Origin of the sequence: Muricoprocola aceti (genome assembly GCF_025567005.1) — a bacterium.
Classification (GTDB): domain Bacteria; phylum Bacillota; class Clostridia; order Lachnospirales; family Lachnospiraceae; genus Marvinbryantia; species Marvinbryantia aceti.
Genome location: NZ_JAOQKE010000003.1, coordinates 1 through 57,671 on the forward strand (window position 1 = coordinate 1; position 57,671 = coordinate 57,671).

The 57,671-nt window shown below is 43.0% G+C and carries 54 protein-coding genes and 3 pseudogenes (1 of these 57 running past the window's edge); 48 read left to right on the forward strand and 9 right to left on the reverse strand.

Translation table 11 applies throughout. The annotated features are described in order from the left end of the window. Positions 1–256 precede the first annotated feature (256 nt). Complete coding sequence (locus OCV47_RS03875; protein WP_262653913.1) at positions 257–916, reverse strand: Crp/Fnr family transcriptional regulator; 660 nt, start codon at positions 914–916, stop codon at positions 257–259. A gap of 118 nt (positions 917–1,034) precedes the next feature. On the opposite strand from OCV47_RS03875, the gene OCV47_RS03880 reads away from it, so the two are divergent. From OCV47_RS03880 to yaaA, 4 genes are all read left to right on the forward strand, one after another. Continuing rightward, entirely contained in the window at positions 1,035–1,808 is a 774-nt protein-coding gene (locus OCV47_RS03880; RefSeq protein ID WP_262653915.1) for a DUF134 domain-containing protein, read from the forward strand. Between the two features lie 191 nt (positions 1,809–1,999). Continuing rightward, positions 2,000–2,209 carry a DUF6219 family protein gene (locus OCV47_RS03885; RefSeq protein ID WP_118548170.1) on the forward strand — a complete coding sequence of 70 codons (210 nt, stop codon included), beginning with the start codon at positions 2,000–2,002 and terminating at the stop codon, positions 2,207–2,209. Positions 2,210–2,212: 3 nt separating this feature from the next. Continuing rightward, a complete protein-coding gene (bcp, locus tag OCV47_RS03890) occupies positions 2,213–2,668 on the forward strand; it encodes a thioredoxin-dependent thiol peroxidase (RefSeq protein WP_262653917.1) in 456 nt (151 codons plus the stop codon). Further along, positions 2,668–3,417, forward strand: a complete 750-nt coding sequence (gene yaaA, locus OCV47_RS03895; protein ID WP_262653919.1) for a peroxide stress protein YaaA — start codon at positions 2,668–2,670, stop codon at positions 3,415–3,417. Before bcp ends, yaaA begins: the two co-directional genes overlap by 1 nt. Before the next feature lie 413 nt (positions 3,418–3,830). Here the strand turns inward: yaaA and OCV47_RS03900 are convergent, their stop codons facing one another. Next, positions 3,831–4,649, reverse strand: a complete 819-nt coding sequence (locus OCV47_RS03900; RefSeq protein ID WP_242970654.1) for an IS3 family transposase — start codon at positions 4,647–4,649, stop codon at positions 3,831–3,833. Continuing rightward, positions 4,639–4,986 (reverse strand): transposase, encoded by a 348-nt coding sequence (locus tag OCV47_RS03905; protein ID WP_229097941.1) that lies wholly within the window; start codon positions 4,984–4,986, stop codon positions 4,639–4,641. The genes OCV47_RS03900 and OCV47_RS03905 overlap by 11 nt, the downstream gene beginning before the upstream one ends. A gap of 123 nt (positions 4,987–5,109) precedes the next feature. Between OCV47_RS03905 and OCV47_RS03910 the strand changes: the two genes are divergently transcribed. Beyond that, the gene (locus OCV47_RS03910; RefSeq protein ID WP_262653921.1) at positions 5,110–5,400 is read left to right on the forward strand and encodes a PqqD family protein; all 291 of its coding nucleotides are present in this window, start codon (positions 5,110–5,112) and stop codon (positions 5,398–5,400) included. 303 nt (positions 5,401–5,703) lie between these two features. Here OCV47_RS03910 and OCV47_RS03915 read toward each other — a convergent pair whose 3' ends face one another. Continuing rightward, complete coding sequence (locus tag OCV47_RS03915; RefSeq protein ID WP_262653924.1) at positions 5,704–5,835, reverse strand: hypothetical protein; 132 nt, start codon at positions 5,833–5,835, stop codon at positions 5,704–5,706. Positions 5,836–5,861: 26 nt separating this feature from the next. Continuing rightward, on the reverse strand, positions 5,862–6,113 hold the full coding sequence (locus OCV47_RS16150) for a DUF6431 domain-containing protein (RefSeq protein WP_416888004.1): 252 nt from the start codon (positions 6,111–6,113) through the stop codon (positions 5,862–5,864). A 526-nt stretch (positions 6,114–6,639) separates the two neighbouring features. Here OCV47_RS16150 and OCV47_RS03925 point away from each other — a divergent pair. The 13 genes and pseudogenes from OCV47_RS03925 to OCV47_RS03985 all read left to right on the forward strand — a co-directional run bounded on the left by OCV47_RS03925 (position 6,640) and on the right by OCV47_RS03985 (position 21,028). Continuing rightward, positions 6,640–6,903: a hypothetical protein gene (locus OCV47_RS03925; protein WP_262653927.1), complete on the forward strand. Its 264-nt coding sequence runs from the start codon at positions 6,640–6,642 to the stop codon at positions 6,901–6,903. Beyond that, entirely contained in the window at positions 6,896–7,285 is a 390-nt protein-coding gene (locus OCV47_RS03930; RefSeq protein WP_262653930.1) for a hypothetical protein, read from the forward strand. The genes OCV47_RS03925 and OCV47_RS03930 overlap by 8 nt, the downstream gene beginning before the upstream one ends. A gap of 230 nt (positions 7,286–7,515) precedes the next feature. Next, a complete protein-coding gene (locus tag OCV47_RS03935) occupies positions 7,516–8,244 on the forward strand; it encodes a hypothetical protein (protein WP_262653932.1) in 729 nt (242 codons plus the stop codon). Beyond that, on the forward strand, positions 8,244–8,555 hold the full coding sequence (locus tag OCV47_RS03940; protein WP_262653934.1) for a hypothetical protein: 312 nt from the start codon (positions 8,244–8,246) through the stop codon (positions 8,553–8,555). Before OCV47_RS03935 ends, OCV47_RS03940 begins: the two co-directional genes overlap by 1 nt. After that, on the forward strand, positions 8,555–9,142 hold the full coding sequence (locus OCV47_RS03945; RefSeq protein ID WP_262653937.1) for a hypothetical protein: 588 nt from the start codon (positions 8,555–8,557) through the stop codon (positions 9,140–9,142). The genes OCV47_RS03940 and OCV47_RS03945 overlap by 1 nt, the downstream gene beginning before the upstream one ends. A 240-nt stretch (positions 9,143–9,382) precedes the next feature. Then, complete coding sequence (locus tag OCV47_RS03950) at positions 9,383–10,348, forward strand: sugar phosphate nucleotidyltransferase (RefSeq protein WP_262653939.1); 966 nt, start codon at positions 9,383–9,385, stop codon at positions 10,346–10,348. Between the two features lie 92 nt (positions 10,349–10,440). Further along, positions 10,441–12,417 (forward strand): hypothetical protein, encoded by a 1,977-nt coding sequence (locus tag OCV47_RS03955; RefSeq protein ID WP_262653940.1) that lies wholly within the window; start codon positions 10,441–10,443, stop codon positions 12,415–12,417. 175 nt (positions 12,418–12,592) lie between these two features. After that, positions 12,593–14,185: an ATP-binding protein gene (locus OCV47_RS03960; RefSeq protein WP_262654175.1), complete on the forward strand. Its 1,593-nt coding sequence runs from the start codon at positions 12,593–12,595 to the stop codon at positions 14,183–14,185. Positions 14,186–15,635: 1,450 nt separating this feature from the next. After that, a pseudogene (locus tag OCV47_RS16155) lies at positions 15,636–15,734 on the forward strand (SEC-C metal-binding domain-containing protein); the annotation flags it as partial. A gap of 35 nt (positions 15,735–15,769) precedes the next feature. Beyond that, entirely contained in the window at positions 15,770–16,639 is an 870-nt protein-coding gene (locus OCV47_RS03970) for an ATP-binding protein (protein WP_262653943.1), read from the forward strand. A gap of 39 nt (positions 16,640–16,678) precedes the next feature. Continuing rightward, the gene (locus OCV47_RS03975; protein ID WP_262653945.1) at positions 16,679–18,295 is read left to right on the forward strand and encodes an MBOAT family O-acyltransferase; all 1,617 of its coding nucleotides are present in this window, start codon (positions 16,679–16,681) and stop codon (positions 18,293–18,295) included. Between the two features lie 232 nt (positions 18,296–18,527). Further along, complete coding sequence (locus OCV47_RS03980) at positions 18,528–18,755, forward strand: acyl carrier protein (RefSeq protein WP_256299768.1); 228 nt, start codon at positions 18,528–18,530, stop codon at positions 18,753–18,755. A gap of 233 nt (positions 18,756–18,988) precedes the next feature. Further along, a complete protein-coding gene (locus OCV47_RS03985) occupies positions 18,989–21,028 on the forward strand; it encodes an AMP-binding protein (RefSeq protein ID WP_262653948.1) in 2,040 nt (679 codons plus the stop codon). A 79-nt stretch (positions 21,029–21,107) separates the two neighbouring features. Here OCV47_RS03985 and OCV47_RS03990 read toward each other — a convergent pair whose 3' ends face one another. Both OCV47_RS03990 and OCV47_RS03995 read right to left on the reverse strand, forming a co-directional pair. Then, the gene (locus tag OCV47_RS03990; protein ID WP_262653949.1) at positions 21,108–22,904 is read right to left on the reverse strand and encodes an Ig-like domain-containing protein; all 1,797 of its coding nucleotides are present in this window, start codon (positions 22,902–22,904) and stop codon (positions 21,108–21,110) included. A gap of 177 nt (positions 22,905–23,081) precedes the next feature. Beyond that, positions 23,082–24,452, reverse strand: a complete 1,371-nt coding sequence (locus OCV47_RS03995) for a polysaccharide pyruvyl transferase family protein (RefSeq protein ID WP_262653951.1) — start codon at positions 24,450–24,452, stop codon at positions 23,082–23,084. 99 nt (positions 24,453–24,551) lie between these two features. On the opposite strand from OCV47_RS03995, the gene OCV47_RS04000 reads away from it, so the two are divergent. From OCV47_RS04000 to OCV47_RS04110, 23 genes and pseudogenes are all read left to right on the forward strand, one after another. Next, positions 24,552–27,158 (forward strand): CDP-glycerol glycerophosphotransferase family protein, encoded by a 2,607-nt coding sequence (locus OCV47_RS04000; protein ID WP_262653954.1) that lies wholly within the window; start codon positions 24,552–24,554, stop codon positions 27,156–27,158. A gap of 17 nt (positions 27,159–27,175) precedes the next feature. Beyond that, positions 27,176–29,800, forward strand: coding sequence for a CDP-glycerol glycerophosphotransferase family protein (locus OCV47_RS04005; protein WP_262653956.1), 2,625 nt, complete (start codon positions 27,176–27,178; stop codon positions 29,798–29,800). Continuing rightward, positions 29,801–30,544, forward strand: coding sequence for an IspD/TarI family cytidylyltransferase (locus OCV47_RS04010; RefSeq protein WP_262653958.1), 744 nt, complete (start codon positions 29,801–29,803; stop codon positions 30,542–30,544). An 18-nt stretch (positions 30,545–30,562) separates the two neighbouring features. Beyond that, positions 30,563–31,633, forward strand: a complete 1,071-nt coding sequence (locus OCV47_RS04015) for an NAD-dependent epimerase/dehydratase family protein (RefSeq protein WP_262653959.1) — start codon at positions 30,563–30,565, stop codon at positions 31,631–31,633. 132 nt (positions 31,634–31,765) lie between these two features. Then, positions 31,766–32,362, forward strand: coding sequence for a nucleoside/nucleotide kinase family protein (locus OCV47_RS04020; protein WP_256299784.1), 597 nt, complete (start codon positions 31,766–31,768; stop codon positions 32,360–32,362). Between the two features lie 98 nt (positions 32,363–32,460). Next, the gene (gene holB, locus OCV47_RS04025) at positions 32,461–33,453 is read left to right on the forward strand and encodes a DNA polymerase III subunit delta' (RefSeq protein ID WP_262653961.1); all 993 of its coding nucleotides are present in this window, start codon (positions 32,461–32,463) and stop codon (positions 33,451–33,453) included. Position 33,454: 1 nt separating this feature from the next. Continuing rightward, positions 33,455–34,336, forward strand: a pseudogene (locus OCV47_RS04030) (PSP1 domain-containing protein); the annotation flags it as partial. Between the two features lie 258 nt (positions 34,337–34,594). After that, positions 34,595–35,332, forward strand: coding sequence for a tRNA1(Val) (adenine(37)-N6)-methyltransferase (locus tag OCV47_RS04035; RefSeq protein ID WP_117448868.1), 738 nt, complete (start codon positions 34,595–34,597; stop codon positions 35,330–35,332). Positions 35,333–35,352: 20 nt separating this feature from the next. Continuing rightward, positions 35,353–36,186 (forward strand): annotated as a pseudogene (gene rsmI / locus OCV47_RS15975) (16S rRNA (cytidine(1402)-2'-O)-methyltransferase); the annotation flags it as partial. A 300-nt stretch (positions 36,187–36,486) separates the two neighbouring features. Then, positions 36,487–37,074 (forward strand): transglutaminase-like domain-containing protein, encoded by a 588-nt coding sequence (locus OCV47_RS15980; protein WP_262654177.1) that lies wholly within the window; start codon positions 36,487–36,489, stop codon positions 37,072–37,074. Between the two features lie 12 nt (positions 37,075–37,086). Then, complete coding sequence (locus OCV47_RS04050; protein WP_262653963.1) at positions 37,087–38,124, forward strand: type II secretion system F family protein; 1,038 nt, start codon at positions 37,087–37,089, stop codon at positions 38,122–38,124. Between the two features lie 19 nt (positions 38,125–38,143). After that, on the forward strand, positions 38,144–38,485 hold the full coding sequence (locus OCV47_RS04055) for a hypothetical protein (protein ID WP_262653964.1): 342 nt from the start codon (positions 38,144–38,146) through the stop codon (positions 38,483–38,485). Positions 38,486–38,503: 18 nt separating this feature from the next. Continuing rightward, complete coding sequence (locus OCV47_RS04060) at positions 38,504–38,983, forward strand: DUF4860 domain-containing protein (protein WP_256299790.1); 480 nt, start codon at positions 38,504–38,506, stop codon at positions 38,981–38,983. After that, entirely contained in the window at positions 38,980–39,393 is a 414-nt protein-coding gene (locus tag OCV47_RS04065) for a hypothetical protein (RefSeq protein ID WP_262653966.1), read from the forward strand. Before OCV47_RS04060 ends, OCV47_RS04065 begins: the two co-directional genes overlap by 4 nt. Next, positions 39,386–39,877 carry a hypothetical protein gene (locus tag OCV47_RS04070; RefSeq protein WP_262653967.1) on the forward strand — a complete coding sequence of 164 codons (492 nt, stop codon included), beginning with the start codon at positions 39,386–39,388 and terminating at the stop codon, positions 39,875–39,877. Before OCV47_RS04065 ends, OCV47_RS04070 begins: the two co-directional genes overlap by 8 nt. Before the next feature lie 33 nt (positions 39,878–39,910). Further along, a complete protein-coding gene (locus tag OCV47_RS04075) occupies positions 39,911–40,987 on the forward strand; it encodes a type IV pilus twitching motility protein PilT (RefSeq protein ID WP_262653969.1) in 1,077 nt (358 codons plus the stop codon). A 70-nt stretch (positions 40,988–41,057) separates the two neighbouring features. Beyond that, a complete protein-coding gene (locus OCV47_RS04080; protein ID WP_262653970.1) occupies positions 41,058–41,669 on the forward strand; it encodes a nucleoside recognition protein in 612 nt (203 codons plus the stop codon). Between the two features lie 113 nt (positions 41,670–41,782). Beyond that, positions 41,783–43,546 (forward strand): Na/Pi cotransporter family protein, encoded by a 1,764-nt coding sequence (locus tag OCV47_RS04085; RefSeq protein WP_262653971.1) that lies wholly within the window; start codon positions 41,783–41,785, stop codon positions 43,544–43,546. Between the two features lie 27 nt (positions 43,547–43,573). Continuing rightward, on the forward strand, positions 43,574–44,245 hold the full coding sequence (locus OCV47_RS04090) for a response regulator transcription factor (RefSeq protein WP_117448875.1): 672 nt from the start codon (positions 43,574–43,576) through the stop codon (positions 44,243–44,245). After that, on the forward strand, positions 44,242–45,552 hold the full coding sequence (locus OCV47_RS04095) for a sensor histidine kinase (RefSeq protein ID WP_262653973.1): 1,311 nt from the start codon (positions 44,242–44,244) through the stop codon (positions 45,550–45,552). Before OCV47_RS04090 ends, OCV47_RS04095 begins: the two co-directional genes overlap by 4 nt. A gap of 105 nt (positions 45,553–45,657) precedes the next feature. Continuing rightward, positions 45,658–46,665 carry an anthrax toxin lethal factor-related metalloendopeptidase gene (locus OCV47_RS04100; protein WP_262653974.1) on the forward strand — a complete coding sequence of 336 codons (1,008 nt, stop codon included), beginning with the start codon at positions 45,658–45,660 and terminating at the stop codon, positions 46,663–46,665. A gap of 176 nt (positions 46,666–46,841) precedes the next feature. Then, positions 46,842–48,086: an AfsR/SARP family transcriptional regulator gene (locus OCV47_RS04105; RefSeq protein ID WP_262653975.1), complete on the forward strand. Its 1,245-nt coding sequence runs from the start codon at positions 46,842–46,844 to the stop codon at positions 48,084–48,086. A gap of 174 nt (positions 48,087–48,260) precedes the next feature. Further along, the gene (locus tag OCV47_RS04110; protein WP_262653977.1) at positions 48,261–48,614 is read left to right on the forward strand and encodes a PBECR2 nuclease fold domain-containing protein; all 354 of its coding nucleotides are present in this window, start codon (positions 48,261–48,263) and stop codon (positions 48,612–48,614) included. A 202-nt stretch (positions 48,615–48,816) separates the two neighbouring features. Here the strand turns inward: OCV47_RS04110 and OCV47_RS04115 are convergent, their stop codons facing one another. Further along, positions 48,817–49,491 carry a response regulator transcription factor gene (locus OCV47_RS04115; protein WP_262653979.1) on the reverse strand — a complete coding sequence of 225 codons (675 nt, stop codon included), beginning with the start codon at positions 49,489–49,491 and terminating at the stop codon, positions 48,817–48,819. Between the two features lie 242 nt (positions 49,492–49,733). Here OCV47_RS04115 and OCV47_RS04120 point away from each other — a divergent pair, with 242 nt between their 5' ends. The 6 genes from OCV47_RS04120 (at position 49,734) to OCV47_RS04145 (ending at position 56,640) form a co-directional block, all read left to right on the forward strand. Then, positions 49,734–51,011: an NEW3 domain-containing protein gene (locus tag OCV47_RS04120; RefSeq protein ID WP_262653980.1), complete on the forward strand. Its 1,278-nt coding sequence runs from the start codon at positions 49,734–49,736 to the stop codon at positions 51,009–51,011. 3 nt (positions 51,012–51,014) lie between these two features. Next, positions 51,015–52,034, forward strand: coding sequence for an ABC transporter ATP-binding protein (locus OCV47_RS04125; RefSeq protein ID WP_262653981.1), 1,020 nt, complete (start codon positions 51,015–51,017; stop codon positions 52,032–52,034). A 77-nt stretch (positions 52,035–52,111) separates the two neighbouring features. After that, entirely contained in the window at positions 52,112–53,038 is a 927-nt protein-coding gene (locus OCV47_RS04130; RefSeq protein WP_317244137.1) for an ABC transporter permease, read from the forward strand. A 135-nt stretch (positions 53,039–53,173) separates the two neighbouring features. Further along, on the forward strand, positions 53,174–54,517 hold the full coding sequence (locus OCV47_RS04135; RefSeq protein ID WP_262653986.1) for an MATE family efflux transporter: 1,344 nt from the start codon (positions 53,174–53,176) through the stop codon (positions 54,515–54,517). An 82-nt stretch (positions 54,518–54,599) separates the two neighbouring features. Further along, the gene (locus tag OCV47_RS04140) at positions 54,600–56,324 is read left to right on the forward strand and encodes a hypothetical protein (RefSeq protein ID WP_262653988.1); all 1,725 of its coding nucleotides are present in this window, start codon (positions 54,600–54,602) and stop codon (positions 56,322–56,324) included. Positions 56,325–56,460: 136 nt separating this feature from the next. Further along, the gene (locus OCV47_RS04145; protein ID WP_262653990.1) at positions 56,461–56,640 is read left to right on the forward strand and encodes a hypothetical protein; all 180 of its coding nucleotides are present in this window, start codon (positions 56,461–56,463) and stop codon (positions 56,638–56,640) included. A gap of 70 nt (positions 56,641–56,710) precedes the next feature. On the opposite strand, the gene OCV47_RS04150 is transcribed toward OCV47_RS04145, so the two are convergent. Continuing rightward, positions 56,711–57,229 (reverse strand): shikimate kinase, encoded by a 519-nt coding sequence (locus OCV47_RS04150; protein ID WP_262653991.1) that lies wholly within the window; start codon positions 57,227–57,229, stop codon positions 56,711–56,713. 246 nt (positions 57,230–57,475) lie between these two features. Between OCV47_RS04150 and OCV47_RS04155 the strand changes: the two genes are divergently transcribed. Beyond that, a protein-coding gene (locus tag OCV47_RS04155) for an ABC transporter ATP-binding protein (RefSeq protein ID WP_262653992.1) crosses the window boundary here: on the forward strand, positions 57,476–57,671 show its 5' portion. The gene runs 509 nt beyond the window's last position; 196 of the gene's 705 nt are visible here — the first part of the coding sequence; its start codon is at positions 57,476–57,478; the stop codon falls past the right edge of the window.

The following is a 57,671-nucleotide window of genomic DNA, read 5'->3' on the forward strand; positions in this document are numbered from 1 at the left end:
CCTAGCGTCAGATCTGTAGTAAAATGCTGGCGTCTATCCTCTATGATTATGGCAGATTTTCGGTGGAAGTTAAATCCACCCTGTTATTAGGCGCTTACGATTGAAAGGGCATATGCATGTGGTATGGATTATTAAAAAATAATCACGATATGTTTATAATTTTCTTATAGCATAAAAAGATCCCCCATTTATTAGAATGACTTTCATAATTCTGATAAATGGAGGATTCTTCTTTATATGTTACAGAAAAACAGTTTTATGACATTTGGAGTGTTTCCAGTCTTTTTGGATCAAGGATTGTGATTTTGCCGCGGGAGAGTTTGACGAGACCCTCGCCTTGAAAGTATCGAAGCATTCGAGTGATAACTTCCCTGTGGGAACCAAGATGGTTGGCGATAGTTTCGTGAGTGATTTTCAATTCATTTGTTTCTTCGATAGAGGTCTCTTCTAAAAGAAATGAAGCAACACGCTTATCCAAACTCTTCCACATGATTTGTTCAATCAGCCACATGACATCAGAAAAACGGGTAGCCATTAACTCATTGGTATAGTTTGCGACAGGAGCAGATTCATTCATGATGCCCTTATAGATTTCAGCAGGGATGATCCAAAGATCAGTATCTTTTTCTGCCTCAATGGTTACTTCAAATTGAATGGACCGTATGATACATGAGGCGGATAAAAGACATATATCCATATCGAACAGACGGTAGAGTGTAATCTCTCGTCCTTCATCTGATAATATATAAGTTCGAAGCTGCCCGGATTTAACCAGTAATAATCCGGTACAATCCATGTTCCCGTTGTGAATGATTGTCCCTTTTTTCACATGCTGTGTGATCAAATTGTCTGAAATTAGTTTTTTCTGTGCTGTATTTAAGTCATTCCATAGTGGAAAATAATTTTCGAAGCTCATAATAGTTATCTCCTTTATGAACATAGTATACTTGCTTTTTTAAGATGCGTCAATCGAATAATTGACATATGCCCTTTATAGGGCTATTATATAAGAAAAGCGAGAAAGGAGCAATTTCATGCCGAGACCAGTAAAATGCAGAAAAGTCTGCCATTTCCCAAATGTTTTAGAATTTCTTCCGGCAGATGATACTGAGAAAAAAACGCCCATTGTTCTGACGGTAGATGAGTACGAGACAATCCGTCTTTTGGACAAGAAAGGTTACAGTCAGGAGCAGTGTTCAGAATCTATGCAGATCGCAAGAACGACGGTCCAACGGATTTACGAGATTGCCAGAAAGAAAATAGCAGATGCTCTCATTGATGGACATCCGCTTAAAATTGAGGGTGGGGATTTCATAATCTGTGACGGTCAGAGCAGCGACTGCAGCTTTGGAGGATGTTATAAACAGGAGATTTATCAAAAATATGCAGTAGAAAAAGGAGAAGGTATCATGAGAATAGCAGTAACATATGAAAATGGACAGATTTTCCAACACTTTGGACATACAGAGACATTTAAGATTTACGATGTAGAGGAAGGAAAAGTGCTACATTCAGAAGTAGTAGATACGAATGGAAGCGGACATGGTGCATTGGCAGGAGTTCTTAATGCATTAAATGCCGATGTTTTGATCTGCGGCGGAATCGGAGGAGGTGCTCAGACCGCATTAGCGGCAGCGGGCATTAAGATTTTTGGCGGAGTTTCAGGAGATGCGGATAAAGCAGTAGAAGCTTTTATCAATGATACGCTTGATTATAATCCGGATGTGAAGTGTTCTCACCATGAGCACAACCATGGGGAAGGACATACGTGTGGTGAGCATAGATGCGGAAGCCATAGCTGTCATTAAGAAGAATAAAAAAATACAACACGAAAGGATGCGTCAAGGTAATGCCAGAATTATCGTGATACATCCTTTTGTATTTGGAATGATTATTTTTCTTTCCCTACTTGTCGAGAGTAATGGATGGAATGTATAATATTTTTAATGATCCAGAGATATTTATTTTGGAAACAGCTTAATCAATTTGGAGGTATAAAATGAAAGCACATAAATATTGGTCAATCGGAGCAATAGTTACAATGGTTGGAACTTTTTATACAGGATATAAAGGGTTAAAAGCAGCACACAAATACTTTGCATTTGGCTCTCTGATATGCATGACTATGGCAGTCTATTCTGGTCATAAAATGATTTCAGGTAATAAAAGAACAAGAAAACAGGTGGAAAATACAAAAGCGGAGGAATAGTAAATGTTAGAGTTAGGAATAAAAGCACCGGATTTTGAATTGCCGGATCAGAACGGAGAAATGCATAAATTAAGCGATTATGCAGGAAAAAAAGTAATCTTATATTTTTATCCAAAGGATAATACACCAGGATGTACGAAGCAGGCATGTGGCTTTTCTGAGCGTTATCCACAGTTTACTGAGAAGGGAGCTGTTATTCTCGGAGTGAGCAAGGACTCTGTAGCGTCTCACAAGAGATTTGAAGAAAAATACGGACTGGCATTTACGCTATTAGCAGACCCGGATCGTAAAGTTATTGAAGCATATGATGTCTGGAAAGAAAAGAAAAATTATGGAAAAGTATCTATGGGTGTAGTAAGAACTACATATCTTATTGATGAGCAGGGAATCATTATAAAGGCAAATGATAAAGTCAAGGCGGCAGATGATCCTGAAAATATGCTTAAGGAATTGGCATAATGAAGATTATTTTATCACCTGCAAAAAAGATGATTGTAGATACCGATAACTTAGCACCGGTTGAACTGCCTGTCTATATTGATAAGACAGCAGAAGTATTAAACTGGATGAAAAGCAAATCAAAAGAAGAACTGAAAGCTATCTGGAAATGTAATGACAAGATTGCAGAGCAGAACTTTAACAGATTGGAAAATATGGATCTTTATAACAGGCTTACTCCGGCTGTTTTAGCATATGAAGGGATTGCATTTCAATATATGGCACCATCTGTGTTTGAAATCCAACAGTTTGAGTATTTGCAAAATCATTTAAGAATCTTGTCTGCGTTTTATGGCATTTTAAAACCAATGGATGGTGTGACTCCTTATCGTCTTGAAATGCAGGCAAAGGTTGGAATTGGAGATGCAAAAAATCTGTATGAGTACTGGGGAGAATTGTTATACCGCTCAGTAATCGATGACAGTAGGATTATCATTAATCTTGCATCAAAAGAATACTCAAAATGTATAGAAAAGTATCTTACACCGAAGGATAAATATATTACAATTTCATTCTGCGAACAAGCTGGAAATAAACTGGTAACAAAAGGTACTTATGCTAAGATGGCTCGTGGTGAGATGGTTCGATTCATGGCGGAAAATGATATTGAAAATCCTGATGATATAAAAAAGTTTGACAGGCTTGGTTATATATTCAGGTCTGATTTATCATCAGATAGTAAATATGTTTTTGAACGCAAAATAGCATAATTATTTTAAGTTATCAAGAGAATATAATTTGAAAATAATAATAGTTATTATTACTAATCAAAATCAATAATAACTATTACTAATTTTATATTATAAGATAACCTGTAATAAAAAAGAGGACATATGGATTTATACATATCCATATGTCCTCTTTTTTATTGATATTAATCTACAAGCTTGTCAAGTTCTTTGATATACTCAGTTTCGCTTGAGGTTTTATGAGTAGACTGTTTTGCATATAATCCGACAGAAGTCTGTGATTTCTTAATTGCCTGCATGGTTCCAGCACCGGCAACATATAGTGGCTCAGTTGTCAAGACAAAAATCTAAGATTTTTATAATGAACTGATATGGTGGACAAGTTACAAGGAACATGGAGAGAACAGTGGAGCACTCCCCAGATCCAATATATGCTAAGCTACATATGGCATCAACATTGCCGGATAGTAGCATTCAGCCGGTGTTTGGTAATCAAGTGCAGAATGGCGTCGCTCAAAGTTGTAGGTGTGGATATACTGTCTGATAGCAGCCCTTGCTTCCCTGATGTTGTTGTACTGTGTCAGATAGGCTTCCTCATACTTGAAGCTGCGGAACCAGCGCTCAATCATGATGTTGTCTGCCCAGCGGCTTTTTCCATCCATACTCTGGCGGATACCGTTTTCCTTTACAAAGTCAATGTATTGCTGACTTGTAAACTGACAACCCTGATCTGAATTCAAGATCTGAGGTTTTGCCACTTTGAAAGCTTTTTTCAGGGCACTGATAACCATTCTGGTATCAAGTGTGTCATCCACTTCCCAGCCGACAATACAACGGCTATACCAGTCGATCACGGCTGTCAGATACAGAAATCCGCGCTTGATCGGAATATATGTAATGTCAATAGACCATGCCTGATTTGGTTTGTCTATGACCGCATTACGAAGAAGATATGGACATACTTTCGCCTGCTGCATTCGCTTGGAAAGATTCATCTTTGGATAAATCGGGTAAATATCCATCTCATTCATGTAGCGTCTTGCCTTGCGGCGTCCAACCTGGTAACCACGGGTTTTTAACTGTGCAGACATTTGTCTTGCGCCCCAAGTGGGATTATCTGTATGGAGATGATCAATGATCTCTTTGCAGGCCAGTTCCTCATCTGAAATAGGGGCACCCTTGTAATAAATGCTTGTACGGTTGATGTCAAGCAACCTGGCGCCAACAGAAGCCGGAATTTCCTTAGTCGTCAAAAGGTTTTGGACTAAACTTACTCTCGTAGTCAGGTCCACAAATTTCTTCAGATTTTTTTTTGAGCCAGTCAACCTGCATGGTTAACTGACCAACCTTTTTGGCATACTCCGCTTTCTCCTTACGCTCTTCGGCAAGCTTTTCTTTGAGGTTTTCCTCACGCTTGTCGTCGAACACAACCGAAGCATTGTTCAAGAACTCTTTTTTCCAGTTGCGGAGCAGATTTGGTTGGATGTTATTTTCAGTTGCAAGGGTATTGAGATCTTTCTCACCCTTAAGCAGCTCAATTACAAGGTCTGATTTGAATTTGGCATTAAAATTTCTTCTTTGTCTGGACATGATAATGGATCCTTTCTTTCATACTGGTTTAAGTATATCAGATTCATTAAAAACTGTCCGAAAAAGTGTCTTAATTTATGAGACCATTATAAATGCGCCAGATTCATTTCAGCGGGTTATACAGTGATTGATGAAGAATATACTGATTACTATGTCCTCAACGATGCAGGAAAAGAGATGTTGCTCAGACAGGTAGAAGAACTGGAAAGTGAGCTGGTGGCATTTATGGGAGAAAATGACGGAAAAAGAACGGTAGAAGAGATCTGCGAGTGGCTGAATAGTAGGTATGAGATAGATGAGGCGGTATGTTGTAAGAAGATATATAATTATATAAAGGGGCATATGAAGAAGTGGAAAATTAGCACGGTGTATTCTGGTGGGAAGAGGAAGTATGAGCTGGTGATAAAGAAGTAAGACAGAGAAGATATACAGTAATATACAGGAAAATTTTCCCCAAAGGTTACATTTTGGGAAAATTATGATATTATGTATATAAGTATAATATTGATTGAAATAGTTTCCTTGATGTTATTATTTGGCAGAGTTACTCCAGACATAATAACCGTTACGTTGATGAATATTCAAATATATTTAGCAATGAAAGTTTAACATGAGAGTGAAAAATTTTGGTGTAGTGATAGCGTGCACTTGTGGGGGCTTAGTTGAACCGTAAAAGCCAGAAATATATATAGGAAATAAATGCAATGGGGGGCGAATCTATCTCACCTCACTCACTAAAAAGCGCTGACATTGGTCGGGAAAAAGCCCCTGGATCACAGGAGCGATAAGTGCGAAGCGGAACTGTGCCACTTCAGCGTTTCGTTTGAGCGTTTCGGTATCTTTATTCATGTAAAACTCTTCCTTCATATGTTTTCTTACATTATAAAGGAGATGGAGCCCGGTGCCCATCCCACGGTCGTGTGGTCAGAAGACGGAGATATCCGGTGCAAAGATTGTCTGGTGGTAGTGTGCGTTTTTTGCACCTGTTGCGATGGGATTAGCATGTGACTGGAGTAGGGGATGATGCAGTCTGGAAGAACGGCATGGGAATGTTCACAGCTGTCACAGAAAACTCGAAGAACACTGAGATCATCTTTTTCCAGATGTCTATTTCTGAAATCGATCATGGATCTGCCGTAATAGGCATGAATGTGTCAGTTTCCGGAGGAACCACAGATGGGACAGGTCTTCCGCTCTGACTGAAACTTATCCATGTAAGCATCAAAGAGATTTTTTGATGAAGCTTTTATACGAATTATCTTGCAAAGTAGTAAGTTTTTTCTTATCATAGTAATGGACATCAAGCTGACTGCTGATACTACAGGCAACCATTTATTAGGGCATAACCCTGCGTCGGACCTGTGCTGCAGAGCTTGTGTTGTGTGAGAGGAAGAACGAACTTTGGTAGGGGCTGTTCTTTCTCTTTTTTGGTTACCTAAAAACTATAAGCAAAAGCAGGGGAATAGCCAAGACTATGCAGATAAAAACGTGCCGTAAGAAACGGCACGTTCGGATAGACGATATGAAAGAGGCACCGAATGAAATCTGCGGTAAAATTGCCGCAGGTGGGAACTATAATTTGACGCGTGACACCGAGGCTGAAATATGAGCGATTATGTCATAAACAAAATATGAAGAAGGAGGCAAATGATTATGGCAAAGTATAATCCAAATCATTTTATAGAAGCAATATCCAATAGAATGTCGGGAAGAGTGCCAGCTTGTCCCTATTGTGGTGGACAAAAATTTACATCGACAGGTAATATTGCTGCCATTCTTATTGGCGATGATACTTCTAATTTAAACTTAGGACCACATATACCCTGTGGAATGCTTATTTGTGAAAATTGTGGACATATGGAATTTTTTGCGTTAGGCTCTTTAGGTTTGATGGATAAGGAGACTGATAATGGATAATAAGATGATAATTGACAGTTCAGATACAGGGATAGTAGTTACAGAAACCAAAGTGACAATATCGGATGAAAAGCTAAATAGAATGCTTTCAAAAACATATGAGGCTGCACAGAAAAATAGTAATAAATTTAAATTACATAGTCTATGGAGTGTATGCTGGTCAATAACAGGTACATTATGTATGTCTTTATTAACTTCGTCATTTAATGAAATTGGTTCAATAGATGCTAGAAGTGTTACAAATTGGGCAATTGCATTATGCATTCTGTTTGGAATTGCAGGATTAGTATTAGTTATTTGGAGAATAAATGATAAATCTTCAAACGATACTGAGAGCAGAGACAAGGCAGTTAATGAAATAATAGAAGCATTTTTACATTAAATATATAAATTTTGAGAGTATTTAGCACAATAGAGAATATATTGGATAGTATATAGATGAATACTATTTTATAGGTCATAATAATGAACTTCTGCATTCTAATATTATTGTATGAATATTCTAGTTTGCGATAGACAAATATATGTAATTAGTAGGGCAGGTATATTTATTAATAAAAGATCATATTAGCTTATACAGAAAAGGCGCTTTTTAGAAGGTGGATTATAAAAATGAAAATAGAAAATTCAGCAGTAAATATAACATTTGCAAGATGTGAAAATATAAAAAGACAGTATATTTTAAATGAAGATATATTGAAAAATAATTTTAATGAGGCAAATATTTTGCCAATACCAGATGAGGCTCCAGTTGAGATACCTAGGATAATAATTAAAACCAAAGGAGAACATTCTCAATTAAGTATTGCACCAGAGGCAGCATCGTTTCAGACTATATATACAGATCTTTTTAAAGAAAATTGGGATTTATGTGAGGAATATGTCAAAAATCGAATTGAGGATGTATTTAAATTGATTGACACATTTAAATCGGAAAAATATAAATATATTGGAATTGTTACGAATTTGATGTGGGATGAAGTAGAAGTTGAGGGAAATAAAGTATTATTTGAAAACTTATTTGCACATTGTCCAGTGGATAATCTGGATGATTTGGTAGTTAAGTATACGTATATAGAAAATGAAAAGTATTATGTAAATATAACGTTACAGAGTGTAAGAGTATATGAAAATGAAGAAACAAATGAAGCTGGATGTTATATGGACGAAAAATTGAAAACACACACAATTGGGATTACATTAGATGTGAATGATAGATATATGTTTAATAGACAAAAAGATTATTGTTCAGATAAACATAGATTTGAAGAATTGCTTGGTATAACAACAATGATAATTAACGAAAAACTAAAAACATTAGTTGAGAAGGGTGAATACTAGTGAGAAGGGATAAAACAAGTAGCATATTTTTGATGGGGTTGACATGTTGTGCAATTGTTAGTGCCAACACATCGACAATGACACAAGCGTTTAATAAACTTGGAATATATTCAACGACTAATAATTCTTTTTATGGAACAGAGTCAGGAATGTTGAAGCAATACCCAATAAAAGAAGATAAATCTAATGTAGAAAAAGAAGCACAAAAATTGTTTGGCAATATGAGGGAAGCAACAATTGCTGAACAAAATGCTATACAAAAAAATATTGATAAAATATCTGTGCCAACAGGTATTAATTTCTGGGATTAATGCTAAAAGAGTTTATAGAGTTTGTTGATAGCGTACTTCCCTCTGTAGATTCAGAAGCTAAAGACAAAGCAAAGGCTGCGATAGAACAATTTCAAAAAGACGGTGTCAAGGCAGAGTGGTTATTGCCAAAGAAATTACCTACCCTATCGCAGGGAGATATTATATCAGAAATACCATTTTCATATTTTAAAGCTGATGGCACACAGTATATTTTTAAAGCAAGAGGAATGGTAATATCAACTTCATGTCATATTGATCAAAAAGAAAAAATTAATATTGTACCAGTATTGCCGTTAACATTTTACGAAGGAAATGAAAATGGAAAACACGAATTGATCGAAAATCGAATGTTTAATTATATGTATTTCCCAGAAAGTGCTGTGCAAGATTACTTTGTAGATTTTTCAACAATAAATACATACAATAAGGATCTAATTGTGAAAGGGATAGAGGAAGGGAAAATTAAACGGTTATATTCATTGAGTCAGATAGGTTTCTATTTATTTATTATTAAATTGACAGTTTTTCTTATGAGAAAAGAAGATGGAGAGACGATGGAAAACCGTAGTATTACAAGTTATTGTTGAACTTCCATTATTGAATTTTGCATTCAGGTGCGGTTTGGACGTAACCGCTTAATTGGTTCTGGGTAACTTTTCACCGACTATTTTACAGTCCATAGTGATGATAGTAAATAGATTTTTACTCCATTCTGCTGATAGGAGAATGAGATGCAAAGCAGACTATTGCCGACAAAATCGAGAGTATGTGCTATACTGGCTTTATCAGAATACAACAGAACGAAAAAGAAACAAATGAGGTGAAGAATGAAAACAACATTATTAATCATGGCAGCCGGTATTGGTTCGAGATTTGGCGGAGGTATCAAGCAGCTGGAGCCTGTCGGTTTACATGATGAGATTATCATGGATTATTCGATTCATGATGCCATCGAGGCTGGATTTAATAAGATTGTATTTGTGATTCGTAAGGACATCGAGGAAGACTTCAGAGAACGGATTGGCAATCGAATTGAAGAACTGTGTAAGAAGCTGAATGTGGAAGTGGCCTATGCATTTCAGGATCTGCAGGCGATTCCAGATGGATTCTCAGTACCGGAAGACCGCAAGAAGCCATGGGGAACGGGACAGGCGGTACTGGCAGCGAAAGATCTGGTTCATGAGCCATTTATCGTGATCAATGCGGATGACTACTACGGAAAAGAAGCATTTCAGCAGTTACATAACTGGCTGGTGGAAGACCATGAAGAGAATGCTATTTCCATGGCAGGATTTATTCTGAAGAATACACTTTCAGATAATGGTGGTGTGACCAGAGGAATCTGTAAGGTGACAGAAGGCCATACCCATATTAGTGATGTGGTGGAGACCAGTAATATTGTGAAGGAAGTGGATGCCAATGGTAACATCGGTGCAGAGGCAGATGGCGTCACACTGGATCCGGAATGTTATGTGTCTATGAATATGTGGGGATTTCCGGCAAAAGAAGGCTGTGATCCGGCATTCATGGGAGCGCTGGATAAGGAATTCAAGACATTTTTCGAACAGACAGTTCCGGGCAATCCACAGAAGGCAGAATATTTGCTTCCGACTCTGATCGGTGGTATGCTGAGAGAAGGAAAATGCACTGTAAAGGTACTGGAGACCAAGGACAGATGGTTTGGAGTAACTTATAAAGAGGATAAGGCGGTGGTAGTAGAAAGCTTCCGCAAGCTGATTCAGGATGGTGTGTACGGAGAAGAACTGTACAAAGATGTGATATCCAGAAAATAAATAAGAAATGATATGAATAGTTCCTTGCCATAAGGCAGGGAACTATTTTATAATAAATGAAATATTTGTGACAGAGTAGGAGAGATCATTTTATGACTGATATAATTATGATGTTGTTGGCATTTTTGATCTTAATGGGAGTAGTTTGCTTCTATAATGCAGTAATAAATGCCAATATGGGAGAAGGAATGCTGTTGTCAGCATCGACAATAATGTTAGTACTGGCAGTCAGCAGCACCGTATTTGGCACATTTCGGTACGGAATGTGGGGAATTTGTGGTATCGCATTGCTGGGCGCAGTTGGGTTTTTGATTTGTCTGATCAGAAAAGAGAATAAAAAAGAACAGTTTACCGGCTGGATCGTGATAGGAAGTCTGTTGCTGTTGTATCTGTTCTGGCTGGTCATTTACCACAATGATTTTATCCAGCATATTGATGAATTTCATGAATGGGCAGCAGCTGTGAAATATATGTTGATCCATGATAAAATGCCAACAGGTGGAGATTTTATCGGGGGTGGAGGCCAGTATGGATTCGCTTCCAGTGTATTTTTGCTGTATTTTCAGAAGTTTACCGGTTACAGTGAGCAGAATATGTATGTGGCATCCACGTTACTGACATTTATTGGACTGTTGCTGCCATTTTCTAATTATGAGAAAAAGGACGGTAAAAAGGTATGGATCTATATTGGGATCCTTTATATTGCACTGTATTCTCTGTATGTATATGGAACAAAGAGTCTGTATGTAGATATGCCGACTGCGGCATGGGCCGGCGGCCTGGCTGGATGGTGGATGAATCGGGATCCGGGGAAAAAGAAATGTAATGTACTGATTCTTTTGGCTGGAATGGTGACGCTTCATTTTATGAAACAATCCCAGGGACTGCTCATGGCAGTATTTGTATTGCTGTTTGTACTGAGTTATAGCTGGATGATTGAGAAGAAAAGGATCTATAAACCACAGGTTTTGCAGCGTCTTCGCATAACAACAGGTGTATTATGTCTTCTGCTATTGATTGGAACGGCAGGCGTGGTTTTATTAATAGGTGAATTGAAACCAGTAGAAAAAACTGTAGTATCGGAAGATGGACAGGAATATGAGACCACATCCTATGAGATTATGGGAAAAGAACTTCCGCAGGGAGCGGTCAACTGGATCGATACGTATACCATAAATGGAAAAAAAGCAAAAGAAACCATGAAGAGTTTTCTGACGAATGGTATTGGAAACAGATTAACCAGCAGATCAAATCTGAAGCTGGCATTTGTCCCATTTGTGATTTTGTGTCTGATGTTGACAACCATATATGGGGATCTTTATCAGAAAAAACAGGAAAGCAGTTACTTTCGCTGTTATATGCTGGTGATGTCATTGGCCTATAGTGCAGTATTATATTTGTCTTTTGTATTGATGTTTACCTATGGACTGAGTGTGGATGTAAAATCCAGTGCCAGGTATTTTTCAGGGTGTGCAGTATACTTGTTTATGCTGGTGATGACATTGTTGTTGAGTCGGGAAAATCTGAAAAGAAAAACAGCTCTGAAATATGTGCTGTGCGGAATAGGAGCAATGTTCCTGTATGGAGTAAATACCAAATATATTCCAAATATGACAGCTTTAGATAAAGACGAAGTGATAGGATATGAATCCATCAGTTCTGCAAAACATCAGGTGCAGAAAATCCAGAAACAGATCGGCATGGAAGACAAAGTGTACTTTATCTATCAGGTTAGCGAGAAAGACTTTGAGGAGCGGGAATATGTGAATTCACCAGTGCTGTATTATATGGATACACAGGTCAGCAATTATATGGGATCGCCATGGAGATTCCTGGAGGAAGGATGTAATATTGGACTGGAACTTCGTGAGGATATTACACTTCAGAATCTGCCAGACCTGTTGACATGGGGCGGTTATACCTATGTGTGGATATATAAAAGCAATTCGTATTTGAACGAGAAGCTGCCGGAAGTATTTCAGATGGAGGAGGATGTGGAAAAAGGCTTATATAAAGTTATTTATGAAAATGAACGTCCAGTCGGACTGGAATATGTAAGTGCTTTATAAAAGCAGAAAAATGAATTTGGAAAAACACAAAGTGCCTGACACCGTGACTAAGTGGTAAAGTTTTCATTATAAAAGAATAAATATAAAATAAAACTGGTAGTTCCTTGCCATATGGCAGGGAACTATTTTATAATAGTGGAAACTGATAAATATGAGCAGAGAGGATGGTGCTGACATGGGCAGATTTGTGAATCCGGATAACAGTGCATTTCGTGTGACATTGAATTCAAAAATATATGTGGATAAGACAGAACTTCTGGAATATACCAATAGCGTGTTGGACACCATGGATGCCTATATCTGTAACAGTCGTCCCAGAAGATTTGGTAAATCAATTACAGCGAATATGCTGACGGCTTATTATAGTAAGGGCTGTGATTCGGAAGAGATGTTTGCACCGTTGGCGATTGGGAAAAAGAAAGATTTTCAAAAGCATTTGAATCGTTATGATGTCATTCATATTGATATACAATGGTTTTTGTCTAATGTAAACGAGTTGGATCATATTGTGGAATATATTACAGATACTGTATTAGCTGAGTTACGGGAATGTTATCCTGAGGTAATCACAACGGGAGTGGTGACATTGCCGGATGCCCTTTCACGGATAAAGAATGCAACGGGACAAAAGTTTATTGTGATTATTGATGAGTGGGATGTGCTGATTCGTGATGAGGCTGCGAATGTAAGAGTACAGAATGAATATATCAGTTTTTTACAGGGTATGTTTAAAGGAACTGAGCCGACAAAGTATATTCAGTTGGCTTATCTGACTGGAATTCTGCCGATTAAAAAAGAGAAGACACAGTCAGCATTGAATAATTTTGATGAGTTTACAATGTTGGAGGCCAGTAACCTTGCGCCTTATATTGGATTTACGGAAGAGGAAGTAAGAGATCTGTGCGAAACATATCAGAAAGATTTTGAAAAAGTAAAAAGATGGTATGATGGATATCTGTTGGAAGATACTGCAGTTTATAATCCGAAAGCAGTGGTTAGTGTAATGCAGAAAAGTAAATTCAGAAGTTACTGGTCGGAGACAGGCTCTTATGAAGCAATTGTTCCACTGATTAATATGGATTTTGACGGGCTGAAGACTGCATTGATTGAGATGCTGTCTGGCACATCTGTGAAACTGAATACGGCGACGTTTACCAATGACACGGTAAACTTCAAAAATAGAGATGATGTGCTTACGTATCTGATCCATCTGGGTTACCTGAGCTATAATCAGGATGAAAGAACTGCTTTTGTACCAAATGAAGAGATCCGGCAGGAACTGACGACAGCGGTAGAGTGCAATAAATGGAATGAATTTGTGGAGTTTCAGAAACAGTCAGATGAACTTTTAAATGCTACGTTGGATATGGATTGCAGCAAAGTAGCAGAACAGATAGAAAAGATTCATACAGAATATGTATCTGCAATTCATTACAACAATGAAAGTTCATTGGGAAGTGTACTGGCTATTGCCTATTTGAGTGCGATGCAGTATTATTTTAAACCGGTGCGGGAAATGCCGACAGGACGTGGCTTTGCAGATTTTGTGTTTATGCCGAAACCGGAATATCGTAACGGCTATCCGGCTCTGGTAGTGGAATTAAAGTGGAATAAGACAGCGGATACGGCTTTACAACAGATCAAAGACAAGAAGTATCCAGAGTCTCTTTTGGGTTATGCAGGAAACATTCTTTTGGTGGGGATTAATTATGACAAAGAGAAAAAAGAACATCAGTGTGTGATAGAAAAATATCAGAAGCAAGAATGATAAACAGGAAAGGTTGGGTACAGGAATGAATACACGGGAAGAGAGAAAAAAGCAGATTAAGAAGCAGCTGAACAGTATGAAGGCGGCGGAAGTGAAGATGTATCATTTCCTGCTGAGAAAGACATTTTTATCCAATCAGGATTTCAGGATAGCAGCAGATGGCTCCTGGGAAGAGATGACAGATATTATTGGTGAGCAGACCAAACAGAAAATAGATTTCCCAATGACCGAGATTGCAAATAAGGAATTAACAGATATCTGGAATCTGATGGAACAGGAAGATTTTGATCAGAAGAAACTGAAAAAGGCAGAATGCATCGAGCAGATGCTGACAGTATTAAGTGATGATACTATGTTTGAAGGATTTTGCCTCGCTTTTTATGGGGAGGATGAAGAGATGGAAATGCTGTGCAGAATGTGGAACTGTGAGGAGGCATATCTGACATTAGCATCTGATCCGGTATATCAAAAAAGAAAAGCTTATCAGAAAATGATCAGACGTTACACGAAGGCTTCCGTAAATCTGTATGGGATTGTTCATGTGTTAGATGTGGAAAAAATTCTGATGGATTATGAAAAGAACTTTATGGAACAAATGGACGGATTTGAGAGAGTGGAAGGATGCTATCGAAACACAGTAATGTATCAGCCACGGTACCATTGTTCCTGCGTATTTCAGAATGTTATTGGAAATGGAATCCCAGATGTATTAACATCCATGGATGGGCTGGTTATGCATATGTGTTTCAAAGAGGAATATCTGGCGGAAACAGATCGCATGATGGAACATTTTCAGGCTTATCAGGGTCGGGAACTGGGTGAAAAAGAACTGGATGAATTCTTTTTTGGAAAAGCTGAGGAATCGGCTTATAGACGATTACTGATAGCAAGAATGGATAAGCCACCATATAGTCCCGATAAGAACGAATTCCTGAAATATGAAGATGAAAATTATCGAGAAGAAAATTCGTCGGAAAAACAACTGAAGCGGTATCTTGCAAAGAATTACCGGAGAAATTTTGGAAAAGTGGCAGATAAACTGGGAATGACGGCGGATCAGTGCATCAATGATTTTGTAGAAGAAATTTATCAGCATACATCCGATCGAGGAAGTCTGGAACCGAAAGACCCAAATGAAGTAATTGAGTTTGTATTTGCAGGTCTGCAGGGATATGAGATTTCAATGGACATAAACCGCATGAATGAGATCCTATCTTATGTTATGCAGATGGTGAATTCCGTGCGTCTGTGGAGCAATAATGGCTATACGCCGATGGAACTGGCAAAGATGCATCCGGTAAATCCAGAGAATCTTACTGTGGTGCCTGGAAGCACTATGGCAGCAGAAGGATTAAAAGAAATTGAAGAAGATTTGAAACGGATGGGAATTCAGGTGGATACACAGCAGACAGCAACAGAAGTGCCAAGTTTTTCTTATCCGAATGGGCTAAATGGAACGGTGGTAAAAGGAACAAAAAAAGTATATCCGAATGATCCGTGTCCGTGTGGAAGTGGAAAGAAGTTCAAGAAGTGCTGTGGAAAGAGGTGACTTCATGAAGATTTTACAAGAAGCATTTGTCCTCTATGAAGGATGAGATGATCTATGAACTGGTAAGCATAAAACGGAATAGCGAAATAACATTGAGTGCAACTTTACTGTTCAGCCCGTATCCACAGGCTTATTTTCCACAGTTATGTATCACGGCAATTGTCGTTCCAGGAACGGAACTGGGGGAAACCGGAGTGGCAGGAGAACGTTTCCTGGATAATCAGAGAATAGAAGGAAACATTCCGGATATGCTAAGTGGTGCGCTGCAATTTGTGAAACGGAATATGCGTACCAAAACGATTATTAATGAAAAAACCGGGCAGAGAGAGGATCGAACCGATTATCCGGTTACAGCCATAAGAGAGGCTGTGATCAATGCACTGGTGCATCGAGACTATAGCATTCATGCCGAGGGAATGCCGATACAGTTGATTATGTTTCAGGACAGGCTGGAGATCCGCAATCCAGGTGGAATTTATGGCAGAATGCGAGTAGATCAATTAGGAAAAGTGCAGCCAGATACCAGGAATCCGGTACTGGCGTCTGCCCTGGAGGTCATGCACATTACTGAAAATCGATATTCCGGAATTCCAACGATACGGATGGAGATGGATCGCTATCAGCTGGAACAACCGGAATTCGTGGATGAACGGGGAAGCTTTATCGTGCGGCTATATCATAAAACAAAAGAAAAGACAGAGGCTATTCATACAGAAGAGGCGATGGATTTAATTCTGTTTTGCAGGACACCGAGAACCAGAAAAGAGATCTGCGAATATTTGGGACTTTCTTCGGTAACCTATGCGATTCAAAAGCATGTATTGCCGCTGGTAGAAGCGGGACAGCTGAAAATGAGCTTGCCGGATAAACCAAAGAGTCCGCGGCAGCTGTATTATAGTGAATAGATGAGTGCAATATCAATAAATAGCAAAGGATTTTATAACATGACATTTTTATCAGGTATATTTTTTGTGTTTTTATTTGTAACATGTTTATTGTATTTTATTTTCCCACTGAAAGCGCGGTGGTTTGTGCTGTTGCTTTCCAGTGTGATATTTTATCTGTCCTGGGGCTGGCAGGCGTTGCCGGTGGTTCTGGTGACCAGCCTGATGGTGTATCTGGCAGCCAGAAGGATTGATACGATCTATGTGAAACAGGATGAGGATCTGAAGCGGGAGGGTATGACTCCGGCTGAGAAGAAGGAGTGCAAGCTCCGGGCAAAGAAACGGGCAAAGCGTGTACATATGCTGGTGTCTGCGCTGGTGATTCTGGTGCTGATCTATACCAAGACTGGAAGTAAGATCATGAACAGTCTGGGCAGTCTCCTGGGTTATGATGTACTAAATGCAGCAGGAGAACTGGACACTTCAGCCAGGCCAGCCTGGATGACAGTGATCGTGCCGCTTGGTATTTCTTATTATACGTTTTCTATGGTAGGTTATCTGGCAGATGTGTACTGGCGAAAGGATAAGGCAGAGAAGAATTTCCTGAAGTTCCTGACCTGGGTACTCTTCTTCCCGAAGATTCTCCAGGGACCGATCGCCAGACATAAGAAGCTGGGTGCGCAGATCAATGAGGGACATGCGTTTGAGTATGAGCGTGTGTGCTTTGGCGTGCAACTGGCGTTGTGGGGATATTTTAAAAAGCTGGTAATCGCAGACCGTTTGTCGATTTTTGTAAATTCGGTATTTGGAAATGTATATGGGGAAAGCGGCAGTCTGATCTTTGTGATTGCGGCAATCTTTGGAAGTATTCAGCTGTATTGTGATTTCTCCGGATGTATGGACATGGCGGGAGGATTTTGCCAGATCCTTGGCATTGACCTGGAAAAGAACTTTAACCATCCGTTTTTCTCAAAAAGTGCGGCAGAGTTCTGGCGCAGATGGCATATTACACTGGGGGCATGGTTTAAGGATTATATCTATATGCCATTGGCGATCTCTCCACGCATGATGAATATTGCAAAATGGTTCAAAACGCATGTAGGACCAAGAGCCAGCAAGAATGTAATGACCATTATCCCGACGATGATCGTCTGGATCCTGACCGGTCTGTGGCATGGAACCGGATATAATTACCTGGCATGGGGCATTTACTGGGGACTGCTGATGATCCTGTCGATTGTATTTGCGCCTGAGATCAAGAAGCTGACCAGGCTGCTTCGTATCAATACCGAAGCCAGAAGCTGGGGTGTGGTGCAGATGATCCGTACTTTCATCATCTTTACGTTTGCCAGACTGATCACGATCCCGGGCCATCTGCAGACTACCTGGGATATTCTGAAACAGATCTGCAAGCAGTTCGACATCTGGATCTTATTTGACGGAACGTTATTTAATTATGGACTGAACGGGAAGAACTTTTTTATGGCCATGTTGGGAATCTTTGTACTGTGGTGCGTCAGCATGCTGCAGGAGCGAGGCTCTGTACGGGAGATGATCGCCAGAAATAATATTGTAGTACGCTGGCTGATCTATTATGTGGCATTCTTCTCTGTGATCATCTTCGGTATCTGGGGAGCCGGATTCAGTAATGTGGCGTTCACATATATGCAGTACTAAAAAAATAAGTTGAATCCATGGTCATATGATTGATATCTGATCCAAATTCGACCCTGGAAAAAAAGAAAAGAGGTGAGTTCGTGGTCAGGGGCTGGGTATCTGCCCCAATCTGGCTTTTGGGACAGGGAGGGCTCACAAAAACACCTTGGCGAACTGGCGCAAATATGGTATGATGATTCCATCAGTATGGGTTCTGAAAGGCAGGAACCTTTATAAAAAGGAGATTTCGATAATGAGAGATAAAGTTTTAGAAGTATTAGAAGGGGAATTCCCGGAGATTGATTTCTTATCTTCTGATGAACTGGTAGATGACGGCATTCTGGATTCCCTGACACTGACAGGTATCATCGCAGCACTGACCATGGAATTCGGTATTACGATTCCATATGAAGAGATCATTGAAGAGAACTTCAATTCTGTAGATGGTATGGCTTCTATGGTAGAGCGCTTGATGGACTAGAAGAAGAGCGAATGAAGAACGGGCACTCCGGAAGACTGGAAACGAAATGTTTTCCTGAAGCCGGGGTGCTTTTGTCATATATGGAACTTCGTTCCAATATGACAAAACGCTCCGCGAAGATCGCACTGCGGCGGCATAGAAAAATGTCGCAGGAGCGACTCGCCGCAGGCGGAGAATCTCGCAAGCGAGATTCTATTTTATATAGGGAAATAACGTGTGTGGGAGGATAAATCATGTATCAGACAATTGTACAGGCGGTGCTGGCGCATGCAAAAGAGACACCGGATAAGCTGGCCATTGGATTTAAGAAGATTCGCGTAACATATGGGGAACTGGGCATACAGGTTCGTGCTTTTGCGCAGAAGCTGCAGCAGGAGTTCGGCATTGAAAAGGGAGATTTTATCATGATCTCTGCAGTGTCGAAGCCGGAGTATATCGTGGGATATCTGGCAGTGCAGTACCTTGGTGGAGTGTCGATTCCGATTGATAAGTCAGCCAAACTGGAGAATATTCTGGATGTCTATGAGTATGCACAGCCGAAGATCCTGCTGGCAGATGGCAAGGTGCTGCATGAGAAGATTCGTGTGGCATCTCTGAAAGGGGTATATGCAGACTGTCTGGAAATCCCGGAAGAGGAACTGACGGTGGCTTATCAGGAACACTCGGATGAGGAATTATCAGAGATTCTGTTTACCACAGGAACCACTGGAAAGCCAAAGGGAACAATGCTGAGTGTGGCGAATATCTATGCAAGCACACACAATACCTGGCATGGAGTAGGAATGCAGACAGATGATGTGGTACTGCTTCCACTGCCATTGAATCATTCTGTAGGAATGCGTGTTACCAGAACGATTTTCTATATTGGTGCGACTTTGATTTTGCAGAATGGATTTACCTTTGCACAGGAACTGGAGAAGAATATCGAAGGCTTTCATTGTACGGGACTGGTCAGTGTACCTGCTTCGATTGAGCTGGTTTATCGTCAGATGCAGGATAAGTTTGCCGGGATTATGGGAAACTTACGTTATATAGAGTTCGGAGCAGGGTCGCTTAGCTATGATATGAAGAAGAAGCTGGTGAATATGCTGCCAAATACGAAGATTGTCAATACCTGGGGTTCAACAGAGACTGGTGGAGCCATTTTCCTGATCGTATCAGAGAATCCGGATAAGCTGACCGCACTTGGCAAGCCGATCGAAGGCATCGAAGTGAAGACCGTGGATACAGAAGGAAATGAGATCACAGCCAGAGATATTGATACAGCTGGCCGTATGGTGCTTCGCGGAAAAATGCAGATGATGGGCTACTATCAGATGCCGGAGGCAAATGCACAGACGCTGGTGGATGGCTGGCTGTATACCAATGATATGGTATATCTGGACGAAGATGGCTATATCTATATGCTGGGTCGTGCGGATGATATCATCAATGTAGGTGGAGAAAAGGTATCTCCGGTGGAAGTGGAAAATATTGCACAGGAATTTGAGGAGATCAGGGAATGTGCCTGCATCGGTGTGGATGATCCGGATGGCATCCTTGGAAAAGTGCCGGTGCTCTATATCGTGCCGGAAGGATCTGCGGTAAATGAAGAGGAACTGACAAAGTTCCTGGCAGAACGAATGGAGCGCTATAAGCTGCCACAGCGTTATCTGAATATCCGGGAGCTTCCGAGAAATCGTATGAAGAAGCTGGATCGCAAGGCGCTGTACAGACGATGGGAAGAGAACGGAGATCAGCAGATGGTCAACGAAGTGGTGCAGAATATCTTATCCAGAAGAAGTATTCGTGACTTTACAGAGGAACAGGTGCCAAAAGCTGTTCTGGAGACGATTCTGCAGTGCGGTTATTATGCGCCAAGCGGACATAATATGCAGACCTGGAAGTTTACCGTGATCCAGAATGCAGAAAAGATCCATGCGTTCCGTCAGATTGTGGAAAAAGTGTCCAAAGAAAAGAAGGTGCACTTCTATGGATTTAATAATCCGAAGACTATCGTACTGGTATCGAATGACCGACGAAATGCAGACGGTATTCAGGACAGCTCCTGTGCAGTACAGAATATGATGCTGGCGGCGAATTCCTATGGTATTGGATCTGCATGGATCAATGCATTGATGACCATTTGCGATGAGCCGGAAGTCCGGGAAATGCTGCAGGGATTTGGTATTCCAGATACACATATCGTATGGTCTACGGTAGTAATGGGATATCCGGCAAAGGCAGGAAAAGAACTGGCGAAGAAGACAAATGTAATCAACTGGGTAGAGTAAAACGTATGATAGAAGCCAGCTATAGAACAATATGAAATAGTAAATGGGGCTGTCGCGAATAGACAGCCCCATAGTTGTGTTATTTTACTACCTTAATCTTTACAGTAACCTTTTTCTTAGATCCATCGGTAGCAGTGGCAGTGATCTTGGCAGTACCAGGTTTTTTCGCTTTGATTTTACCTTTTTTGCTTACGGTAAGAACCTTAGTATTGCTGCTCTTCCAGCTCAGCTTTTTAATGCTGGCCTTGGATGGAGTGAATTTGACTTTTAAAGTCTTACTCTTACCCACTTTCAGTTTAGCACCGGATTTCACATTGGAGAATGCCAGTTTTTTGACCTGAGTGCCACAGGTGATGGTAAGTGTCATCTTTTTCCCTTTTTTCGGGGTGATGGTGATTTTGACCTTTCCCGGACGTTTCGCTGTTATGATACCCTTCTTTGTAACAGTAGCCACTGATTTGTTGCTGGACTTATAGGTCAGACCGGAGAGATTCGATCCGGAAAGAACCCGGGTCTTTAGATTTGCCTTCTTTCCGACTGCCAGGAACAGGGATTTGGAATTCAGTTTCACATTGCTCTTTGCGGATGAAGTTCCTTTTACCGTTACCTGAAGAGTAACAGTAGTGCCATTGGAATTGGTACCTGCCAGAGTGGCACTGCCAGAACCAACGGCGTAGATCTGGTTGCCATTTACATAGGCAACGGATCCATTGGAGGAACGCCAGGTAAAGTTGTTATTAAATTTAAAGGTATATTTATCGCCTACAGTAAGCGTAAACTTTCCGGAGCATACAATGATGTCGCAGGTTGCAGTAGTACCATTATTTAAGGTAGCGGTAATGACTGCACTTCCATAGTTCTTTGCAGAAACCAGTCCGCTTTGGCTGACGGTGACGCAGGATGGATTGCTGGACTGATAAGCAATACCACGGTATCCGTTTTTGGCAAAAGCAAGCTGTAACTTTTTGCCTTTATTGATGGTATAACCTGGATTCTTGAAAGTGGCCTTTTGGGAAATATTCAGGTTTCCACGAAGCGCCACATCAGCAGCCAGGGACTGCAAATTCTGCTCAATCTGCTGAGACTGTGCAGATGTTTTTCCGTTTATAGCCGGATAATAGCTGATGCCTTCTGCGGATCTGCCAAATAAAGTAGAGTAGATACAGCAGGCGGATAAGTAGCTTCCGGCCACATTTGGATGAAGCCGGTCACCGGCGCTGTAATACAGATCGAGATCTGGATACAAGGTACGTTCTCTGGCAAAAGCAATACCGGATGGAGCCAGTGCACAGCCCTGCTGTCTGGCAGCAGCATAGTATACATTGGCAATATTCATCTGCTGCTGGTCGATATTATAAGCAGAAGACTTATAATCCGGTGCCCAGGTACAGTAGAGTACCATCTGAGCGCCAGCGGATTTGATCAGTGGAGCCAGTGTGGCAACTGCGTTCTTGAATTTATCTGGAATCGCAGTGGTCTCATCGCTCTTTCCCTGAAGAATAACATAGTCCCATTTTTGATATTTTAACTTGTTATACATCTGCTGGCTGACGTTCTTCTTGGCTTCCAGAGAAGGATAGCCATTTCCGGTTCCAGGATTCACATCGTCAGTCAGAGAGTTGCCGCCCAGTGTAACCGATTCTACCGTGGCATTGATACCGCTGGCCCGGCACAGGTTCTGCACCATGGCGGGGATATTGTTGGTATAGGTCAGACTGTTGCCGATCATGAGAATCCGCGGACTATTGGTGACAGGCTTGGCCTGATAGACAGGCCGGCCGCTGAAAAAGACGGTGGATCCGGCCGCGGAAGCCGGGATCGTCAGGATCAGCAACAATAGAGAAAACAGAACTACAGTAAATGATTTTTTCTTCATAACATGCTCCTCGTAATAAAACAAAATAACTATTAATCAGGTAGAGTATAGCAAAGTTGGAAAAGCGTGACAATAGTGTGAATAGTTTTTTAAGAATACATTAAGTATAACAGAAAAGTATGAGGAAAATATGATATAGAAAAAAGGATGTGCACGGTATGGTACACATCCTGGATATTATTGATTAGATAATTTATCAAACAGCTTATTATATCCCTGGTAAGTTCTTCGGAACTTTCTCCGGAGCTTGGCTAACTGTTCTTTTTCAGAGGTACCGCCATATGGTGGAAGCTTCTCTGAGAGTTCTGTCAGTGTATATGGTACCAGATCACTGTCAGGTGCTAAGATGTCTTTTAATGCCTGGAACAGTGTGCGGTAGACACTCATAATGAAGTCTTCATCTTTTTGGATGCCTTCTTTCATGATCTTCTCCAGAGTGTCAGCAACATCTGGAACGGAGAGATCTTCGGCATAAAGTACCCGATTGTCATAACCAATGTTGTGATAGAAACCACTGACCTTATTATTCCAGTTGATTCCAATAGAAGGCACATTCAAAGCAAAGGAAATGATGCTTGGATGCAGACGGCAGGAGACCACTCCATCGTAGGAAGCAATCTTTTCAGCCAGAAATTCAGGGGAATTCACATTAAAGATGCATTTTGCCGATGGCACATTATAGGTTCGAATCATATAGTCCAAAAATGCTTCATCGCCAAAATGACCGCTGGTCAGGAATTCGTAATCATAAACTCTTCGTTCCAGTTCAGCGGCAAGGTCGATCCAGAACTGCGCTGCTTTGGAACCTGGCAGATCAAAATGATTGTCCGTAAATCCGTTTCTTCTCAGAATAAAAAGTCCAATTTTTTTCGTAGAACCTGATTTCTCAGATAAGAACGGACGAAATACAGGACCGGCAAATACTGCAGGATCGGACACCGTATCCATCGGAAGATCAGGATTATCCGGTGAACGGAATTTTATCAAAGTATCAAAATTATCTCTGGTAGTGACCATCTTTACATGAGGCTGATTGATCGCCTCTATAATGCGGGCACATTTTTCATTTCCCTCATCGTAACGATCCACGCCAATGGCAGATAAGATAACCGGTTTGTCATATTCCCGGGCAATATCGATAGTGAGTGAGGTACGTTTATAGAAAGTCTGATACAGATAATTAAAAACAGGTGTACCGCCATAAATCACAATATCACTTTCCTGAATCAGTTGACGTGCATGATCCAAATGCGCTCCTGTAGGCTGGTCGTATGGCTCTTTTACAATGGTTGCAGGTTTACTTACAATTTTATAATTGGTAATATTCAGGTTCTTCATGATGGCATGAAGAATCGAAACATCACAGGCCTCAATAACCTGATCACCGACATTGTCGGAATCCTTATTGGTTAAGAGCAAAATAGTGTACGGATGACTGTCAGCGGAGTCATTCGGGGAATTGGTTTCCAGAAACTTTTTTGTATAGCTCTTTATGGCACCAATCAGGCCTCTTTTTTTAATATTTTCTTTAATAGATGTCAGATTCATAAACTATCTCCCAATATTATTTACACATAAGATGTTATTTATTATAATATATAGAAGACTGTTTTACCAGAAAAATAAATATGAGGCGGTTGGGGAAACGTGAAATTATCGATTTTTTATGTATATGAGAAACAAAATAAGCCGGAGAAGTTACTGCAAAACCAGAAATTGTCTTCCGATAGGATTCAGGTGCTGCCGATAAAGGGCCATTTGACAGAAACCGGGCAGAAGCAGGTGCTGGATCATTTGCCAGAAGCAGAAGGAGAATATCTGACAGTTTTATATGAAGGGGACAGACTTCAGGCAGGCTGGCTGGATCAGGCATGTGAGAAACTGGAACAGTCGAATATGGCTTTTGTGATGCCGTATATTTTCCCGCAGTTTGAATTAAAGAATAAGTGTGAATATTTTCGCACAGAGTCACGGGAAAACAGGGAGATAGATATTCGGGAAAATCAGCTGGTATTTCCGCTGGAGCTGCATGGACTTGTGCTTCGGACGGAGCAGGTTCAGAAGACCTGGAGAGAGTGTGATCTGGAAACAGAGAAGGAGAAGCAGCTGGTCTACGAGCTGTTAAAGAATCAACCGATATTTTATTATATGGGAGAAGCAGAACTGAAATATCTGGTGCCGAGAGAGCAGGATTTCTTTAACTGCATCAGTGTCCTGCAGAGAGAGTGGTATTATGATTCTTTTGAAAAGGGAATACTGCCGTTGCTGGAGCGGGAAGCTGAAAACGGAGAAGTGAATATGTTTCTTCAGTGTATGACCCTGCATATGGTGGAACTGAGACTTTGTGCCAATACAAACAACCGGAATAAGCATGTAATCTCGGAAGAAGAAGTACCGGAATATTATCGGTTACTGAAGAAAGTACTGGATTATGTAACGGTAGAGACGATCTTAAAGAATGAATCAGCTATGCTGAAGGTAGCTCAGAAGATGCGGATGTTTGTGGTTCGTCTGAAGGCTGGCAGGGAAAATTATTATCCAGATGTAAAGGGCAGCGCGGATAATATTCAGATGATGTTTGAAGGTATTCTATTTGCAGATATAGAAAATCTGTCCGTTCGAATTGAACTGATCAATTATGAGAATGGGAATCTGGAAATTGATGGAAATATCAATGATTTTATTGCAGATGCGCAGGGTATGGTATATGCCAGGTTCGATAATCACTGTATTCCGGTAATTTATAATGGGCGCTATGCGTTACAGAAGTGTTTTGGGGTGTCTTATTACCGAAATAAGACGTTTCATGTATCGGTGCCTGTGCCAGACAGTGAAAAAATAAGAAGTCTGACATTTGGTATGAAAGCAGATGATCATGAGTATGAGCTTCAGATGGATTTTCCAATGCAGACCAGCCGATTCTCTAAAGCATTGAATGCCGGCTACTGGAGATTTGGAAAATATATCTCTTATTGGAAAGATAATCAGATCTGTGTGGAAAAGTATACATGGATAAAGATGGTGAAAAAGGAATTGCATATGTGGAAGCAAATGTACTGCAAGACAAATGGTATGTTCCGGGATCAGCTTCCGCTTCGTATGCTGAATTTTCTGTGTCAGCCATATTTTTCCAGAAAGAAGATCTGGCTGTTTTTTGATAAGATCTATAAAGGGGGAGATTCTTCGGAATATCTGTATAAGTATGCACTGGGGCAGAAGGATGGCATTACAAAATATTATCTGTTGGATGAATCCTGTCCGGATTATAAGAGGATGAGGACAGAAGGTTATAAGCCGATTAAGAGAGGAAGTTTGATTCACCGGCTGGCTTTTTTGAATGCAGACATCATTGTTGCCTCCAATTCCACAATTTTTGCGTTCAACAATTATGAAGGAAGAAAGTCAGAACCGATTCGTGGACTGATTCATTCTGATACGGCCTGTGTACAGCATGGAATGTCGATCCAGAAGATTGCGCTGGCACAGCAGAGACTACGGGACAATACCAGATTATATTTCTGTGCATCAAAGTATGAGATTGAGAATCTGTCTAAGCCAGTATATGATTATGAGGGCTATGATGCGCTGAAGCTGACAGGGGTGCCACGGTATGATGGGTTAAAAGACCGAAAGGAAAAGGTGCTGCTGTTCTCACCAACCTGGCGTATGAATTCCGTTCTGCCTGCTTATCACGGAGAATCTTATGCCAGAGATTATAACCCGAATTTTAAAGAAACCAGCTATTATAAGGTTTATAATGGGCTGCTAAATGATCCGCAGCTTCTGGAAGCAGCCAGAAAGTACGGCTATCGGATTCAGTATGTACTGCATCCGTTGATCAGCCCGCAGTATGAAGATTTTACACAGAATGATCTGGTGGAGATTATACCGTCTACCGGAGAGATGAGCTATGAGAAGCTGTTTTGTGAAGCGGCTTTGATGGTGACGGATTTCTCAGGGGTACAGTTTGATTTTGCCTATATGCGCAAACCGGTGGTTTATCTTCATCATGAGGATATTCCACAGCATTACGAAGAAGGAACGTTCCATTATAAAACCATGGGATTTGGTGAGATCTGCCATACCAATCAGGAACTGATTGATATCTTGTGCAGATATATGGAACATAACTGTGAGATGCCGGAGGAATACCGTGCACACGCAGATGATTTCTTCTATTATTCAGATCATCACAACTGTGAAAGAATCTATCAGGAAATGATCAAATATCAGAACAGGAAAGAAAAAAGGTAATACAACAGGGGGCGGTTATGGCACAGATCTATTCTGTTTTAAGAACAGAGGAGAAGACAGACGGATACAGAGAGGATATACAGAGTAAGCTAAGCGGCATTACGGCTGATTTTGCAGTACTGGCCGCTGTGGAAGATGTGTTCCCGGAGGCAGATCTGCAGGCTGCCTGTGCCTTTGCGCAGGAGAAACAGCTGGATGCGGTGATGCTGGAATGCAGCTATGATTGCGGTGAGGAGACCACGAAAGCTACAGCAAAGTCCGGGAAAAAGAAAGTTGGTGTGCAGAACAGTGGGAAGAAGGCACAGTCAGAGGCGGTACCGAAGGGCAAACTTGTGCATCTGGATAACATGGAAGAATTTTCTTCCATGCCGGATGACTATGACGCAGTGGTTTACCGTAAGACTGCACTGTTAGAAAATCTGCCAGATCCGGAACATGGATATGAAATGAATGCAGATCTGTTTTACCGTGTGGCAGAGAAGAAGATGGCTGTTGGCTATCTGACAGGCACAAAGGTACAGATCGGACATCCGGAGAAAAAAGACATCAGCCGCAATCCAGATAACCGGAAAGCAGACTGGTATCTGGACAGATTCGCCGCACACTGCCACGGAACGCTTCAGCGTTATCATGAAAAGCTTCCAGCCTATATGCAGCTGCATCTGGTGCGAGAACTGATCATTCGATTCGATACAAATAAAAATCATCATGACAAACACGTACTGGATACGTCAGGATTGAAGGAATTCTATGAGCTGGTAAGTGAAGTTCTGCAGAACATAGAGGATGAATGGCTGATTTCCGGAGCAAAGATATGGAAGGATTATCGCCTGTCCTTTGCACTTCAGGAAAAGCTTCTGCATCTGAAGTATATGGATCTTCAGGAAGAATATATTCTGGTGGATCCTGAGAAAGAGAACCGGGGATTGCGTTATCCCACCAGAATTCTTATCAATGGCAGACAGATGTCGAATCAGGTACTGCCGAAGGTGTGCCTGGATGTGGTAAATGAAGAAAAGGATGCACTGGTACTGGACTTCTCCTGCCCGTATTTCCTGAAAGATTCTGCGATTCGCTGGGAGGTATTGTGGAATAAGAAGCCGGTGGAAGTGCAGGAGACACAGCGGTACAATGAGACAACTTATTTTGGACAGGCAGAGTATCGGGGGTATACGTTCCGGCTGATTCTGCCGAAGAAGGATTTTCAGAAGAAAAATAAATTGCAGTTTGTGCTGAATATAGATGGAAAGAAGATTCCCCATCCGATTATTACAAGGCGTTTTACTTCCAGAATTACCTCGAAGCTGAACTGTTCCTACTGGTGCTTTGATCATTATGTGATGACTTTTGATCGGGGAAAAGTGAAGCGTGCAATTCTGATTGAAGAATGCAGTGGACTGGAACATCTGAAGAGGGAAGCAACATTCTGGGTCGATATTCTGAAAAAGACGGTGAAGAAGATGGATACCGGACGACCGGAGATGTTGAAGGAACGTTTCTGGTACTGGTTAAGTTATCCTGTTTATCATAAGAAAAATATCTGGCTGACCTTTGATAAGATCTATAAAGGCGGCGATTGTGGAGAATATTTTTATAAATATTGCGTCAGCAGAAAGGATACGGACGTAGTGCCGGTATATCTGATGAATGAAGAGGCAGAGGATACGAAGCGCCTTCGCCAGGAGGGCTATCGGCCACTGATTCACGGAACCAGGAAGCACCGCTGCATATATCTGCATGCAAAGATGGTATTTGCCACTCATGCTGGTCTGTATAATTTTAACGGAATCAGTGATGAGGAGATTCCGTATCTGCAGGATCTGATCTCGGCTGATGCGGTTTGCATTCAGCATGGTCTGACAGTGCAGGATCTGGCCTTCAATGCTAATCAGGCATTTAATAACAACAAGCTTTACTACTGTGCTTCCAAATACGAAGTGCAAAACTTACGTCAGCCGCAGTATGGATATCTGGATTCGTCAGCGATCCGGCTGAAAGGTCTGGCCAGATTTGACGGACTGATCAACCGGGATCAGAAGCAGATTCTGATTACACCGACCTGGAGAAATTATATTGCTCTGTGGCCAAACGGAAAAAATGAGTCCCGGCCATATTCAGAATTGTTTAAAAAGACAGATTATTATAAAATTTATAACAGACTGATCACAGATGATAAACTGCTGGAGACGGCCAGACGAACTGGCTACAAGCTGATATATCTGGTGCATCCGAATATTGGAGAACAGGCTGTGGACTTTGAAAAGAAGGACGGCGTGGAGATTATCTCTGCTCTTGGTGTCAACTATGAGAAGATCCTGTGTGAATCCAGCCTGATGCTGACGGACTATTCCGGCGTACAGTTTGACTTTGCGTATATGAGAAAGCCGGTGGTTTATTATCATCCGCCAAAGCTTCCACCGCATTACGTGGAAGGGGGATTTTTCTACGATACACAGGGATTTGGAGAGATCTGCACGGAACATCAGCAGCTGGTGGATACTTTATGCGATTATATGGAACATGACTGTCAGCTGAAGGATTTCTATCGTACACGGCAGGATGATTTCTTTGCATTCAGTGATCATGACAATTGTAAACGTATATTTGAAGATGCCTATACATGGCAGAAGGAGAACAGATAGATGGTATCAGCAGTGATTTTTGCAGGGGGCGTGGGTGCCCGCATGAAGTCTCAGGACATCCCGAAGCAGTTCCTGATCGTAGATGGTAAGCCGATCATTATCCGAACACTGGAGGTGTTCAGCGAGCATCCGGAGGTGGATGAGATCGTGGTGGCCTGCCTGGAGAGCTGGATTCCGGTCCTGGAAGAGCAGGTGGCAAAGTTTGGGGTCAAAAAGATCCGGGCGATCGTACCGGGAGGCGCAAATGGACATGGTTCCATTCACAATGGCCTCATGAAGGCAGCGGAAACTGCTCAGGGGGAAGATATTGTATTGATCTGTGATGGTGTGCGCCCAATGATCACCAGTGAGCTGGTGTCGAACTGCATCCGGGAGGCAGGAGAATATGAAAATGCAGTGCCGGTGACACCGAGCATCGATTCGGTATTGGAAAGCTTTGACGGACAGACCTGCCGCAAGAGCTACAAGCGCAGTAATATGTTCATTACCCAGGCACCGCAGGGATATACATTCCGCAAGATTCTGTGGGCTCACGAAGAGGCTGAAAAACGTGGAATTACGAACCCGACTTCTTCCGCAGAATTACTTCTGGAGCTGGGAGAAGATATCCATATTTTCCTCGGAGAACGACAGAATATCAAGGTAACTACCCCGGAAGATCTGTATACATTACGTTCCGGTTATTATTACAATCGTTACCGGGCATTTGCAAAAGAGGAGCTGCAGAACGATCTGTCACTGTAGCATACAAGGAGGAGCAACATGGAAAAAATGATCAAAGATCTGGTGCCGGAGCTGGTCTGTACAGATGTGGCATCTATTGTGGAACGACAGCTTCCGTGGGAAGAACTGGATCACAAAACGATTCTGGTGACCGGAGCCAATGGATTTATCAGTTACTATATGGTGCTGGCGCTGTTGATGAGAAATGATCTTATGGACAGTGGCATTAAGGTCATTGGTCTGGTGCGTTCCAGAGAAAATGCAGAGAAAAAATACGGAGAGATCCTGGATCGGGAGGATCTGTCTCTTTGGGTAACCGATGTATGTGAACTGACGGATTGTGGCCGGGTAGACTATATTATACATGCAGCCAGTCAGGCCAGCGCATGGCATTTTGAGCATGATCCGGTGGGTACCATCAATGCCAACCTGATCGGAACGCAGAAAGTGCTGGAGCTGGCGGTCAAATATCAGGCTCAGGTGCTGATGTTTTCCAGCCTGAAGACCTATGGAAGCTTCGGGGATCATCCGAAGGAGTCTATGAAAGAAGAAGATGTGGGATATCTGGATCACACTTCTTATAAGAATTGCTACGCCATTGGCAAACGGGCAGCAGAGACCTTGTGTGCCAGCTATAGCAAGCAGTATGGTATTCCGGTGAAGATCGTGCGGCCAAGTTATATTTATGGACCGACCAGACGTGGGGATGACCGGGTATGGGCGCAGTTCATGGTGAATGTGTTAAATAATGAGGATATCGTGCTGAAAAGCAGTGGTGCTCCTTATCGCTCATATTGTTATGTGACAGATACGGTGGCAGCGGTCTTTACGGTACTGCTAAGGGGAGAAGTGATGCAGCCATATAACATTTCTTCCAAAGAAGGCAACATCACCATCCGCAATCTGGCCAGAGCCGCAGTAGCTGCATTTCCGGAAAAACATCTGAAGCTGAGCTTCGTGAATCCGGAGGATGAAAAAGAGCCTGAGATTACCGCAAAAGTGTGCGAAATACTGGACTCCGAGAAGCTGGAAAGTCTGGGCTGGAAGGCAGAAGTCTCCATCGGAGAAGGCATGAAGCGTGCGATTCAAATCATGGCTGGTGGAGAATGAGATAAAGATTCACGGCCATTGTCCTGCGCGAAATCATGCATATGCATGATTTCTGTGCTTTTGGGGGGTCATGGAATGAACTCCAATAATTGACATTAACAGATAATTCAAGTATGATGAAGTGAGGAATAAATGAGCAGTTTATTTTATATCATAGGAAAAAGCTCTACCGGGAAAGATACGATTTATAAGGAATTGTGTCAGAAGAAGGAGCTGAACCTGAGACCGCTGGTGATGTATACCACCCGTCCGATCCGGGATATGGAAGAGGAGGGCCGGGAATACTATTTTGTGGATGACGTTACACTGAAGCAGCTGGAACAGACTGGAAAGGTGATTGAGAAGAGGGCGTATCATACCATTTACGGTATCTGGACTTATTTTACAGTGGATGATGAGCATCTGGATCTGGAAAAGCAGGATTATCTGGCGATTGGAACGCTGGAATCCTATGAGAAGATCCGGGATTATTATGGTGACCAGAAAGTAGTTCCTCTCTATATTGAAGTGGAAGATGGACTGCGTCTGGAACGGGCACTGGAGCGGGAACGGAAGCAGCAGCCACCAAAGTATGAGGAGATGTGCAGACGTTTCCTGGCAGATCAGGCAGACTATTCTGAGGAAAAGCTAAAAGGAGCCGGAATCACACAAAGATATTCCAATGAAAAAGATTTAATGTCCTGTGTGGAGACACTGGCAGCAGTGATCCGTGAATACGGGCAGAAGTAAAGTAATAGCTGTTCAGGACCTTACGTACCAGTATGGTACTGAGCAGATAATAAAGGTACGTACAGAACTGGGAAGATCCGGTTCAGAAGGGAGAAGGCATGGCAGGATTTGATCATATTATTGGGCATTCTGATGTGGTAGAGCATCTGAAGAATGCAATGAAAATGGATAAGGTATCACATGCCTATATATTTAATGGAGAAAAGGGCTGTGGAAAGAACACTCTTGCAAGGGAATTTGCCAAAGCCTTGCAGTGTCAGGGAGAAGGCGAACGGCCTTGCGGTCAGTGCCAGTCCTGCAGACAGGCAGACGGACACAACCAGCCGGATATCATTGAAGTGTCCCATGACAAGCCAAATACCATCGGAGTAGACGATATTCGTGAACAGGTAGTAGGCGATGTGCAGGTGCGTCCATACAGCAGCCCATACAAGGTATATATCATACCGGAGGCAGAGAAGATGAATCAGCAGGCACAGAATGCATTGCTGAAGACCATCGAAGAACCACCAGAATACGTGGTGATTTTATTATTGACTACGAATGCAGCATCCTTTTTGCCGACGATTCTGTCCAGATGTGTGATGCTGAATATGAAGCCGGCATCTGATGAACTGGTCAGACAGTTTCTGATGGAGCATGTGCAGATACCAGATTATGAGGCAGATATCTGTGTGGCTTTTGCACAGGGAAATATCGGAAAGGCAGAGAGGCTGGCCTCTTCAGAGTATTTTTCAGAGATCAAAGGTGCAGCGATTCATCTGCTGACCCATGTGAAGGATATGGATATCGGGGAGATTTCCCAGTCCGTAAAGGCAGTGACAGAGTTTAAACTGGATATCAGGGATTATCTGGATCTGTTGGCTGTATGGTTCCGGGATGTGTTGTATTTTAAGGCAACCAGTGATGCCAACGGCATCATATTTAAAGAGAATGTAAGAGCAATTACCGGGCAGACCAGACATTGCTCGTATGAAGGACTGGAGCAGATCCTGGAAGGCATTCGCAAGGCGAAGGCCAGACTGACGGCAAATGTGAACTTTGACCTGACGATGGAATTACTGTTCCTGTTAATAAAGGAGAATCAGTAGAATGACAAAAATTATAGGGGTTCGTTTCCGTACAGCGGGAAAAGTCTATTATTTTGACCCTAAGAATATGGAGATTAAGCGGGGACAGCATGTGATTGTGGAGACGGCCCGCGGAACAGAATATGGCCATGTGGTAGTGGGCACAAAGGAAGTATCCAGAGAAGAAGTGGTACAGCCACTGAAGCCGGTGATCCGTGTAGCTACCGCAGAGGATGATGAGCATGCCAGACGCAATCGGGAGAAAGAGCGGGAAGCTATGGCTATCTGCCATCAGAAGATTATCAGGCACAATCTGGATATGAAATTGATTGATGCAGAATATACCTTTGATAATAATAAGATCTTATTTTATTTTACCGCAGATGGAAGAATCGATTTCCGTGAGCTGGTGAAGGATCTGGCCGTGGTATTCAAGATGCGTATTGAGCTTCGCCAGATTGGTGTGAGAGATGAGACTAAGATTCTGGGAGGTGTGGGTATCTGCGGAAGACCGCTTTGCTGCCACACTTATTTATCAGAGTTCGCACCGGTGTCCATTAAGATGGCGAAGGAACAGAATCTGTCCCTGAATCCGACCAAGATTTCCGGAGTCTGCGGCAGATTGATGTGCTGTCTGAAGAATGAGGAAGATACCTATGAGTATCTGAACAGCCGTCTGCCGGATGTGGGAGAGACTGTAACACTTCCAGATGGCGGCAAGGGTGAAGTACACAGTGTCAACGTACTTCGGCAGACTGTGAAGGTGCTGGTGGAAGTAGATGATGGAAAAGAGATGAGCGAGTATCCGGTAGCAGAACTGAAGTTCAGACCGAGAAAGCGTAAGAATACAAAAGAAAAGCCTGTAAAAGAAGCAGTGAAGGAAATGGCTGAAGGCGAACAGGAGACTGGTGCACCAAAGGAATCCAGAGAGCCGAAGGAGTCAAAAGAACCAAAGGAACGTAAGGGCGGCAGAGGCAGAGATGGCGAATCGGAACCGAGGGAACGCAAAGGTAACAGAGAAGGAGAACGGGAATCGAGAGAGCGCAGAAATAACCGCCATGGCAGCCGGCGTGACAGAGATGGCCGCGAAGCCAGAGAGGGAAAAGGCTCAAGAGAGTCCCGGGAAGTAAAAGCAGCCGATACTACAGAAAAGGAATCCTAAATGGAAGTAAAGTTAAAAGCCGGAGAGCGGATTGATGAGCTTCAGCGCAATGGATATCAGATCATTCAGAATGAAAATGGGTTCTGTTTTGGAATGGATGCAGTGCTGTTATCTGGATTTGCCCGTGTGAAGAAGGGAGAGCAGGCACTGGATCTGGGAACCGGAACGGGAATTATCCCTATTCTGCTGGAAGCAAAGACAGAGGGACGACACTTTACTGGGTTGGAGATTCAGGAGACCAGCGCAGATATGGCGCAGCGCAGCGTCTGTCTGAATGATCTGCAGGAAAAAGTGCGTATTGTGCAGGGAGATATCAAGTCTGCAACGGAGCTGTTTGGAAAGGGCTCCATGGATGTAGTGACCTCCAATCCACCGTATATGACAGGACAGCACGGACTGGTGAATCCAGATATGCCAAAAGCCATTGCACGGCATGAGATTCTTTGCACGCTGGAGGATGTGATCGGACAGGCTTCTGCACTTTTGAAAGAAAATGGACGGTTCTATATGGTACACCGTCCATTTCGCCTGGCAGAGATCATGGTGATGATGAGCAGATACCGACTGGAACCGAAGAGGATGAAGCTGGTATATCCGTTTGTAGATAAAGAACCGAATATGGTGCTGATCGAAGGTCTAAAGGGAGGTCGGCCGCGGATCACGGTAGAAAAACCATTGATTGTGTATGAGAAGCCAGGCGTCTATACCAGTGAGATTTACGATATATATGGCTATTAAGAAAAAGGGGGCGTGAGACCTTGCAGGGAAAACTGTATTTATGTGCAACACCGATAGGGAATCTGGAGGATATTACCCTGCGGGTATTGCGCACACTAAAAGAAGTGGATCTGATCGCAGCAGAAGATACCCGTAACAGTATTAAACTGCTGAATCATTTTGAGATAAAGACACCGATGACCAGTTATCATGAATATAACAAGATCGATAAGGCATATTATCTCATTGAACAGATGAAGGATGGAAAAAATGTGGCGTTGATCACAGATGCGGGGACACCTGGTATCTCGGATCCGGGAGAAGATCTGGTGCGTCTCTGCTATGAAGCAGGGATTGAGGTAACATCACTCCCGGGACCGGCAGCCTGTGTGACAGCACTGACTTTGTCTGGTCTGTCTACCAGAAGATTTTGCTTTGAAGCATTCCTTCCATCAGACAAAAAAGAAAAACAGGTAATTCTGGAGGAACTGAAGGAAGAGTCCAGAACGATTATTTTATATGAAGCACCGCACCGTCTGGTTCGTACACTGGAGGAACTGCTGGAGACACTGGGAGAACGACGGGCAACGATCTGCAGGGAACTGACCAAGAAGCATGAGACCGCATTTACCACCACACTGGGACAGGCACTGGAACATTTCCGTGCGACTGATCCAAAAGGGGAATGTGTGATTGTGGTTGAGGGAAAGAGTCATCAGGAAAAGGCCAGAGAGACGCAGGAAAAGTGGGAAGAACTCAGTGTGGAAGAACATATGGAGCATTACCTTTCTCAGGGAATTGATAAAAAAGAAGCCATGAAGAAGGTGGCAAAGGACAGAGGAGTCCCGAAGCGTGTGATCTATCAGGCGCTGCTGACGCTGGCTCTGGTGCTGTTCTGTGTTGGATGCGGAGCAGGGAAAAAGACAGCATCCAACGATCCGTATCTGGGTGTTGCCCAGGTACTGCAGCCTGTGGCGGAGGGAACGGATGTATTATCGGAAGGGGCGTTTGCCCTGGATATTTCCGATACTTCAAAGGGATACACGGTAGCCGCATACAATGGAGAAATGGAAAAGGTCAACATTCAGCTGACCGGGCCAGATGGAATCGTATATAAATATTTTGTAACAGAGGAAGATGGAGAAACGGTACTTCCACTGACAGGAGGAGATGGCATGTATGCATTGGAAGTCTACGAGAATATCGCAGATGATCAGTACAGTGCGTTGTTAAATGACACTTTTGAAGTCAGTCTGGAAAGTGAGTTTCTCCCTTTTTTATACCAAAATCAGTATGTGAACTTCGATGAGAACAGCAAAGCAGTGAGGCTGGCCGGAGAGCTGGCAGCGGATGCTGCTGATGATCTGGATGTGGTGACGAAGGTATTTAATTATGTGACAGAGAATGTCACCTATGATTATGACAAGGCGGAGAATGTAGAGTACGGTTATCTGCCAGATATTGATGAGACACTGGAGACCAAAACCGGAATCTGCTTTGACTATGCAGCACTGATGTGTGCCATGCTGCGATGCAGGGGGATTCCAGCCAAGCTGGATATCGGCTACACCAATGATGGAATGTACCACGCCTGGATCAGCACCTATCTGAAGGATAAAGGCTGGGTGAACAATATCATAGAATTTGACGGAGATACCTGGCAGTTCATGGACCCGACCATGATGGCGGCTTCCGGTACAGAAGCGGAGAAAAAACAGGTAAGCAAAGATACGCAAAATTATATGGTTAATTATGTGCGATAGTGGGAGGGTAATATGAAATCACTGAGTAACGAGGAACTGATGTCTTTTTGCAGCCAGATGGCGATGATTCTTCATGCAGGGATCTCAGCCATTGAAGGTCTGGCAATTATGCGGGAGGATCTTCCAGATGGAGAAGGAAAAAGAATACTGGATGTGTTATATGAACAGATGGAGCAGACCGGTAATCTGGCGGAATCTATGAAAGAGACAAAGGTATTTCCGGAATATGTCAGCAGTATGACAGAGATCGGGGAACAGACTGGACGGTTGGATGAAGTAATGGATGGACTGGCCCTTCATTACGAGCGGGAACGGGATCTGATGGATACCATCAAAAGTGCATTGTTTTATCCGGCTGTGATGCTGGGGATGCTGACAGTAGTGATACTGATTCTGGTGGTTCGTGTCATGCCGGTATTTCATCAGGTGTTACAGCAGCTGGGCGGCGGACTGACTGGTATCTCAGCCGGTATTTTACATATGGGGATGCTGCTTAGCCGTTACAGTATGGTGTTTGTGGGCATTCTGGTTCTTCTGGCAGCTGGCATTGTCTGGCTGTCTGCCACGGAAAAAGGACGGCTGGCATTTCGAAAATGGATGGATCGATCTGGATTTCTGGGAAAAACAGCAGAAAAGATCGCCTGCTCACGGGTAGCAGAAGGCTTAAGTCTCTGCATGTTCAGTGGGCTGGATCTGGATCAGAGCCTGGAGATGACAGAAAAACTGATCACCCAGGAAACGATGAAAAAGAGGATCGACCAGTGTCGTTCCATGATGGCGGAGGGGGAAGGATTTGATCAGGCGTTGATGAAAAGTGGTATTTTCTCAGGACTGTATGGAAAAATGATTTCTGTGGGGATCCGTACCGGATCAGTAGATCAGGTTATGTCTAAGATTGCCGGAGAATATGGGGAAGCAGTGGTGCAGAGCCTGGAGCAGAAAGTAGCTGTAGTGGAACCAACACTTGTGGCAGTGTTGTCAGTTCTGGTTGGACTGATTCTGATTTCTGTGATGCTGCCGCTGATGAATATCATGTCGAATCTGGGCTGATCAGAAGGGAAAAGAAGCAATGAATCGATTTCAGAAAAAACAGGAGAAAACTGGAAAACAGAAAACGGGAGTTTTGCCGATTCTTCTGGCTGTGTTGGTAGTCGGCTGTGTCTGGAATGGCATTACTGTGACGACGGTCCGCACCAGGGCGCAGGAAAAGCAGAGCCTGGAAGAAGCGATACATCGGGATATCGTGACTTGTTATGCACTGGAAGGGGTATATCCGGAAAGCCTGGAGTACCTGAAGGAACATTATGGACTGACTTATAATGAAGACAGCTATATTGTGAACTATGAAGCACTGGGATCTAATCTGATGCCGGATGTAACGGTGATGGAGAAACAGGATACCTGGGGGTGAAAGTGAGGCATGCATAATATGAAGGAGCGAAAACATTCCATAGAGGATCTGTTTATTCTGGTAACATTTCTGGTATATGCCATAGCATTGCTTTTATTTGCATCTCTTGGAGCTACAGTGTACCGGACGGTGACATCTGGGATGCAGCAACATCAGATCCAGAGGACGGCGGAGAGTTATCTGCGGGAAAAAATCCGGCAAAATGACAGAGCAGATGCGATCCAAATCGGTGAAGTAGAAGGGCAGCAGGCCCTGCAGATCACAGAGCAGATCAAAGGGAAAAAATATGTGACCTATATCTATGCAGATGAAGGAATGCTGAAAGAACTGTTTATTTCTGCAGAAAAAGAACCGAAACTGCAGGATGGAACGGCACTTCTGGAGATGCAGAATCTCACATTTGAAGAAGAAGGAGACGGATATCTGAACATCGGTCTTCAGACAGAACAGGAAAAGATGCACAGATTCCTGATTCGGAAAAGGAGTAACAGCCTATGAAAAAAATAAAAACATTCGGATCAGGATTATTTTTGCTGGAGTTGATGATCTCCATTGCTTTTTTTGCCATTGCGGCAGCAGGATGCGTGCAGATATTTGCCAGGGCGCACAGTCTGAGTGGACAGGCAGAAAGACTGGATCAGGCCGTGAGTATTGCCCAGAGCCTGACAGAGGAGAACAGTGGTCAAAATGCAGAGAGCAAAACCTGGTATTATGACGATCAGGGAGTGACTTGTGAGGAAACAAAGGCAGTCTATCAGGCTAAGGTGGCCGTGCAGACACAGGATCAGATGCGGCAGATTCAGGTTACGGTAGAGGACGGCATCAGCAAAACGGTGCTCTATCGGTTAGAGACAGCAGTGTATTGTCCAGGTGAGGCAGATACACGGGCAGGAGGAAGCGATGAATAGAAAAAGTGGATTTACAGGAGCAGGACTGTCTACGCTGCTTCTGGTATTTGTGATGCTCTGTCTGATCGTATTCTCTGTGCTTTCTCTCTCCACGGCCAGGGCAGATCTGGAGATGAGTCAGAAAGTCGCAGACAGGACAAAAGGCTATTATCAGGCGCAGGGCAGAGCCAGCGAACGATTAAAGGCGATTGACGCTGTTCTGGCAAGCCAATATAATGAAACTGATAAGAAAGCATCTTATCTGCAAGGGGCACAGACGGCATTGCAGCAGGAGCAGGATCTGACTGTTACAGAGATGGAGAATGGACAGGGATTGCTTTGTGTATACACAGAACCAATCAATGAGACACAGCAGCTGCGGGTGGAGCTTCAGATCACAGAACCGGAAAAAGAAGAGTCTTATGTGCAGATCCTGATCTGGGAAGCAGAGCAGATAGAAGACTGGAATGGAGATACCGGGCTGCCGGTACTACAGAAGAAATAATGTGACAGAAAAAACGGAGGACAGGCAGAGCCTATGAATATAGAAGAGATCATCGAAAAAGTAAGGCGGATTATGAAAAATGCCATTGACCGGCAGGCATCGGATATTTTTATTGTAGCAGGGCGTGCCCTGACCTGTAAAATAAATGGAGAAATGGTAACGGTCGGAGAGCAGATGATGATGCCGGATGAGACCAGTGAGGTGATTCATGGTATCTACGAATTGGCTGGAAAACGTTCTATGGATAAGCTGCTGACCAGCGGAGATGATGATTTTTCATTTTCCCTTCCCGGACTATCCAGATTTCGTGTCAGCACTTATAAACAGAGAGGATCTCTGGCGGCTGTTATTCGGGTAATTGCATTTCAGCTGCCGGATCCAAAGAAGCTGGGGATTCCGGATGAGGTCATCCATCTGGCAGATTTTAATAATGGACTGGTGCTGGTAACCGGAACGGCGGGCAGTGGCAAGTCCACAACCCTTGCCTGTATGATTGATCATATTAATCATACCAGAGCAGAACATATCATCACACTGGAGGATCCTCTGGAATTCGTACATCGTCATGATAAAAGTATTGTCAGCCAGAGAGAGGTAGTGACAGATACGGAGAGCTATATTACCGCACTTCGTGCGGCACTGCGTCAGAGCCCGGATGTCATTCTTCTGGGAGAGATGCGAGACTATGAAACGATCAATACTGTCATGACAGCAGCAGAAACCGGACATCTGATTTTTTCCACTTTGCACACCCTGGGGGCAGCCAATACAGTGGATCGTATCATTGATGTATTCCCTGCGAATCAGCAGAGACAGATCACGATTCAGCTGGCATCGGTGCTGCAGGCTATCGTGTCTCAGCAGTTGATTCCAGATGTGGAAGGAAAACAGATTCCGGCATTTGAAATCATGGTGATGACACCGGCGATCCGGAACATGATCCGGGAAAATAAGGTGCATCAGATTGACGGAGTGATCTATTCATCCAATCAGACTCAGCTGATGTCTATGGATGCCTGCCTGTTGAAGTATTATAAAGAAGGGCGGATTACGAGAGAGACTGCTCTGGCCTATGCAATCAATCCAGATATGCTGGGGCGGAAGCTGTAAGAAAGTTTAGGCATAAAAATCAGACGGATCCATAAATTACTATAGAAAAAGTAGATTGGATATTTGATCAATGGATTTTTTATGGGCTGGCATGTTGATCTGTGGCATGATCTATGCTGCATTTTCCGGAAATCTGGAGGCTGTGACGGAGATAATTCTGTCATCAGCGAAGGAAGCTGTACAGCTGGGAATTGGTATGGCCGGGGTTCTGGCTTTTTGGACGGGACTGATGGAGATTGCACAGGATTGTGGCCTGGTAAATAGGCTGACTCGCAGTATCAGGCCAGTTATTCGATTTTTATTTCCGGATATTCCGGATGGTCACAGAGCGCAGGAATATATCAGCCTGAATATGATTGCCAATATGCTGGGACTTGGAGGTGCGGCGACTCCTGCAGGTCTGGAAGCGATGAAGACACTGGAACAGATCGAAGAGGAACGAAGAAGTGGAAGAAGAGCTGGCCGGAAGCGGCCTAAGGGTACAGCCAGCAATGAGATGTGTACCTTTTTGATACTGAATATTTCATCCTTGCAGCTGATCCCGGTAAATATGATCGCCTGGCGCAGCCAGTATGGAAGCAGTAACCCGGAGGCAATCGTAGGACCGGCACTGCTGGCGACCGCATGCAGCACGCTGACGGCAGTCATTTACTGCAAGTGGAAAATGAGAAAAGCATCGTAACCGTTCTGCAAACTTTACATACATTTTACATTCACAACTCATAAACTTTACAAAGCCATGTTACAGTAACGATAACTATGGATATAGAACATGAAAAGTAAAGGAGTTATGAGATGGATATATTTTCTGCAATTGCTTTTTTAGGAGGTCTGGCGTTTTTCCTGTATGGAATGTCTATGCTGGGGGATGGTTTATCCAGAGCGTCCGGCGGTAAAATGGAAAAGATTCTGGAGAAGCTGACCAACAGCCGGTTCAAGGCAGTGTTGCTGGGCGCCGGAGTAACGGCGGTGATTCAGTCATCATCAGCGACAACGGTTATGGTGGTTGGTTTTGTAAATGCAGGTATCATGAAGCTGACTCAGGCAGTTGGACTGATTATGGGTGCGAATATCGGTACGACAGCTACCTCCTGGATTCTCAGCCTGACTGGAATTCAGGGAAACAATATCTGGCTGCGAATGTTAAAACCGACTTCATTTGCACCGATTCTGGCTATTATTGGAGCATTTATTCTGATGCTTTCCAAAAATGAAAAAAAGAAAAATGTGGCAACCATTATGGTTGGTTTTGCAATTCTGATGTCCGGAATGACCGCAATGAGCAGTGCAGTGGAACCGCTGGCGGAGGTGCCGGAGTTCGGAGAGATTCTGGTGAAATTCGCCAATCCGGTAGCAGGAGTGCTGGCAGGTATGATTATCACAGCGGTGATTCAGAGCTCATCGGCATCGGTAGGTATTCTTCAGGCACTGTGTGCAACAGGAACTGTCACATATGGACTGGCGATCCCGATCATCATGGGACAGAACATTGGTACCTGTATTACTGCGATTATGTCTGCGATCGGAGCTAGCAAAAATGCAAAACGTGCAGCGGCGATTCATCTGTACTTTAACATGATCGGTACGATTGTCTGTCTGGTATTATTTTACGGAATCAATGCATTTGTACGATTTGATTTCCTGACAGATGCCATTGGACCGGCTAACATTGCGGTTATTCACAGTGTGTTTAATATCTTTACCACAGCACTTTTACTGCCGTTTGGCGATCAGCTGGTAAAACTGGCACAGCTGACAGTCGGAAAACACGAGAAAAAAACAGAGAAAACACACGAAATGCAGATTCCGGTACTGGACGAACGTTTCCTGGAACGTCCGGCACTGGCAGCAGAATATTCTTATGTGGCAGCAAAACGAATGGCGTATCTGTCCAGAGAATCTCTGTTATCCGCACTGGATCTGTTTGAAACATACGATGAGAAGAAAGAAGCTCAGGTAACAGAGCTGGAGGAAACCGTAGATCACTATGAAGATCAGATTGGTTCCTATCTGGTGCAACTGAGCAGTAAAAATTTGTCTGATACAGACAGCCGAAGTCTGACGATGCTGCTCCACTGTATTGGAGACTTTGAACGAATTTCTGACCATGCAGTCAGTCTGATGCGCTCCGCAAAAGAAATGCAGGAAAAAAATCTGCATTTTTCCGAGCAGGCAGAAGCAGAAGTGTCGGTGTTTCGGTCCGCGATAAAAGATATCGTAGATACTGCATTTTCAGCATTTGTAACAGATAATATCAGTGAAGCCAAAAAGGTGGAGCCTCTGGAAGATGTGATCGATGACATCAATATTCAGGTAAGAGACCGCCATGTACGAAGACTTCAGGATGGACAGTGTACGATCCAGCTGGGATTTATTCTGTCTGATATCTGTACGGATATGGAGCGCATTTCCGATCACTGCTCCAATATTTCAGCTTATCAGGTACAGCAGCATGAGAGTGAATATGATCCACATGCTTACTCTACTGAGATTCGCGATCATGAAGAATTCAGACAGCAGAGAGAAAAATACAGAGAACGTTATGTGCTTCCACAGTAACGGAAGCAAAAAACAGGGGGAAGAATAATGGCAGTCATCTATATTGTGGAGGATGATAAAAATATCAGTGAAATCGAGAGCTATGCATTGAAAAACAGTGGGTATACAGTGGATACTTTTGAAAATGCAAAAACATTCTGGAGCAGAGTACAGGACCGTAAGCCGGATCTGGTACTTCTGGATGTGATGCTCCCTGACAGCGATGGAATTGAAGTATTGAAAAAAATGAGACGAAATCCAGACACCAGACGTGTGCCGGTGATTATGGTGACCGCCAAATCTTCTGAAATAGATAAAGTAAAGGGCCTGGATAACGGAGCGGATGATTATATTACCAAACCATTCGGAATCATGGAACTGATCTCCAGGGTAAAAGCGATTTTGCGCCGTATCAATCAGGATGAGGAGGAGAAACAGCTGGTATTCCAGAATATTACACTGGATTGCGAAAAACGGCAGGTGACGCTGGATGGAGCAAACTGTGAACTTACCTATAAGGAATTTGAGCTTTTGAAACTGTTTCTGCAGAATGCAGGAATCGTTATGACGAGGGAGACGATTATGGAAAAAGTGTGGGGAATTGACTTTGAAGGAGAATCCCGCACACTGGATATGCATATCAAGACCTTGCGCCAGAAGCTGGGAGATGCAGGAAAACACATTAAGACTGTACGAAATGTGGGGTATCGAATCGAATGAAAAAGAAAATTAATATTCAATTTGCCATCATAACTATGGTGGCAATTATTTTTACCATGATTGTTTCTGTATTGGTTTATTCTGAACTGTTTCAGAAGGAGGTGCGGGAAAACTTAAGGATCTGTGCCTACGAGCTGAAAAATACCGGGATTTTTGACGATCCGAAGGCAGATTATACCATGAAAGCGGTGGATAATGTGCGTATCACCGTGATCGATACGGATGGAACGGTAGCCTTTGATACAAATGCCAGCATTGGAGATCTGGATAACCATGGACAGCGGCCGGAGATTCAAAAAGCTCTTCAGAATGGAGAAGGGGAAATCATGCGCCGTTCGGCAACCATGAAAAAAACGGCTTTTTATTTTGCATTGCGTCTGGACAATGGACAGGTGCTCCGTGTGGCCAAAGAAGCCAGTAATGTGTGGAGTATGCTGAGTGCTTTATCTCTGCCACTGGGACTGATGTCAGCAGCGCTGATTCTGGTCAGTGTGATCCTGACACATTTCCTGACTGGCAGTATTTTAAAACCGATTGAGCATATGGCATCCCATATAGATGATACCGAGGAGGAAGTGACATACCGGGAGCTGGAACCGTTTATGAAGACGATTCGCAAGCAGCATGAGGACATTGTGAAGAGTTCTCAGATGCGTCAGGAATTCACAGCCAATGTATCTCATGAACTGAAGACCCCGCTGACGGCGATCTCGGGCTATGCAGAGCTGATTGCCAGTGGAATGACAAGTGGGGATGATACGATACGTTTTGCGGGAGAGATCTCGAAAAGTTCCAATCGTCTGCTGACGCTGATCAATGATATTCTTCGTCTGTCTGAGCTGGATGCGTCCACGGAAGTACCGATGGAAGAACTGGATCTGTATGAGCTTGCAGAAAAATGTGTCAGCATGCTGCAGATTAATGCAGAGAAGCAGAACGTAACGCTGATGCTTACCGGAAAGTCAACGAGAATGATGGCGAACCGGGAAATGATGGAGGAATTGCTGTATAATTTGGTCAGCAATGCGATCCGTTACAATCGGCCTTATGGAAATGTGGTAGTGTCGGTGAACCGGGAAGAGGAGCAGGTACATCTGACGGTGGAGGATACCGGAATCGGAATCTCTCAGGCAGATCAGGAACGGGTATTTGAACGATTTTACCGGGTCGATAAGAGTCGCTCTAAGTCTACCGGAGGCACCGGTCTGGGGCTGGCGATTGTCAAGCATGTGGTTCAGTGTCATGGTGCAAAACTGAATATGCAGAGTCAGTTGGGGGCTGGGACAAGAATCGATGTAATTTTTTAAAGATATTGTAATTTTGATATCCTTTTGCTATCCTTATTCTGCTATACTACATATGTAATAGTAGAGAATTTATGTTCACTTGACAAAAGGACAGGGTGAAGTTATATGAAGAGAAATAAATTAGTAAGATTTGGAGGCATTGCGCTGGCAGCAGCCGTGCTGGTTACCGGTACCTGGTATACAGGGCAGGAGACAGATGATTTGTCTATTCCACAGATAGTAGAATATGTAGATACAGAGGATGGAAGTATTGTCATTCCAGAAGAAGAAGTTCCACTGGCGACCAAGCCTATTGTAAAGGTAAAGAAGACAACCAGGAGAAAAGTAAAGAAGTCCAGACTGAAGAAAAAAGCAAAAAAAACAGCCAAAAGAACAAAGCGTAGTAAGAAGTCCAAGACCATAAAAAAAGAAAATTCCAAGAAGAAGGTGGCTACTGCTACCACAGTTCTGACAACGGTAGTATCAGCAACCAAGAAGAATTCCAAGGTAAAGACAGTAACAACGACAGTGGAGACAACGGTGAAGACGACTACAACCAATAAGCCAAAGAGATCATCCAGTGAAGCTGCTGCATCAGCTAATACAGTGACAGCGAATACTGCAGCGTCTGCAGCACAGAGTACATCTTCAGATGAGATGCAGATCGTAAGTAATGTAACGGTACGTTCCATGACACCGAGAGCAGATGCTAATGTGCTGAATGCATTTGAGAATCTGGAGTTCAAGATCGAGATCAACCCGACATCTTCTTACAGTGGATATTTTTCAGTAAAAGCTCATAATATTATCCTGAAGAAGAGCAGTGGAGATACCATCTACCACGAACTGGGACATTTTGTGGGATGGCTGGCAGGTAATGTAGATACCAGTTCTGAGTTTGTAGCGATCTACAACAAAGAGAAGAGTGCTTTGCAGTCAGCGAACTATCAGTATCTGACAAAGAGCAGTGCAGAGTATTTTGCAGAGTCTTACAAAGATTACGTATTATCTCCGCAGAATCTTCAGTCTTCCAGACCACAGACATATGAGTTCGTAAAGAACGCCGTATCCCGAATTACAGATGCAAGAGTTACCAATATCAAGTCTGCATATATGAAGGCATATTGGACATAAAAGAATAAAGGTTACCAGAGAGGCTGCATACACAGGTATGCGGCTTCTTTTTTCTTTCTTGAAAAAAGCCTGTAAAAATGGTATTCTGTAACTATTCAAAGCCTTATTGCACAAGGCTGACAACAGGGATACAGACCAATATCGGGCAACACAAAGAAGGTAAGGAGAGTGACGGCATGCCGGAACAAAAATTAGAAGTCAGAATGCTGGGCGATTTTTCTGTTATGTATGCAGGAAAAGAGATCGTCATTGACCGCAGCTTTGTTTCGAAGACAACACAACTGTTTCAGTTGTTTTTGACTCATGCGCAGGATGGCGTGTCGAAGGCAACATTGATTGATGCACTTTATGGACGGGAAGAAGTGGAGAATAAAAACGGGAGTCTGAATAATACGATCTTTCGTTTGCGCCGCCAGCTGAAAGCTGCCGGTTTACCGGACAGCAACTATATCTGTATTCAGAGCGGAATGTGTACCTGGGATGAGACTATACCGGTCTGGGTGGATGTCTGTGAATTTGAAAAGCTGGTACAGGAAGGCCAGAAGTGCAGTAAGGAAGAACAGCTGGATACATATCGCAGAGCAGTTGCGATCTATGCCGGTGAGTTTTTGCCAAATATGATCGGAGAAGATTGGGTAACGGTGGAGAATGTGCACTGTCGGGATCTTTATGCCAGATGTGTGCAGGAATTGTGTGAAGATGGCATGATGGAAGAACGGTATGAGGAAGTGCTCAGGGTATCTTCAGCAGCGGCTGCTATTTATCCTTTTGAGGACTGGCAGCTGTGGCAGATCGACAGCCTGATGGCTATGTCCCGTTATCAGGAAGCAATGACGGTATATGAAAAGTCTACGCAGCTGGCTTTTGAAGAACTGGGATTGTCTCCGTCACCGGAGATGCTGCGGCGATTCCGAATCATGGGCGAGCATGTCAGCCAGACCGCAGAAGTGGCAGATGATATTAAGAATCGACTCAGTGAAAAAGAAAAAGCCATGGGAGCCTATTACTGTACGTTTCCAAGTTTTGTGGATATTTATCATGTATTTACCCGTATGATGGAACGCAGTGGTATATCTGTGTACATCATGCTATGTACATTAAAGCACGGAAACGGAACAGTAAAGTGGGAAGAGAGTAAGGATCGTGCAGCTTCCAAGAAGCTGGCATCGGCTATTTCCGGTTCCCTGCGAAAAGGTGATTTTTATACCAGATACAGTTATACCCAGTATCTGATTATGTTTTCAGAGATCAAGCTGGAGAATTGCAAGATTGTGTCGGATAGAATCCGGGCTAATTTTGAAAAAAGCTGTTCCGGAGATTATAGCGTAGATTTTCATGTTACGTCGATTGCAGATATTGACCGGGATGAAGATGTACCGGAAAAGTATTTCCTGAATGCCAGTGGCATCTGGAAAGAATAACATAAGTCTGTTGTTTATAAGCAAAGAATATCACGAGTGGGATTCTTTTTTTAAATTCAGTTTATATTTCTCATTTACTATAAAGACCAAGTTTAGAATAATAGCAGAGCGATAGAAAATGGGAGCATATAGAATGAAGAAAAAAGGGCAGTACAAAAATATACCAGTTTGTTTTTGGCAGCAACAGTAACGACTATGCAGGTCACAGGAACCTGGAAGGTTTATGCCGCAGATACCTCAGCTGTGGAACTGGAAGTGGAGGAGGTCTATGCAGAAGAAGGTACTCAGCTGACGAAAGGAGATCCGATCCTGAAGATCACAGATGACATTGTTACAGAAGATGTGATTATTACTGATAATCAAATAAAGCACATAAGAGAAAGACATCCAAATGATTATGAAAGATTTGCAGAGTATTTTTCTGAAATCATTGCAGATCCAGATTATATATTAGAGGCAAACAGGTCTAATACAGCCTTTGTTTTAAAACAAATATTCAATAATAACATTTTTCAAAATAGAAACTAAAAAATGGGCGAAATATTTGTGGTGGTAAATTTTCGTGTCAACCACACGCCGAAGGTACAGACAAGGTGAAAGCCTGAGAGATGCAGGAGCATGGCACGCCTGCCCAATATTTATCTGGTTATATTACTTATGATTTAAAAAGAAGAAGGCTTCAACGATGAGAACAATTATCGTTGAAGCCTTTTGTTTATATACTTTGCTATCAGTTCATCACACACGCTTTATACCCCAGTCCCCGTATGGTATGGATAGAGAAGTCTCTGCTGTCTGCGAATCGCTTCCGAAGTCTTCCGATATGTACACTGACGGTAGCCTCTGTGGATTCGGATTCTGGTCCCCAGATGTCATCCATCAGCTGGTCTCGCGTGAAGATCTGGTTCGGATAAGAGAGCAGCTTATATAACAGATAGAATTCCTTTTGAGGAAGGATAGATTCTTCGCCATGGATGGATACTGTCAGGGTATCATAGTCCAAAGTGGTATCACCGACCTTCAGCTCATGCTCGGATACGATCTTCGCCCGGCGCAGCAATGCCCGGATTCGCAGCAGCATCTCATCTTCATCTACAGGACAGACCATATAGTCATCGACTCCCATGAGAAATCCCTTTTTCACATCTTTCGCCATATGCTTTGGTGCAATCATCAGAATTGGCATATCATTTCCACAGTCTCGCAGCATTTTGGTCAGTGTAAATCCATCCATACCTGGCATGAGTGCGGAAACCAAAAGCAGGTCGATCTTTTTTTCTTCCAGCATATGAAGCGCAATGGAAGCGGAATCGGCACAAATTGGCTGATAACCGGAATGGGAAAGTATAGCGTGATAATAGCGTCTGGAATTTTTATCATCATCTACAATTAAAATGCGAAACATAATATCCCCCTGATCATTTTTATCGAAACACAGTATAACACCAAAATCTGGAAAAACAGCAAAGTTCACTGAATTTTCACAAGTTCACAATATGTTCAAAATTTCGTTCCTTTTATTTAAATTTAGTTTAAATTCAGGTTTTACTATAGCGTCAGCAAACGGGGCAGGCGAGTGCCAGAACGGACAGTTCTCAAAAGCCCTGAACAGAGAAGTAAATTTGGAAGCAAAGGAGTATGCAGATCATGAGAAAGAGACAACTGTATTTGAACAATCAGTACACTACAAATGAGAAAGGAAGAGGCAAGCGATCCAGATTAAAGACGATTGGTATGACAGCAGCACTTCTGAGTATGGTCAGTCTCGTGACACCTGCAGCAGTCTATGCCGCACCACAGACTGATACTGAGACACAGGAAGTGACCTCAGCCAGTGCATTTGAAATGAGCACCGCTTATCCAGGTATTTCTGTAAAACCAGGTGAGACCACTACATTTGATCTGGACTTTATCAATCAGACCGGCAGCGGTCAGGATGCAGCACTTAGCATTAAGGATCTGCCGGACGGATGGAATGGATATTTCCGTGGAAATGGCGGCCAGATCAATAAAGTACATATTCAGTCATCCAAAGACGTGTCAGAAGGTCTGGCAACTTTAAGTCTGACAGTTCCAGAAGGAACAGCAGAAGGTGACTACAATGTTACAGTAGAAGCAGTCACAGACGACGGGGAAACCAGTGATGTGACATTGACACTGAATGTATCAGAGGAAGAGAACGGAGCCAGCACCTTTACTGCAGAATATGCAGAGCAACAGGCAGCATCTGGTACCGCATTCAGCTTTGATACTACATTGGTAAATAACAAAGGAACGGAACAGTCTTTCAGTCTTTCCGCAGAAGCACCGGAAGGATGGCAGGTAACATTTACTCCATCCGGAGAAAGCAATGCAGTAGCAAGCCTGAACGTAGATGCAGGTGCCAGCCAGGGTATTACCGTAGCAATTACACCGCCTGAGACATTGACACAGGGAGATTACACAATTCCGATTTCTGCAATTTCCTCTTCAGAAAAGCTGTCAACAGAACTGAAAATGACCATTACCGGATCTTATGCAGTGGAAGTATCCACACCAAGTGGTAACTTAAGTGTAGATGCTTATGCTAATGCAAAGAAAGCAGTAACCTTATCCATTACCAATACAGGTAACGTTGATCTGACGAATCTGAATCTGACATCTTCTGCAGCCAGCAACTGGGATGTGAGCTTTGATGAATCTACGATTGATCTTCTGGAAGCAGGTGCTACCAAGGAAGTAACTGCTTATATTACACCGGATTCGGATGCAATTACCGGTGATTATGTAGCCTCTGTCACAGCAGCGAATGATGTAGCTACTTCTACCGCAAGCCTGCGTGTATCTGTAAAGACACGTACCAGCTGGGGACTGGCAGCAGTTGCCATCATTGTAGTTCTGGGAGCAGGTCTTGGCTATGTATTTAAAAAATACGGGAGAAGATAAGTTATGGGCGAAGTAATTATTCAGACAAGTGGGCTGACGAAGCGTTATGGTGAAAAGATTGCGGTGAATCAGTTGAACCTGTCTATCAAAAAAGGTGAGATATTTGGTTTGCTGGGGCCTAACGGTGCCGGCAAAACCACAACGATCCTGATGCTTCTGGGACTGACAGAACCGAGTGCCGGTACAGCTACGATCTGCGGGATGGATTGTACCAGAAACGCCCTTGGCATCAAGAAGATTGTTGGATATCTGCCGGATAATCCAGGCTTTTACCAGGATCTGACCGGCAGACAGAATCTGGCATTTACCGGACGTCTGAACGGATTGTCTGAAGAAGAAATAAAGAAGCGCAGTGATGAGGCACTGAATCGTGTCAGACTGGAAGATGCAGCGGATAAAAAGACGGGCACTTATTCCAAAGGTATGCGTCAGAGACTTGGCATTGCAGATGTGTTGATGAAGGATCCGGAGATTATCATCATGGATGAACCAACACTGGGACTGGATCCGGAAGGTATGCGTGAGCTTCTGGAATTAATGACACAGATGTCAAAGGAAGATGGCAGAACGCTGTTGATTTCTTCCCATCAGTTGTATCAGGTACAGCAGATCTGTGACCGGGTTGGCATTTTTGTAAACGGTAATCTGGTAGCCTGTGGAGAGATCGAAGATCTGGGGCATCAGGTGCAGGACAGTACGAAGTATTCTCTGGAACTGCAGGTTGACCCATGTGATGATAAAGTACTGGCAGAGATCAGCAGACAACCGGGAGTGTCCAGTATTCAGAAGGAAGGAAATATGTTTGTGGTAGAATCGAAGTATGATATTCGTTCTCAGCTGACGTCCTTCCTGGGCAGCCATGAATATACGATTCAACATCTCCATCAGAGAGGCGGAGATCTGGATGCCATCTATCGAATGTACTTTGAGCGGGCAGAAGCAGAGGCAGAAGCCATTGCCATGAAAGCCACCCAGAAGGGAAAATTACATAACAGATTATTCAGGGGAGGTGGCACGAAATGACCGCAGCAGTATTAAAAAAAGAAAAGGCAGCCGTGAAAAAAGAGACCGGTAACCAGGCTGGAAAACATACTGGCCTGATGGCACTCTATCATAAAGAACTGGCAGATCATCTGCGCAGTAATCGTTTCCTGATCATCCTGTTATTGATTCTGGGAACCAGTATTGCCAGTCTGTATGGAGCAGTAAGTGGTTTGTCGGATGCCATATCCCAGGATAGTAACTTTGTATTTTTGAAAATTTATACCACCAGTGGCAATTCCATTCCATCTTTCATGAGTATCATTGCTCTGATGGGTCCATTCGTGGGATTGACTCTTGGATTTGATGCTATTAACAGTGAGCGAAACAATGGGACGCTGAATCGACTGGTGGCACAGCCAATTTACCGCGATTCGATCATCATTGGAAAGTTCCTGGCAGGAAATGCTGTGATTATGATCATGGTATTTACGATGGGTATTTTTGTAGGAGCTGTTGGCGTTATGGCAACTGGTCTGGTACCACAGACCGAAGAGGTACTGAGAGTACTGACATTCCTGATTTTCACCGTGGTCTATATGGACTTCTGGCTGGGACTGTCGATTCTGTTCTCAGTTGTGTGCAGACATTCTGCTACATCTGCTATGGCGGTTATCGCTCTGTGGATCTTCTTTACCATCTTTATGAGCATGGTAGCAAATATCATTGCCAATGCGGCATACCCGATTACCACACAGTATCAGGCGATGCTGAATACGATGAACAATTATACTCTGAAGCTGGGGCTGAACCGTATTTCTCCATATTATCTGTATAGTGAAGCGGTTTCAACGGTTATGAATCCTACTGTTCGTTCCGTCAATGTAGTCACTATGCAGCAACTGGAAGGTGCCATTTCAGGATACCTGTCCTTTGGACAGAGCCTGCTTCTGGTATGGCCGCATCTGACTGGATTGATTGCGCTGATGCTGGTAGCATTTGGTGGATCTTATATCGGATTTATGAGACAGGAGATCAGAAATTAAGAGATTTGTGAAAAAGTCCTTGACAGCAGAGACAAAAGAGAATAATGTGAGGTAGAAAAAGTTCTGGCTTGCTTTTATGCAGGGCAGAACTTTTTGATGGAAAATTATCGAAGTTGTATCATGAGGAAGAATGTTATGGAAAAAAATATGGCAACGGGCAGCTCAGGAAAGAATATCCTGTATTTTGCACTGCCGGTATTTGCGGGAAATCTGTTTCAGCAGATTTACAATGTAGTAGATACGGTGATTGTGGGAAAGTTCGTCAGTACGGAAGCATTGGCGGCGGTGGGATCTACAGGAACCATTAACTTTATGATTTTGGGTTTTATGACAGGATTAATGGCTGGAATTACCGTGCTGACCAGTCAGCGTTTTGGTGCGGAAGACATGCGGGGAATGCGCAGAAGTGTAGCTTCTGCAGGAATGATTGCTATTGCGGCGACCATTATTCTGACGGCGATCAGTCTTTTGGGAATGCATCGCTTGCTGGTGTTGATGAATACACCGGATGATATTTTTGATGATGCATACCAGTATATTATGATTATCTGTGCCGGAATTCTAGTACAGGCATTGTACAACCTGTTTGCCTGCATCTTAAGGGCACTGGGAAATAGTAAGGTGCCACTTTACTTTTTGTTGTTTTCTGCATCTATGAATATCATACTGGACCTGGTATCTATTATTGTATTAAAAATGGGTGTGGCAGGAGCTGCTTATGCAACGGTCATTTCCCAGGGAGTTTCTGCGGTGCTGTGTTTTATCTATATGGTAAAGAAAGTACCAATTCTTCACCTGACCAGAGAGGATTTTCATGTAGAAGGCAGACTGATCAAAAACCAGCTGGCTGTGGGACTGCCGATGGCATTTCAGTATTCCATTACTGCTATTGGAACCACGATGGTACAGATGGCATTGAACACACTTGGATCTACTTATGTAGCAGCGTTTACTGCAGCCTCCAAGTGTGAGCAGATGGCCGGTCAGGCATACATAGCACTGGGATCCGCTATGGCGACCTTTGCGGCACAGAATGTGGGTGCAGGACGTTATGACCGGGTGCGTAAGGGATTTGCCAGAGCCACCATGTTTGGCGTTATCTTTTCGGTTGTAATTGGTCTGGTGATGTATTTCTTCGGATATATCGTGACGGGACTGTTTGTTACAGGCGATGCAACGCAGATCGAAGGTATGGTAGATACTTATATGAAATACACAGCATTGTTCCTGATACCACTTACTGTGGTGAATGTCTACCGAAATGGTATCCAGGGTATGGGATATGGCTTGCTGCCAATGACTGCCGGAATTGCAGAGCTGGTGGGGCGTGGAAGCGTGGCGTTGATCGCCATTCACTATCACAGTTATGCAGGCGTATGTCTTGCCAGTCCGATGGCATGGATCCTGGCATCTGCATTGCTGCTGACCATGTATTTTGCCATTATGAAAAAGCATCCGATGCCAAAGAAAAACTACTAATATTAGTATAGGAATGATCCTCTTTTCCCGATATAGTATATATACTCTAGAAAGTATGTGAATCAGGAAAGGGGGATTTTTTATGAACAGGAAAAAAGCAGTTGAAAGAAATTGCAGATTATGGATGATCCTGGCAATGCTGGTTACATTGTTGATGGCAGTGGCAGTTCCGAAGCATATTGTGCAGGCAGAGAATCGGCAAAACATAATCTGTAAGGAAATAAATAAGTCAGTGAGCAAGGAATTTGATGGGACTTTCAAGGAGCAAACCTGTACGGTAGTATTAAAAAATGCAACGTCGTACAGAATGAGAATGGATATTACAATTAATGTGCAAAGGACGAACATAATACAAGCAGATCAAAAGCTGGAGCAGTTTTTGTGTAAAAATGCCGGTACAGGATTGTTAACAACTTTGAATGGCTACGTTATTATGGAGTCAGGGGAAAACGCACAGATGCTATTCCAGTTTAATTCAGTATATACAGGTACTAGCAAGATCACGGTAAAGCCTTCTCTGGCGACAGTGGCTGAAAACGGTGGCAGTTCTTTCCAGGCTGCGAAGTCAGTAGGTGTGAGTGCGGAAGAGACAGGAATTATCTGTTCCGGTAATAATATATTCCAGAATGGAAGATATTTTACATTTTATACGCCAAACCGCAGGCTGCAGAATCTGATGCTGACTGCTGAAAATGGAAAAAAGGTCATGGCATATCTGTATAGCGGAAATGACAGTGGTATGAAGAATGCATTGCTGAAAGTGGAATCTGGCGGACAGGAGAGCTACGGATCAGTCTGGCTGGAACCGGGCACTTATGTGCTGGCTATTGGTGCAAAAGGAAATGGACAGTATGCAAGCTATCGCTATCGAATGACAGGAAGAGATTATATTCGGGCGACAGGCGTATCACTGACCTGTACAGAAAGCGACCTGACGATTGATGAAGGAACCCGTTATACACCAAGAACTTTTACATTTGTTGCATCTACGATCCCTGCAAACAGTGACGATAAGCTCAATCAGATAGAGAGCAGTGGCAAGATCTCCTGTCAGACAGAAGGAAGCGTTTACGGAGAAAATACGAAAAGCTTTACAGTGACCTTTGATGCTTCTGGCTATAGGGGATATCAGGCTGGCTCTGCTACGATTAAGGTAACATCCACCAATGGGCTGACGTCTGCAGGATTATCTGTTTTTGCAAAAGCCGGTACGCCGTCTGTTCCTTACTACAAAGTTTATCCAACTCAGGTGGTATTTTCTGTTCTGGCAAATGGAAGTCATGGATCCAGTGATGTAGCTGTTTATCAGAAATCAGGTTCGAGCTGGAAACGTCTTGGCAAGAATCAGAAGGGTGAAACGGTTGCGAACAAACTGAAAGCAAATACCAATTATCAGTTTAAATTTGTGGAATCTGCGCAAAAAGCAGATGGAACATGGGTAGAAGGAACACCTCTTTACAAAACAATACGGACACAGCGGAAAGAAAAACCTGCAATCCGTTCCGTAAAAGTATCAAAGGTTAAAGTGAGATACAAATGGAAATATCTGACGTATGTGGGCTGGAGAAAATGGTGGTATACAGACTTCAGAGTAACGGTTACACTGAAGAAAAAACTGCCGGCCGGACAGAAGCTGTACATCAACGGAAGACAGGCCAGCGGAAAAGGTAAAAAATATAGTATGTATTTTTCACTGAATGGTAAAAAGAAAGGAAAATCTTATACACTGAGCATTCAGCCATATGGACGAAAAGGTGATGCAGAGATGTTCGGAACATCTATGAAGAAAAAAATACGTATCAGATAAAATCCCGTTCCTAATGATCTGTCTGCTCGACCGAGGAGTGGAAAAAGAATTCCGAGATATCAGAGAGTTAATTGACAGAATTGTGAAATATAGTTTCTCAGAGTCGAAAAATGTCAGGAAAAGTCTTGGTGAGATTATGGGCGGACAGGTACTGGAATTAGAATCAGACAGGTTGATAAAGAAAGGTGAGCAATTAGGTGAGGCACGTGGCAAAGAAATTGGAAAAGAGAATCGCCTGGATGATTTAAAAAGATGTATAGAGGATCCTGTATATCGAAAGAAATTACTGAATGAGATGCAGGGTATCCTGGAATAGGTTGCGACAAAACAGTTTATATTAGGAAACTCCCGGAATTGCTAAAATACAGTTTCGGGAGTTCTTTCTGTTATCTTGATTCAGGTGCCAGATCCAGTGCGTCTACAATCGCAGAAACTGTCTGGGAAATATTCCGATTATTTTCGGAGATCTTTACATGTGCATATTTGTGATAATATGGCAGGCGTTCTTCATAAATGTCTCTGAAAGAATTGCCATGGCGGAGAATGACTCCCCGGCGTTCGAAGTTACCAACACGTTTTTTCAGAATTGGGTATTCTACATCCAAATAAACAACAGTGCCAATTTCCTGAAAATGTTTCATTGCATTCTCACCGAAAATAGCACTTCCTCCAGGGGCGATGACACATTTGGATACGTCTACCTTGCTGTTGATGCGATCCTCAATATTAATAAACTCTTCGACACCTTTCTCTTCAATGATCTGCCATAAGAGCTTTCCTTCTTCTTCCTGAATGATCAGATCGGTATCGACGAACTGATAACCCAGCACCTTTGCGAGAACGACACCTATGGTGCTTTTTCCTGCACCTGGCATACCGATTAAGATAATATTATTTTTATTCATATGTAAAACCTTTCTTTTTTAAATACATATCATTTCAATATTCTACTATACCGTACCTATTCTGGAATTGCAATGAAAAAATCTTCTCTACACGTACAAATATCTGCGACATGCGCACACCAATTTATGATAATGGAATGGTCGCGAAGCGTGTTTCTCGCAGTTTATAGAAATTTAAGTGAAGATGTACAGTGATATATGCTATGATAAAGGTAACTATGTAAAAAAGAAAGGCAGAAGCACAGTATGGAAAAATTTGTTTCGCTGAGAAATGTATCGAAAATTTATCAGATGGGTGAAGTGGAGATCCGTGCGGTGGATGGCATTGATTTTGATATCGAAAAAGGAGAATTTGTGGTGATTGTAGGTCCCAGTGGAGCCGGAAAGACTACCGTGCTGAATATTCTGGGAGGTATGGATACAGCGACTACAGGTCAGGTAC

Coding starts and splice junctions, on each gene's coding strand:
- OCV47_RS03875 (WP_262653913.1), bottom strand. CDS start 916: ATGAGCTTCGAAAATTATTTTCCACTATGGAATGACTTAAATACAGCA.
- OCV47_RS03880 (WP_262653915.1), top strand. CDS start 1,035: ATGCCGAGACCAGTAAAATGCAGAAAAGTCTGCCATTTCCCAAATGTT.
- OCV47_RS03885 (WP_118548170.1), top strand. CDS start 2,000: ATGAAAGCACATAAATATTGGTCAATCGGAGCAATAGTTACAATGGTT.
- bcp (WP_262653917.1), top strand. CDS start 2,213: ATGTTAGAGTTAGGAATAAAAGCACCGGATTTTGAATTGCCGGATCAG.
- yaaA (WP_262653919.1), top strand. CDS start 2,668: ATGAAGATTATTTTATCACCTGCAAAAAAGATGATTGTAGATACCGAT.
- OCV47_RS03905 (WP_229097941.1), bottom strand. CDS start 4,986: ATGTCCAGACAAAGAAGAAATTTTAATGCCAAATTCAAATCAGACCTT.
- OCV47_RS03915 (WP_262653924.1), bottom strand. CDS start 5,835: ATGAATAAAGATACCGAAACGCTCAAACGAAACGCTGAAGTGGCACAG.
- OCV47_RS16150 (WP_416888004.1), bottom strand. CDS start 6,113: ATGATCGATTTCAGAAATAGACATCTGGAAAAAGATGATCTCAGTGTT.
- OCV47_RS03925 (WP_262653927.1), top strand. CDS start 6,640: ATGGCAAAGTATAATCCAAATCATTTTATAGAAGCAATATCCAATAGA.
- OCV47_RS03930 (WP_262653930.1), top strand. CDS start 6,896: ATGGATAATAAGATGATAATTGACAGTTCAGATACAGGGATAGTAGTT.
- OCV47_RS03935 (WP_262653932.1), top strand. CDS start 7,516: ATGAAAATAGAAAATTCAGCAGTAAATATAACATTTGCAAGATGTGAA.
- OCV47_RS03945 (WP_262653937.1), top strand. CDS start 8,555: ATGCTAAAAGAGTTTATAGAGTTTGTTGATAGCGTACTTCCCTCTGTA.
- OCV47_RS03950 (WP_262653939.1), top strand. CDS start 9,383: ATGAAAACAACATTATTAATCATGGCAGCCGGTATTGGTTCGAGATTT.
- OCV47_RS03955 (WP_262653940.1), top strand. CDS start 10,441: ATGACTGATATAATTATGATGTTGTTGGCATTTTTGATCTTAATGGGA.
- OCV47_RS03960 (WP_262654175.1), top strand. CDS start 12,593: ATGGGCAGATTTGTGAATCCGGATAACAGTGCATTTCGTGTGACATTG.
- OCV47_RS03970 (WP_262653943.1), top strand. CDS start 15,770: ATGAAGGATGAGATGATCTATGAACTGGTAAGCATAAAACGGAATAGC.
- OCV47_RS03975 (WP_262653945.1), top strand. CDS start 16,679: ATGACATTTTTATCAGGTATATTTTTTGTGTTTTTATTTGTAACATGT.
- OCV47_RS03980 (WP_256299768.1), top strand. CDS start 18,528: ATGAGAGATAAAGTTTTAGAAGTATTAGAAGGGGAATTCCCGGAGATT.
- OCV47_RS03985 (WP_262653948.1), top strand. CDS start 18,989: ATGTATCAGACAATTGTACAGGCGGTGCTGGCGCATGCAAAAGAGACA.
- OCV47_RS03990 (WP_262653949.1), bottom strand. CDS start 22,904: ATGAAGAAAAAATCATTTACTGTAGTTCTGTTTTCTCTATTGTTGCTG.
- OCV47_RS03995 (WP_262653951.1), bottom strand. CDS start 24,452: ATGAATCTGACATCTATTAAAGAAAATATTAAAAAAAGAGGCCTGATT.
- OCV47_RS04005 (WP_262653956.1), top strand. CDS start 27,176: ATGGCACAGATCTATTCTGTTTTAAGAACAGAGGAGAAGACAGACGGA.
- OCV47_RS04010 (WP_262653958.1), top strand. CDS start 29,801: ATGGTATCAGCAGTGATTTTTGCAGGGGGCGTGGGTGCCCGCATGAAG.
- OCV47_RS04015 (WP_262653959.1), top strand. CDS start 30,563: ATGGAAAAAATGATCAAAGATCTGGTGCCGGAGCTGGTCTGTACAGAT.
- OCV47_RS04020 (WP_256299784.1), top strand. CDS start 31,766: ATGAGCAGTTTATTTTATATCATAGGAAAAAGCTCTACCGGGAAAGAT.
- holB (WP_262653961.1), top strand. CDS start 32,461: ATGGCAGGATTTGATCATATTATTGGGCATTCTGATGTGGTAGAGCAT.
- OCV47_RS04035 (WP_117448868.1), top strand. CDS start 34,595: ATGGAAGTAAAGTTAAAAGCCGGAGAGCGGATTGATGAGCTTCAGCGC.
- OCV47_RS15980 (WP_262654177.1), top strand. CDS start 36,487: ATGTATGCATTGGAAGTCTACGAGAATATCGCAGATGATCAGTACAGT.
- OCV47_RS04050 (WP_262653963.1), top strand. CDS start 37,087: ATGAAATCACTGAGTAACGAGGAACTGATGTCTTTTTGCAGCCAGATG.
- OCV47_RS04055 (WP_262653964.1), top strand. CDS start 38,144: ATGAATCGATTTCAGAAAAAACAGGAGAAAACTGGAAAACAGAAAACG.
- OCV47_RS04060 (WP_256299790.1), top strand. CDS start 38,504: ATGAAGGAGCGAAAACATTCCATAGAGGATCTGTTTATTCTGGTAACA.
- OCV47_RS04065 (WP_262653966.1), top strand. CDS start 38,980: ATGAAAAAAATAAAAACATTCGGATCAGGATTATTTTTGCTGGAGTTG.
- OCV47_RS04070 (WP_262653967.1), top strand. CDS start 39,386: ATGAATAGAAAAAGTGGATTTACAGGAGCAGGACTGTCTACGCTGCTT.
- OCV47_RS04075 (WP_262653969.1), top strand. CDS start 39,911: ATGAATATAGAAGAGATCATCGAAAAAGTAAGGCGGATTATGAAAAAT.
- OCV47_RS04080 (WP_262653970.1), top strand. CDS start 41,058: ATGGATTTTTTATGGGCTGGCATGTTGATCTGTGGCATGATCTATGCT.
- OCV47_RS04085 (WP_262653971.1), top strand. CDS start 41,783: ATGGATATATTTTCTGCAATTGCTTTTTTAGGAGGTCTGGCGTTTTTC.
- OCV47_RS04090 (WP_117448875.1), top strand. CDS start 43,574: ATGGCAGTCATCTATATTGTGGAGGATGATAAAAATATCAGTGAAATC.
- OCV47_RS04095 (WP_262653973.1), top strand. CDS start 44,242: ATGAAAAAGAAAATTAATATTCAATTTGCCATCATAACTATGGTGGCA.
- OCV47_RS04100 (WP_262653974.1), top strand. CDS start 45,658: ATGAAGAGAAATAAATTAGTAAGATTTGGAGGCATTGCGCTGGCAGCA.
- OCV47_RS04105 (WP_262653975.1), top strand. CDS start 46,842: ATGCCGGAACAAAAATTAGAAGTCAGAATGCTGGGCGATTTTTCTGTT.
- OCV47_RS04115 (WP_262653979.1), bottom strand. CDS start 49,491: ATGTTTCGCATTTTAATTGTAGATGATGATAAAAATTCCAGACGCTAT.
- OCV47_RS04120 (WP_262653980.1), top strand. CDS start 49,734: ATGAGAAAGAGACAACTGTATTTGAACAATCAGTACACTACAAATGAG.
- OCV47_RS04125 (WP_262653981.1), top strand. CDS start 51,015: ATGGGCGAAGTAATTATTCAGACAAGTGGGCTGACGAAGCGTTATGGT.
- OCV47_RS04130 (WP_317244137.1), top strand. CDS start 52,112: ATGGCACTCTATCATAAAGAACTGGCAGATCATCTGCGCAGTAATCGT.
- OCV47_RS04135 (WP_262653986.1), top strand. CDS start 53,174: ATGGAAAAAAATATGGCAACGGGCAGCTCAGGAAAGAATATCCTGTAT.
- OCV47_RS04140 (WP_262653988.1), top strand. CDS start 54,600: ATGAACAGGAAAAAAGCAGTTGAAAGAAATTGCAGATTATGGATGATC.
- OCV47_RS04145 (WP_262653990.1), top strand. CDS start 56,461: ATGGGCGGACAGGTACTGGAATTAGAATCAGACAGGTTGATAAAGAAA.
- OCV47_RS04150 (WP_262653991.1), bottom strand. CDS start 57,229: ATGAATAAAAATAATATTATCTTAATCGGTATGCCAGGTGCAGGAAAA.